A 57671-nucleotide genomic window follows, 5' to 3' on the forward strand; every position below is an offset into this window, starting at 1 on the left:
CCTTCCGCTAAACCGATCGTCGAATTTATGAATTTGCGTTGTCCTTATTGTCGGCAATGGTTTGAGGAATCGTTACCGATCTTAAGTGAAGCTGTCACAGCTGGGAAACTACGCCGTGTCATCAAATTATTCGACAAAGAAAAAGAATCATTGCAACGAGGCAATGTGATGCATCGGTTTGTTTCCAGTACAGATCCTCAGGCAACGATCGCTGAGATTACAAAAATTTATCAAACACAAGACGAATGGGGTCATTTATCTTTAAATGAAGTGGCAGAATATGCGAAAAATACCTTAGGGCTATCTGAACAAAATCATCCTGCGATCGCCGGAGAAATTGTGGAAGAAGCGAAAAACGCCAACATTCAATTTGTGCCAACGATTATCTTAGATGGGCACATTTTTGATGAATCGATCACTGCTGAGGAATTAACTGCATTGATCAATGAGTAACCACAAATAAAAGAGCAGGAGCAGATTTGACGCGAACATCCACGTCAAATCTGCTCCTGCTCTTTTGATTCATTTTTATTCCATTCGACTAGCTGACTTGTTCACGAAGATGATCGGCAAATTCGTTGATTTTTCGAATGCGATGATTGATCCCTGATTTCGAGATCGCTCCTGATGGAATCATTTCTCCTAGCTCTTTCAAGCTGACCTCGGGATGTTCCAAACGTAATTCGGCGATTTCTTGCAGCTTTTCAGGTAGAGCTTGCAAGCCAACTCGATCTTGAATAAACTCGATATTGTCGATCTGCTTCGAAGCAGCATCGATCGTTTTGTTCATATTGGCGGTTTCACAATTCACCAAACGGTTGACTGAGTTACGCATGTCTCGCACGATCCGCACGTCCTCGAATTTCAACATGGAATTGGTGGCGCCGATCAGTGTCAAAAAATCAGCGATTTTCTCAGCGCCTTTCAAGTAAGAAATATACCCATTTCTACGTTCTAATGCACGGGCATTCAAACCATATGCGTTTAGCATATCGCAAATATCTTGGTTATGCTCCTCGTAGATGGAATAAATCTCTAAGTGATAGCGGCTAGTTTCTGGATTGTTGATCGATCCTGATGCCATGAAAGCCCCTCGTAAATAGGAACGCATTTTTTGAGTATTGCCCATGATCTCATCAGAAACATGGCTTTGAAACATCAGCCCGTCCATGATATCTAAGTCCAAAAGCACGCGCTTTGTCTCTTGCTTCAAACGAACGATGTAGACGTTGTTCTTTTTTAATTTCATTTTGCGACGGACCAGCAACTCGCTGCGCACGTCGTAATGATCTTTTAGTAAAGAGTAGATGCGTCTGGCAATCGCCGCGTTTTCTGTTTGAACGTTTAAAACAAATTGCTGGTTGTTGATACTTAATGACCCATTCATCCGAATCAAAGCTGCCAGTTCTGCCTTGGCATGTTCGCGATGAACTTCTAATGCAGTCAATTCTTTTTTTACTTCTGCTGCAAAGGACATAAAAAAATCCCTCCTTTCTTAGATTTTGGCCCCGTAAACGATACGTAGAAGTTCTTCAATCACTTTATCTCCGTCATGAAAAACTCCGCCATCTCTAAGCTCCAGAAAGTCAGCTGAAATGACACGGCTGGCTTCTTCTCGCAGTCCTTGGAAATCGTGTTTCACTTGTACAAGATATTCATCATAAATCTCTGGGTCCATATATCCTTCTGGAACTTTCTCGGTGTTGACTAACACCGTATCAATAAAGGGTTTGCCTAAATGCTTATGCAAGACTCGCACATGGTCGGCATCACTAAAGTGTTCGGTTTCACCTTTTTGGGTCATGATATTACAAATATAAACCGTTTCAGCTTGTGTTTCCAACATTGCTTGGCCGATCTCGCTGATCATGAGATTGGGCAAAATACTAGTAAAGAGACTACCAGGACCCAAGACGATCATATCTGCCTCCATAATTGAAGAAACAACTTTACGAGCTGCTTTCGGCTCATCATTGTTTTCTTGATTACGAACAAAGACCCGTTCGATCGTTTTGCGATCAACCGCGATTTTGGACTCGCCTACCGCTTCGGTGCCGTCTTTAAAAACAGCGTGCAACACCAATGGCAGATCTGAGGAAGGATATACTCGTCCATCGATATGCATGATTTTCGACAAAATTTGAATGGCTTCATAGGTACTGCTACGCATTTCAGCAATCGCCGCAATAATCAAGTTCCCAAGGGCATGATTGGCTAAAAATTTGTCTTCCGCTTTAAAACGGTATTGAAAAATATCATTATACAATTGCGGCATATCAGATAGAGCCGCCAGAACATTGCGCAGATCCCCCGGTGGTGAAATAGAGGAAACCAAATTGCGGATCTCGCCGCTGCTACCGCCATCATCAGCGACCGTAACGATCGCTGTGATGTCGACACCTTGATTCCGCAAGCTCTTCAGGATGACTGGTAACCCAGTTCCGCCACCTACCACAACGATCTTCGGCTTTCTGATCCGGTACGTTTTCATTTTCATGAACGATTCACCGTCTCTTTGCGCTTATCTTTGTCGCGATGAGTAATATTGACGCGATAGTCTTCTGCCAAAACCGCACCGATGCGCTCCGATAATGCAACCGAACGGTGTTGACCCCCAGTACAGCCGATAGCCACCGTCAAGCTGCTTTTGCCTTCCTTGACATAGCCTGGCATGATCGTTTGCAACAGTGTACTAAATTGCTGATAGAATTCTTCCGTTTCTGGAAAAGACATGACGTAATCATACACGGGTTCATCTTTACCCGTTAAAGGACGCAACTCTGGAATGTAATGGGGATTCGGTAAGAAACGAACATCCATCACGATATCAGCATCGATCGGCAAGCCATACTTGAAGCCAAACGAAAGTATTTCAATACGAAACCCTGTCTCATGAGAAGCACGAAATTCTTGATTGATTTTTTCTCTCAGTTGCCGTGGGGTCAACGACGTTGTGTCGATAACAATACTGGCACGCGTCTTCAAATCGTTTAAGATCGCTCGCTCTTTGCGAATGCCTTCCGTAACTAAGCCATCCATCGCCAAAGGATGTGCTCTTCTCGTTTCTTTGTATCTTGACACCAATTCATTGTCCGATGCATCTAAAAAGAGCATCCGTGTGTCGATAAAATTCGTGTTTTCAATATCGATCAGCATACTTTGGATTTCTTCAAAAAACGATCTTGAACGCAGATCGACAACTAAGGCAATTTTTGTCACTTTTCCTGATTCTTTGATCAGTTCCCAAAATTTAGGGATCAAGCTTGGGGGCATATTGTCGATACAAAAGTACCCCATATCTTCAAAACTCTGGATAGCGACCGTTTTGCCGGCTCCGCTCATCCCAGTAATAATGACCAATTCTAAATGATCCACTTCAGTCATAGGTAAAACTCCTTTCTGAAACAACTCTATTATATCATGCCGGGCGTATCATTGGAACACCGGCATAAAAAAAGACGTTAGCTCAAAAAATGCCGCTAACGTCGCTATCAGCTTTAGATTGCTTGGCGATTTGCCAATGCTTTTTCAATCGTCCGATCAACTAAAATGGATTGCGCATCCACGACTGGATAAGGATTGTCAGTCACAAATTCATCCATCAAGGATAACTCGGTACATCCAAGTACTACGCTTTCACAGCCGATGCGTTCGGTGACTTCTTCCAGTATCTCAAAGTAAAGTTCTTGATCCAGATGATCATTTTCTTTGATTCGATCATAGATCAATGTATTGACCTTTTTTTGGATCGCTGGCTCTGGGAGATAGACATCAAGTCCCAACTGGCGCAATTCTTTCTCATAGATGCCGGCTTTGACACTGCCTTCTGTCCCAAGAAAGGCCACTTTTCCAGTGACGCCTTTTTCAAAAACGACTTTCGCTGCCTCACGAGGCATATGCAAAATCTCAATCTCAGTAGCCGCTTGCAACTCATCAAAAAAATAATGCGCTGTGTTACAAGTCAACACAATAAAATTTGGCTTTAATAAATTTTGTTTTTCGATGTCGTCCATTAAATAAGGAACAGGGTTTTCTAACGTATTGTCTAAAATATATGCCGTCCGATCCGGTACTGTCGCATGATTGAATAAAACATAGTTCAAGTAATCTTGGTCTTTATGGGTCTGTGTCCGTCGGTTTAAAATGCGGACGAAACTTTCCGTCGCTAACGTTCCCATGCCGCCTAAAATACTAAAAAAATTCTCCATCTTCTAGCCTTCTTTCGTATGGAAATACGTTTTGAATCGTTTGTTGTATAGATGGAACATTCTCTTTAACAGAATCCAACGCTTCAGAGATAAGTCTTCTTTATAAAAGACGGTCGTTCCCCAGCGATTTTCTGCTAATAATTTTTTTGCTCGTTCTTTCGCAGGATTTTCTTTTGCATAAGTCAAGAAGATGTTTTTTGGTACCCCTAGCCATAATTTCGCTTCTGGCGCGTCAGCTTTGCCATAAACCGTTTCTGTATAAGGTTTTTCGAAGACTAAATCTTCAGTGATAAACTTTGCCAAATTCAATCCGCTTAAGGTAATAAAGAAACTGCTTCTTCCTTGACGCAAGTTGATTTCAAATAGTTTATATTGCCCGTCTCGCGCATCATATTTCAAGTCAAAATTGGCAAATCCAACATACTCGATCTCTTTTAAAAACTTACGGATCATTTGATAAATTTGATCATTTTCGTCTGGAATGATCACTACGTAATTCCCAACAGCTCCAGGGGTTGGGTCTTCTAGTAAAGGATGACCTAAGCCCATCACGCGAACTTCGTGATTCTCATCAACATAGGCATTTAAAACCCGCATGTTGCTGTCATCACCGGGAATAAAATCTTGGACGATCATTTCATATTGATAACCCGCTTGATAAATGCGAGAAACGATTTCTTCAAATTCTATTCGATTATCAATAATAAAGGCTTTTTTGCGTCCTTCAAAATCAACTGACAGCCATGCTACACTATTTGCCGGTTTCAATGCCACAGGAAAATCAAAAGGCAGCTCTCCTTTGAACGTTCCTTCCGTCAACAGTTCAGGCGTTAAAATGAAGGTCTTAGGATAAGGCAAGCCATATTCCTCGCAGACTTCGTAAAAGCTTACTTTGTTGATCAACCGTTTTAGTAAAGAATAATCGTTAGCGATAAAGGTATAATAGGGCGCCAATTCTTCTTTATGCTTCGCCAACAGTTCCGCATAACCATCGCCGCAAGGAATCAACAAATATTTCATCGCAGGATCGTTGTAAGTATTTTTTCCTAACTTGATCAACGTTTCAGTGAATCCGGGATCATGGTCAAAACCTTCCACTTGATTGATTTTTACAATTTTACTAAAGCGGGTTGGCGCAAGTTCGGCGCCTGCATAGGCAACTGATTGAATACCATATGCTTCGTGGAACGCTCTGGCCATACCATAAACATTCATATCGCTTCCTAATAATATGGGAAGAAAATTTTCCTGACTCATCAAAAATCACTCTCTCTTTTGAATACGAAAAACGACCTCTCTCGTTTCGTTTAATTACAATAGCATTATAATACCACAAAGAAAAAAGCAATCAAAGTATCTATCTTTGATTGCTTTCTCCCACTTTGAACGGATAGAACTTATAGGCAGTTTATTCAATGCGAATATACGTATACCTATTGCTATTCTAACAAATAAAATTTTGATTTCAAGCCCTTATCATGAAATTTGCAGATATTTCACGCTTCCTTAAACTTTAGTGAAACCTATTGACAGACAAGTGAAAAAGTGAGTGCTTTTTCATCTGCTTAAAGGACTTTTTTCAAATAATGACCGGTGTAGCTGTCTGAAACCGCAGCAATTTCTTCTGGTGTACCAGTTGCAATGATCGTCCCACCGCCTTCGCCACCTTCTGGACCTAGGTCAATCACATGGTCCGCTGATTTGATGACATCCAAGTTGTGTTCGATCACTAAAACGGTGTTGCCAGCGTCGACAAATCGTTCCAAAACTTTCAACAAACGGGCAATATCATCCGTATGCAGACCAGTCGTCGGTTCATCTAAGATATAAAAACTCTTGCCATTGGAATTTTTGTGCAGTTCACTGGCAAGCTTCATCCGTTGCGCTTCCCCACCAGACAAAGTAGTCGCTGGTTGTCCCATAGTGACATAACCTAAACCGACATCGACGATCGTTTGCAATTTTCGATGGATTTTGGGAATATGTTGGAAAAATTCCACTGCATCTTCCACGGTCATATCTAAGATTTCCGAAATATTTTTTCCTTTGTAATGAACTTCTAACGTTTCTGAGTTATAACGTTTGCCATGACAAACCTCACAAGGTACGTAGACATCAGGTAAGAAGTGCATCTCGATCTTGATGATTCCGTCCCCTTTACATGCTTCACAGCGTCCACCTTTTACATTAAAACTAAAGCGGCCTTTTTTATAACCACGGACTTTCGCCTCATTGGTTTTAGCAAATAAATCACGAATGTCATCAAAGACACTGGTATACGTTGCCGGATTGCTTCGAGGTGTCCGACCAATCGGGCTCTGATCGATATCGATCAATTTCTCAATAGCTTCATAACCAGTAATGGTTTTAAAGCGGCCAGGTTTGTTCGAATTCCGATTGATTTTTTGCGCCAAGGCTTTTTTCAAAATTTCATTGACTAATGTTGATTTACCAGAGCCAGAGACCCCTGTAACTGCGACGAACTTTCCTAATGGAAAATCGACCGAAATGTTTTTCAAGTTATTCTCAGAGGCACCGGACACACGAATCTTTTCACCATTGCCTTTGCGGCGTTCCGTCGGTGTTGGGATTTCTCGTTTTCCAGATAAGTATTGACCTGTTAAAGAAGACTCATTGGCAGCGACTTCATCGGGAGTGCCTGCAGCGACGATCTCGCCACCTGCATGTCCTGCACCCGGACCGACATCGATCAAGTAGTCTGCTGCCCGCATCGTGTCTTCGTCATGCTCAACGACAATCAGGGTATTCCCGAGATCACGCATTTTCCGCAATGAATCTAGCAAGCGATCATTGTCTCGTTGGTGAAGACCGATCGATGGCTCATCAAGAATGTAAAGCACCCCAGACAAATTGGAGCCGATTTGTGTTGCCAAGCGAATTCGTTGCGCTTCCCCACCAGAGAGTGTGCCTGACGCACGACTCAAGGTCAAATAGTCCAATCCGACATTTTTTAAGAAGCTTAAACGATCATCGACTTCTTTCACGATCGGACGTGCAATCATTTGCTCTTGTTCCGTTAGTTTCAATTCTTCGACAAAGTTCAAGGCATTGTTGATCGCCATCTCACTCATTTCACCAATATGCTTCCCATTGACTTGCACACACAGCGCTTGAGGGTTCAAGCGATAGCCATGACAGGTTTTACAAGTCAACTCTGTCATATACAAACGCATTTGATCACGGGTAAAATCAGAGTTGGTTTCATGATAACGGCGTTTGATATTTGGTAAGATCCCTTCAAAAGCGACCTCAACATCACGCACCCCACCAAAATCATTCTCATAATGGAAATGGAACATCTCCCCATTCGAACCATTCAAGATAATATCTCTGTGTTCTTCTGGCAATTCTTCAAATGGTGTGTCCATATCGATATTGAATTCTTGACAGGCTTGTTCCAGCATTTGCGGATAATATTGTGAACTGATTGGATTCCATGGCAATAGTGCGCCTTCACGCAACGTTTTGCTTTGATCGGGAATCACTAAGTCGACATCGACTTCTAGCTTCACGCCAAGACCATCACAGTCTGGACAAGCACCAAAAGGCGCGTTGAATGAAAAGAGGCGTGGTTCTAATTCTCCAACCGTAAAACCGCAATAAGGACAAGAATAATGTTCACTGAAGAGCATTTCTTTTTGGCCGATCACATCGACTACCGCATAGCCGTCCGCTAACCGTAATGCCGCTTCAAAAGAATCAAACAGGCGTGAACGTATGCCTTCCTTCACAACAATTCGGTCGATGATGATGGCAATATCGTGCTTTTTATTTTTTTCTAATTCAGGCGCTTCAGAAACATCATAGACTTCACCGTCTACGCGCATCCTTACATAGCCTTCTCTTTGGATACGTTCGAAGACTTTTTTGTGCTGCCCTTTCTTTTGATAAACGATCGGTGCCAACAATTGGATCTTGGTACGTTCTGGTAATACCAAAACTTCATCCACCATTTGCTCAACCGACTGACTTGTGATCTCGATGTGATCATTTGGACAAATCGGGTGACCGATTCTAGCGTAAAGAAGCCGCAGATAATCATTGATCTCAGTAACCGTCCCTACTGTTGATCGCGGGTTCTTGCTGGTGGTTTTTTGATCGATAGAAATCGCTGGACTAAGTCCATCAATGCTATCTACGTCTGGTTTATCCATTTGACCTAAAAACTGACGGGCATACGCCGATAGACTTTCTACATATCGGCGTTGTCCTTCGGCATACAACGTATCAAAAGCTAAGGAGCTTTTCCCTGAACCCGAAAGACCAGTAACAACAACGAGTTGGTCTCTGGGAATCGTCACATCGATATTTTTTAAATTATGGGCCCGTGCCCCATGGATCACGATTTTATCATTTGCCATAGTGTTTCTCCTTCTAATCAGCAGCTTTTAGCTCAAGAATAGTATCTCTTAAGGTAGCAGCCGTTTCAAAATCCAATGCTTTCGCAGCATCTTTCATCTCTTTTTCTAGCTTCAGCAACAAGGTTGCTTTTTCCTCACGACTCAGTTCTTCATAAGAAGTCGTGGTGTATTCACCGGTCTCTTCTGCCACTTTTGTGATCGCGATCAGATCGCGAATTTCTTTAATAATGGTTTTCGGTACGATCCCATGTTCTTCGTTGTAGGCTTCTTGGATACTTCGGCGTCGCGCCGTTTCATCGATCGCTCGCTGCATCGAATCAGTCATTTTATCAGCGTACATGATTACTTTTCCTTCAGAGTTTCGGGCTGCCCGTCCAATGGTTTGGACTAATGAGCGTTCGCTGCGCAGGAAGCCTTCCTTATCGGCATCAAGAATCGCAACCAGAGAAACTTCCGGCACGTCTAACCCTTCTCGCAGTAAGTTGATTCCGACCAGTACATCAAATTCACCGAGGCGCAGGTCTCGAATGATCTCTGTTCGTTCCAATGTTTTGATGTCACTGTGCAAGTATTTGACTTTGATCCCTAATTCTTTGAAGTAATCCGTCAAATCTTCAGACATTTTTTTCGTCAAGGTCGTCACAAAGACCCGTTCATTTCGCTCGACTCGCTCATTGATTTCTCCCACGAGGTCGTCAATTTGACCCATGATCGGTCGTACTTCGATCACCGGATCTAACAGACCAGTTGGTCGAATGATTTGTTGAACGACGGTATCGGTTTGATCGTATTCATAGGGGCCAGGTGTTGCTGACACATAGACGATTTGATTGACATGTTTCTCAAATTCTTCCAAGCGTAACGGACGGTTGTCCAGTGCAGAAGGCAAACGGAAGCCATAATCCACTAACATTTGTTTTCTAGCACGGTCACCATTATACATCCCACGAACTTGGGGCATCGTTACGTGTGATTCATCGATTACTAATAGAAAATCATCTGGGAAGAAATCCAATAACGTATAAGGCGGTTCCCCTTCTTTTCGTCCATCCATGTGGCGAGAGTAGTTTTCGATCCCTGAGGTATACCCCATTTCTCGCATCATTTCAATATCATAGTTGGTTCGCTGCTCTAAACGCTGTGCTTCCAGCAGCTTATTTTCTGCTCGCAAAACTTTCAGTCGTTCATCGAGTTCACTTTGGATTGAAGCGATCGCATGTTCCATATGGTCTTCATTGGTCACAAAGTGGGTTGCCGGAAAGATCGACACATGTTCGGTGTCACTCATGATCTCGCCCGTCAAGGCATCAACTTCACGAATCCGATCGATTTCATCGCCAAAAAACTCAATGCGTAACGCTCGCTCATCACGAGAAGCTGGGAAAATCTCCACAACATCGCCGCGCACGCGAAAACGCCCCCGTTGAAAATCGATGTCGTTTCGTTCAAATTGGATCTCGATCAATTCTTTTAATAGTTGATCCCGAGACTTTTCCATCCCTACTCGTAAAGAAACAACTTGTCTTGCATACTCGATCGGCGAACCTAAACCGAAAATACAAGAGACAGAAGCTACAACGATCACATCGTTTCTCTCTAATAAAGAACTTGTCGCCGAGTGACGGAGCTTATCGATTTCATCGTTGACACTGGAGTCTTTTTCGATGTATGTATCACTGGAAGGAACATACGCTTCTGGTTGATAGTAATCATAGTAACTGACAAAATACTCGACTGCATTATTTGGAAAGAAGTCCTTGAACTCGCCATATAATTGTCCAGCCAATGTTTTATTATGGGCAATGATCAATGTCGGTTTATTGACTTCTTTGATTAGATTAGAAATCGTATAAGTCTTACCGGTCCCAGTGGCTCCCAACAAAATCTGTGCTTTTTTTCCACCGACCACCCCGTCAACCAATTGATGGATCGCTTCTGGTTGATCCCCAGCTGGTTGATATTTTGATACTAAGTCAAATTCATGGGAAGTTGTTCTTTCGATCATCTTCATTCCCCCTCGATTATTCTAAACGACAACAAAAAAAGAAAAACTCGCTGCCGCTTTTCCATAAATAAGTATATCATAGCGAACATACTTTCGCCATCATTTGCTATGAAAGTTTCATGCGATTAAGCATAACTTAACATGTTTGATTTTCTAACATCTAATGTGAGGTTTAAACGATTTTGTCATATTTTTAAAGAGAAAGACTTGTGTGTTGAAGAAAAAATCCATATAATCTATAAATACGTTATATCTAAAGGGGGAATTTTCTTGAAAAGAAAACACATGTCCTTCGCTTTAATCGCGCTGATTATCAGCATTTTTACGCTCTCAGTAAAGTCAGCAAGTGCGGAGGAAACTACGTATAAGATAGGAACAGATTTAACATTTGCTCCTTTCGAATTCCAAAATGAAAATAATGAATACGTTGGGATCGATATAGATTTATTAAATGCGATCGCAGAAGATCAAGGTTTTGCAGTTGATTTACGTCCTTTAGGTTTTGACGCATCCATTCAAGGCGTGCAATCAAATCAGTTAGATGGCATGATCGCTGGGATGAGTATCACAGAGGAACGTAAAGAAACCTTTGATTTCTCAGATCCTTATTTCGATAGTGGGATTCAAATGGCGGTAGCTGCTGACAATGACAGTATTACTAGCTACGAGGATCTTGAAGGCGAAACGGTCGGTGCAAAGGTTGGTACCGAAAGTGCCCGCTTTCTAGAAAGCAATAAAGACCAATATGGCTACGACATCAAATTATATGATGACGCTACTGGACTATATGGCGCTGTACGCAATGGTACTGTGGCAGCCGCTTTTGATGATTATCCAGTGCTTGGCTATGCTATCAACAATGGCGAACCGATGAAACTTGTCGGCGAACCTGAAAAAGGCGCTTCTTACGGATTTGCCGTCAGAAAAGGCCAAAACAAAGAACTACTTGAAAAATTCAATGCTGGTTTAGCCAATATGAAAGCTTCCGGCAAATACGACGAAATCGTCAATACTTACATCACAACGTCTGATACAGATGCAGGCACTAGTGAAATGGTGAAAGTCGAACCAAAGAAAGATGTTTACCGAATTGCCAGTGACTCAGCCTTCGCTCCATTTGAATTCCAAAATGAAGACAATGAGTATGTAGGGATCGATGTTGATTTAATGAACCGGGCGGCAGAATTGCAAGGGTTCAACATCGAATTCAATTTCATCGGTTTTTCCGGAGCTTTGCAAGCGTTGGATGGTAACCAAGCAGATGGGATGATCGCTGGGATGACAATCACTGATGAGCGTCGTCAATCCTACGACTTCTCTGATTCTTACTTTGAAAGTGGTATTCAGATTGCTGTAAAAGAAGGCAATGATTCCATCAAATCCTATGAAGATTTAGATGGAAAAACCGTCGGTGCAAAAGTTGGGACAGAAAGTGCAGACTTCTTGATCGCCAACGAAGAGAAATATGGCTATTCGATCAAATATTATGATGCTGCCGATCAATTATATGCGGCTGTTAACGGCGGACAAATTGATGCCATGATGGATGATTATCCAGTGATTGGTTATGCCATCAGCCAAGGTCAAAAACTAGTGACACCGATTGAAAAAGAATCTGGTGGTCAGTACGGTTTTGCGGTGAAAAAAGGCCAAAATCCTGAACTGATCCAAATGTTCAATGAAGCATTGAAAGAAATGAAACGGACTGGGGAGTACGATCAAATCATCAATAAATACATTGAAGATGGATCTGCCACAGAAAAACGAGTGGATGAATCAACGATCACTGGTTTGATCAGCAACAACTATAACGTCTTATTAAAAGGATTATGGAATACCCTTTTACTAGCATTGATTTCTTTTGCCTTAGCATTAGTGATCGGAATCATTTTTGGACTATTTAGTGTTGCTCCAATCAAAGCATTGCGGGTTTTTGCAGGGATCTATGTTGATATCATTCGTGGTATTCCTATGATGGTATTGGCTTTCTTCATCTTCTTCGGCCTCTCCGATGCGATTGGTATCACGATTCCGGACTTTGCAGCCGGGGTCATTACATTGACCTTAAATGCCAGTGCCTACATCGCTGAGATCGTCCGTGGTGGGATCAACGCGGTGCCAAAAGGTCAGATGGAAGCCTCTCGTAGTTTGGGGATGACCTACACTCGGACAATGCAGAAAATCATTTTACCGCAAGCGATCAAAATCATGATTCCTTCTTTCGTTAACCAATTCGTTATCTCGTTGAAAGATACAACGATCATCTCGGTTATCGGAGTCGTAGAATTATTGCAAACTGGGAAAATCATCGTTGCCCGAACCACACAAAGTACCTATGTCTACTTGATCATCGCGATTATTTATTTAGTCGTGATCACAGCTTTAACGAAACTTGCAAAAGTTTTAGAAAAGAAGGTGAAATAGCATGAAAGAAAAAATCTTAGTTGAAAATCTTGTAAAAAAATACGGCGACAATACCGTATTGAACAATATCAATGTTTCAATCGCTGAAGGAGAAGTCGTTTGTGTGATCGGTCCTTCAGGATCTGGGAAATCGACGTTCTTACGCTGTTTGAACCGCTTAGAAGAACCAACCAGCGGCGATATTATCGTTGACGGCGCACATCTGATGGATAAAAACACCAATATCAATGCTGTTCGTCAACATATCGGCATGGTGTTTCAGCATTTCAATCTCTTCCCTCACTTGTCAGTTTTAGAAAACATCATTCTAGCCCCGATGGATCTAAAAAATGCTTCTCGGCAAGAAGCGGAACAAAACGCGATTCGTTTATTAGAGACGGTAGGTCTGGCTGATAAAAAAGACATGTACCCTGACAATCTATCTGGAGGACAAAAACAACGGGTGGCGATTGCTAGAGCCTTAGCCATGAATCCCGATGTGATGCTGTTCGATGAACCAACCTCCGCACTCGATCCCGAAATGGTTGGGGATGTACTCAATGTTATGAAGGATTTGGCAAAACAAGGAATGACCATGGTAATCGTTACTCATGAGATGGGCTTTGCCAAAGAAGTAGCAAACCGTGTGATGTTTATTGATGGCGGTAATTTCTTGGAAGACGGTACACCTGAGCAAATCTTTTCCAACCCTAAGCACGATCGTACGAAAGATTTCTTAGACAAAGTATTGAATATCTAAAAAAAACCTCTGCAACAGCTCTTTTCTCGGACTGTTGCAGAGGTCTTTTTTTTATTGATTTTTTCGTTTGGTTTCTTCTGAAATCCGCTTTTGATTTTCACCTAAAAAAACTTTTGTATCGATAGGGTTGGCTTTGTTCGCCCCTCCGACGCCAGTATCAACCATCTTTCCCCAACCCTTCAATGGCTCTTTCCCTGCTGCACGAAGTTGCGCATTTTTTAAACGTAACGCTTGTTTTTTCGCTTCTTTTTTCGCTTGATGTTTTGCTTGCCACTGCTTTAAGATGCTCATCTTCATTCCCTCCTCTCCTTGTTATGAATCCTTACATAAATTCTTAGCAACCGGTATGCTGGTTCCTGTTGACCTGGTAAGAGTAAACAGGGTTCACCTTTAAAATAGCAAATTTTTATTGAGTAGTTAAATCTATTATAGCATTTCCTTTTCACCATCGTAAGCTGCAGATACTAATTTTACTAAAACCATGAAAGGACATTTGAAATCAAGTAGCCAGATCAGAAGCAACATGTTACACTTATTAAACAACACTCCCTCCAAACCAAAATAGGTATACAAACATTTTTCTTTTTTATTTTATAGCAAATGACGGGGTTTTCCTAATAAAAAACCAACATTAAAATAACAAAGGAAGGCCAAGAAAATCATTTTGGAGGAACCTATCTTATGAAAACCATCATTTTATTTTTCCCACTAATGATACTCTCCCTCTTTCTCACTGGCTGTACCTTGATTGACGAAATCATGGATGACAACACCAAAAGCAGTTTTTCACCAGAAGCAACGTCGTCTTCTCAATCTTTGTCAGCTGATTCAGAAACCAGAGCTTCTTCTTCCAGAACTGAGAACCATGCATCAGAACCCGCATCAGAAACAACTCCTTCTTCTGATGACGTTGCACAAACTCAGAGCAGTACCGAAACAGCTGCCCCTCAATTTTCGTATTGTGAACAATTGCAGATCGGGCTGCCGCGACGGTGGAATCGAACAGTCAACAAAGACTTGCTCCATCAACTGCAAATAGGAATGTCTTGCGATCAAGTTCTTGAAATCATGGGTGGCCTTCCTTCTTGGCGACTAGCAGTCGTAGGTGTGGAATCCAATGCCTGGATCAATTCCGATGGTGAAGCAATCATTGTCACTCTTATTAACCGAATCGTTTCTGATGTGGCCTGGCATGATCAGTTTTCTGAAACAGAAATTAAGTAATCCATTAAGCGATCTCACGTGACTGATATTGGTAAAACGCAGGATGAAATTCAATCACCACTTTTATCAGAAGTCATCTAAAAAACTTGGGAGTTGAAGGATCAAATGAAACTGAGTCGACTTAGAAAAAAAATCCGGGAGCATAGCAGAAGAAGCCTTTTGCTTTCTTTGGGTATCAGTTGTTTTTTGCTTGGCGCTGCCCTCTTCTACAGCGAAAACCAGCCGGCAGCTGCCTACGAGCAGTTTTTAGAGATCGATTACTTAACTGCTTTACTGGAAGAAAGACCTTCCCCTGAGTCCATCAGCGATCTTGGCCTCGATCTCATCAAACGTAGTGATCGGGTAAACCAAGAGCGCAGTGCCATCAACCGATAGCGGCGCCGCGAAAATGTGATCGTCACAGAAGAGACTAGAAAAGTTTTTTCTCCCGATCAAGGAGCAATGGTTGATGAAGTAAGAAAAGTAACCACTCGCTTACCTGATTCAGCCATTGATTTGTTATCAATGATGGTTGATAGCAGCGCTCTCGAGACAAAAAGAGTGCCTTTAGGTTCACGGGATAAACTGTCCAAAATCAGCTTTGATTTTGACTTTGATGATTCTGGTGATGAAAGATTAGCGAAAATCACATTGGTTGATGTTCCAGAATTTTTCGGTATTGATTTCTCACAATTCGAGAAAGAGGCTGATGTTGAGGAGATCAAAGAGACATTGATCGTACAGTATGGTTTAGATGCTCACATCAGGGACGTTAGCGCCATTCGGAGACTTTTCTTTGTTCATGAAGGATTTGAGTTTTACATTAGTCATACCTACAATCCGAATGGAGTCGGCATCACCGTCCAAGCGGTAGAACCATAAATGAAAAATAGTGAATCCCCCCTCTCTTTGCGGGATTAACAAAAAAAGCGTCCGCGAATACAAACGCAGGCACCTTTTTTCTACTTCTATTTTGTTTAGGCAAAAACGGTCGACCAATTGTCACGTTCATCAAGAAATTCTTGCGCTAATTTTTGCGCACCTTCTAAGGTATGGTTCGCCGCCCAACCGCATTGCACTTCATTGCTGGCAGGTACTTCAGTTGCTTGCAAAACATCCTTCATGGTTTTTTCTAGGACTGTCAAAATCTCTTCATAATCGTCATGATTCAAGACAGTCAGATAGAAGCCGGTTTGGCATCCCATGGGTGACCAATCCACGATATAATCTGCATGATTACGAATCAACTCTGCCGTCAAATGTTCTAAAGAATGCAGACTTGCCATATCCATATGTGCTTGGTTCGGCTGCTTCAAACGAACATCATATTTGATGATGGTATCATTTGTTCCTTGTTTTTTATCGGCAACCCGTACATAAGGTGCTTTGACTTTCGTATGATCCAAATTAAAGCTTTCAACATTCATTTTCATTGTACTTCTCTCCTACTCTTTTTGTGCTTCCACAAGCCAAACATACTCATTGATTTGCTTAAAACGACTGGTAAACCCATGTTGGCGAAAATATCGTTCGATATCCGCAGTAACTGGATAGTACTCCCGTTGCAGATCAGCGGCTAGTCGCTGGTGTCCAGCTTGCCGCGCTTCATCGATTAGCTCCATTTTTCGGGCTAGGGAAAGAAACATCGTATCCCCGAAAAGCACTTTCCCGCCTTTTGGCAGCATCGCCGCATATTTGCCGATTGCCCGTTGTTTTTCGTCCTCCGTAAGATGATGAAAAACATAGGTAGAAACGATCGTATCGATTACATCCGTGATTTCAGGAAAAATCTCCATATCACCATCTACAAAAGTCACTTTAGAAAGACTGGGTTTTGACTTGGCGATCCGCCGCATCTCTGGCGATGGCTCGATTGCCAGCACGTTTTTTCCTTGATCAAGCAGAGCTTGTGTTAGATTTCCAGTGCCACTACCAAATTCTACCACAGACTGCCCTGCTTTTTCAGCTATTTCAGCGAGTAACTGTTCATATTTGAAAAAAACCGCTCGATATTCTTCATCCTTACCTGCAACTGTTTCATCGTACTCAGCTGCCCAGTCAGAAAAAATTGGAATAAACTCTCTCCCCATCACTAGCTACCTGCCTTTTCAAACGCTTGCTCTAAATCTGCCTGCAGATCCTCACCGTCTTCGATGCCCACCGACAACCGAATCAAGCCATCTTTGATCCCAGATTGCTCACGAATTTCTTTAGGGATCGAGGCATGGGTCATCACGGCTGGCACTTCTACCAAGCTTTCCACGCCACCTAAGCTTTCTGCTAAAGTAAAAATCTTTAATGATTCAACAAATTCTGCTGTTTTCGATTCATCGTTTAGTTCAAAAGATATCATACCGCTATACCCAGACATCTGTGATTTGGCGATCTCATGACCTTCATGGTCAATCAATCCTGGATAATAGACCTTTACGACAGCTTGATGTGCTTGTAAGTAGTGGGCAATTTTCATCGCATTGTTTTGATGTGCTTTCATCCGCAAAGCAAGTGTTTTGATGCTTCGTTGGATCAACCAGCTATCATGAGGCCCCAATACACCGCCAATAGCGTTTTGTAAAAAGGCAATTCTTTCGGCGATTAGCGGCTCTTTGGCAACCGCTAATCCAGCTACTACATCACTGTGTCCACCGAGATACTTGGTAGCACTGTGAATCACAATATCTGCGCCTAATTGTAGCGGCTTTTGAAAATATGGCGTCGCAAAGGTATTATCCACGATCGTCAAGAGATCGTGCTGGGCAGCTAGTCTCGCAACCGATTTGATATCCGTGATTTTTAACAGCGGGTTCGTCGGTGTTTCCAGAAAAATCGCTTTGGTCTCCGGAAGAATTGCTGTTTCAATAGCAACTAAATCATCGGTTTTGACAAGTGAATAAGTCAACCCACTTTTTTCTAATACTTGATGAAGCAAACGAAATGTCCCCCCATAAACGTCATCTCCTAAAATGACATGATCTCCTGTCTGAAAAAGCGTGAAGATCGCATGGGTGGCTGCTAATCCAGAGGCAAAAGCAAACCCTTGAGCGCCTTCTTCAAGATCCGCAATCAATTCTTCTAAGGCAAAACGAGTTGGGTTGCCTGAACGACTGTATTCATATTGCTTTGGCTGACCTAGAGCATTTTGCCGATAGGTAGATGTTTGGTAGATTGGCACACTGACTGCACCGGTGAGTTCGTCTTCGCTGATACCGCCGTGAATTACTTTTGTATTAAAATGCATTGTTTGTTCCTCCTATGAATGGTGTGATTGCTGATTCGCCAGCATAAATCTTTTTTGATAGATAGCGGTCGCCACCATCGGGAAAGACTGTGGCGATCGAGCTTCCGGTTGGTAATTCGAGGCTTTCTTTTACTGATGCTGCCATCACGGCTCCACTTGAACTTCCAACAAGCAGACCATAGTTTCTTGCCAAGTAACGAGTAAAGGCAAAGCCTTCGGCATCACTTATCGTATAAATGTTATCAATAAGCAAATCGTCAAAAAATTGTGGAATGAACTCAACACCGATCCCTTCAATCTCGTGGCCATGGGCAGGACCGCCGTTCAAGATTGATCCTTCCGGTTCAACAACAGCAAGACGAGTGCTTGATTTTTGCTTCTTTAAGTACGTCGCGACACCCGCAAAAGTACCACCACTGCCAGCGCCTGCAACAAAGCTGTCAATTTTTCCATGTAATTCCTGATAGATCTCAGGCCCCAATGTTGCTTGATAGGCTGCGGGATTGTTCTGATTATGAAACTGCAATGGCATAAAACTATTCGGCTGTCCTTTTGCTAATTCCTTTGCTTTTTCGATTGCCCCTTGAATGCCAGCTTCCGTTGGTGTATGAACGATAGTTGCGCCTAATGCTTCAATCAATTGCTGCTTTTCAATGCTGAATTTCTCCGGAATAACAAAAATCATTTTTAGTCCATGCTCGATCCCGGCAATAGCTAAGCCAATCCCGGTATTTCCGGCTGTCGGTTCAATTACTGTTGTCTCATGATTGATTGTACGCTCTCGAAATGCCTCATCGATCAAGTACTTTCCTAAGCGGTCCTTAATGCTGCCACCAGGATTTAAATATTCAAGTTTCGCATAGATTTTACTTCCCTTTTTTCCGCCTAAAGCTGCGGCATCAAATTCAAAGAGCGGGGTATGCCCTATCAATTCTTTTACATTTTTAACGATCATCGTTTGACTCCTTATTCAGATTTTTAGGCAAAACTTGTAAGCTTCATATACCTATTTTGGCTTGCAATCATCAGCCGTCGCCATTGAAAGCGGTAAAAAAAAGCAAACAAAAAGGGGTACTGACTATTACATCAGTACCCCAAAAAAATGTCGTCTTATCCGGATAGAAGCGAATCACTAAAAAAATCAGCGATCTGCTGCGACAAAGGAACTAATAATAGGCATGACAAATGGGTATGCTGCTTTTTGCACCATACAACAACAACAGGTAGTTTGTGTGTTGAAGTTCGTCATGTCTTGTTCCCTCCTTTAATTTGCTTGTTATCAAAATAGCACGACTCTTTTTTTTTGTCAAATATTTTTTTTAATCAACAAGTATCGATCAATGAACGTTTATAAAATAACATTAAAGAGGATAATAAGCAGTCACATAGGCATCCACGGCTTTGATCGCGGCTACAACATCTTCTGCGGATACCGTGAACGGCATATTGTGAATCGTCTCCCCTTCGATGGTTGCTTGTTTACCGACTTTCATAAGCTCTGCATCGCTAACATCAGAAAGATGCATTTCAGCTAATGTCGTTGGTAATTCCAACGCCTGATACAACTCAATATATTGGTCAATTTCATCAGGATCCGCGTTTTCCAGCATCAATTGTGTAAGTGTCCCGTAAGCAACTTTCTCCCCATGAGTCAAATCATGGACGTCTCCTTCAAGGGCTGTCAAGCCATTATGGATCGCATGAGCTGCTGCCAAACCAGCACTTTCAAAGCCTAAACCACTTAACAGAGTGTTGGCTTCCACGATTTGTTCAAAAGCTTCGGTAACGACTTGTTTTTTATTTGCTTGATAGGCTTTCAGTGCATTCTCAAAAAGAATCTCTTCGCATTTTTCAGCGATTGCCATGCCGGCAATTGGTTGAATACCACCCACCATATTCTTACTATGGCTTCGGGCAACGGCGCGTGCTTCGACATAGGTTGCTAGTGCATCCGCAATACCCGCTGCAAGTAATTTGGCAGGCGCTTTCGCAATAACGGCTGTATCCACTAAGACAAGTTCAGGGTTTTTGTTGTAAAAACGATATTTTTCAAAGCGACCTTCATCTGTATAAATAACAGAAAGTGCCGAAGTTGGTGCATCAGTAGAAGCGATCGTTGGCAAAACAGCAATCGGTATGTTTAATTCATCCGCAACAGCTTTCCCAGTATCGATGGTTTTCCCGCCACCTAATGCAGCAATTACTTCAATGGATTCGCTTTTGGCTTTAGAGACGATACGATCGATTTCATTTGCAGAAGCTTCTCCACCAAAAATTTCTTTTACCGGACCTAAATCAGCCGCTTTGAGATTTTCAAATAAATCTTCCCCGGCAATTTTCCAAACTGTTTCATCGGTCAAAAGCAGCACTTTCTTTCCTAGATCTTTAATGTGAGATAAACCATCCTTCAATACTCCTTTTCCTTGAACGTATCGTGACGGACTCGCAAATATTCTTTCCATTGTATCTCCTCCTTCAATTGGTCTACTTTTATTGTGACACACTAAGCAAGCGATTTCAAAGGAAAAGAAAAAAAGATGGCCAAGAAGATTCGATTCTCGCACATACTGCACATTTATAGCCATACAAACACTCATGCCCTTATAAAACTGATGGTTTTATAAGGGCATGAATTGGATTATTTACTTGTTATTTCTTTTTCCCACCAAAAGCATCTTTCATTTTATCAAAAAACCCTTCTGGTTGTTGTTCGGTGGTTTCATGACCACTAGCTTTTGCATAAGCCCGCAATGCTTCTTTTTGTTCCTCATTTAAGTTCTTAGGTGTGATCAGCTTCACTTTGACTTGTTGATCGCCATTGCCGCCTCCCCGTAAGCGAGGTGCTCCTTTACCGCGTAAGCGGAAGTTCGTACCTGTTTGGGTCCCAGCTGGGATTTTTAACTTCACATTCCCGTGAACGGTTGGCACATTGACCTCATCTCCTAAAGCTGCTTGGACAAAGTTCAACGGCAACTCGTAATAAATCTCTGAACCGTCACGATCAAAAATATCACTTTCTTCCACACGGAAAACAACGTATAGGTCCCCATAAGGACCACCATTGGTTCCAGCTTCCCCTTGGCCAGATAAACGCATTTGTTGTCCATCTTCGACACCTGCAGGCACGTTGACTTTTACATTATGTTTTTTCTTTTCATGGCCAGTACCATGACAGGTTGTACATGGTTCTTTGATTTCTTTCCCAGTTCCATGACAAACATCACAGGTTTGACGGCTCATTACACGACCAAGCGGTGTTTGACGTTCAACATTGATAGTACCTGCACCATGACATTTATGACAGGTTTCTGGTGAAGTACCTGGTTTTGCCCCGTTCCCGCCGCAGGTATGACAGGTTTCTTCACGATTGTATTGAACAGTTTTTTCCACTCCGAAAATCGCTTCTTCAAAGGAAAGATCAACCGCATATTGCAAGTCTGCTCCTTGTCGAGGTGCATTAGGATTGGCTGCTCTGCCGCCTCCACCACCAAAAAACGATTCGAAAATGTCTTCAAATCCACCAAAACCGCCACCGGAGAATCCGCCACTGTTAAAGCCGCCGAATCCACCGCCATAACCGCCTCCGTAGTTCGGATCGGTACCAGCATGACCATACTGGTCATAAGCAGCTCTTTTTTGGGAATCACTTAATATTTCATAGGCCTCAGAAATCTCTTTAAACTTTGCTTCTGCATCAGGTTCTTTATTGATGTCTGGATGATATTGTTTTGAAAGCTTACGATAAGCTTTTTTGATTTCGTCATCCGAAGCCCCTTTTTGTAGACCTAAGACCTCATAATAATCTCTTTTGTCTGCCATTGGCTTCCCTCCACTCTATTCTTGCGTCTCTCGTATTTTAGCATATAATTCGCTCTAGAAAAATACGTTTCGCAAATTCATAAGAAAAAGCCAAAGCGGTGACTTTGGCTTTTTCACAAACAGCGATTATTTATCGTCACCGTCTACTTCTTCAAAGTCGGCGTCAACCACATCGTCTGCGCCGCCTTGTGCAGCTTCTGGATTTTCTTGTGCTTGTTGTTGTGCTGCTTGTTCGTATAATTTAACGGTTAAGTTTTGTACGATTTCATTCAAAGCATCACGTTTCGTTTTCATTTCTTCTAAGTTGTTTGCTTCAACCGCAGCTTTCAACTCATCACGAGCTTCTTCCGCTTTTTTGACTTCGTCTGCATCCACTTTGCCTTCAAGCTCTTTCAATGTTTTATCAACAGTGAACAACAATGCATCGACGTCATTGCGTAGATCAACTTCTTCTTTGCGCTGTTTGTCGGCTTCAGCATTTGCTTCAGCATCTTTTACCATGCGTTCGATTTCTTCATCTGATAAACCTGAAGATGATTTGATCGTGATTTTTTGTTCTTTTTGTGTACCTAAATCTTTTGCAGAAACATTAACGATCCCATTTTTATCGATATCAAATGTTACTTCGATTTGAGGGATGCCACGAGGTGCTGGTGGAATATCCGTCAATTGGAATCTTCCTAATGTTTTGTTATCAGCAGCCATTGGACGTTCCCCTTGCAAGACATGGATATCAACGGCTGGTTGATTGTCTGCTGCAGTTGAGAAGACTTGTGATTTACTTGTAGGGATCGTTGTGTTACGATCGATCAGTTTTGTGAAGACAGCACCCATCGTTTCGATACCTAATGATAATGGTGTAACGTCTAGTAAGACAACATCTTTCACATCCCCAGTGATCACGCCACCTTGGATCGCAGCCCCCATCGCTACCACTTCATCTGGGTTTACTGATTTGTTTGGTTCTTTATTGGTTTCTTTACGTACAGCATCAACTACTGCCGGAATACGAGTTGAACCACCAACTAAGATCACTTCGTCGATTTCTGATTGTGATAGACCAGCATCTTTCAAAGCTTGACGTACTGGAATTTTTGTACGTTCTACTAAGTCTGCTGTTAATTCATCAAATTTCGCACGAGTCAAGGTCATTTCCAAGTGCAATGGACCAGCATCGCCAGCTGTGATAAACGGTAAGCTGATTTGTGTACTTGTTACACCTGACAAGTCTTTTTTCGCTTTTTCAGCAGCATCTTTCAAACGTTGCAAAGCCATTTTGTCTTTTCCAAGATCAATGCCGTTTTCTTTTTTGAATTCTGCTACCATGTGATCGATGATTTTGTTATCAAAGTCATCCCCACCTAGGTTGTTGTCCCCAGCAGTTGATAATACGTCAAAGACGCCATCACCTAATTCAAGGATCGATACGTCGAAAGTACCGCCACCTAAGTCAAAGACCAAGATTTTTTCATCTTTATCTGTTTTATCTAACCCATAAGCTAAAGCTGCGGCAGTTGGTTCATTGACGATCCGTTCTACTTCAAGACCGGCAATTTTACCAGCATCTTTGGTTGCTTGACGTTGTGCATCGTTGAAGTATGCAGGAACAGTGATGACTGCTTTTTCAACTTTTTCCCCTAAATAGTCTTCAGCAAATCCTTTGATGTATTGAAGAACCATTGCGGAAACTTCTTGTGGTGTATACGATTTGCCTTCAACTTCTACTTTGTATCCAGCTTCACCCATATGGCGTTTAATAGAAGAAATCGTATTAGGATTTGTCACTGCTTGGCGTTTTGCAACTTCCCCTACTTGGATCTCACCATTTTTGAATGAGACAACAGAAGGTGTGGTACGGTTTCCTTCTGGATTCGTAATGATTTTTGCTTCGCCGCCTTCAAGGACAGCAACAGCTGAGTTTGTTGTTCCTAAGTCGATACCGATAATTTTACTCATAAGTAATACACTCCCTTTTTTAATTTAAACATCTACTTATAGATAGAAAGAACTATTGTGCAACGATGACCATGCTTGCACGCAAGACACGATCATGCAATTTATACCCTTTTTGCAAGACAGTAACGATTGTGTCTGCCGGTGTTTCATCAGAGGCAGGTACAGTCTGCACCGCTTGATGCAAGTTCGGATCGAACATTGCACCTTCAGCAGGAATCTCTTCGATTCCCTCTTCTTTTAAGGCTTGACGCAGACTTTCAAGAACCATTTCAACGCCTTTTTTCAAATTCGCCGCTTGGTCTTGATCGACATCTGCTGCCATCGCTCGTTCCAAATTGTCGATTGCTGGCAACAGTTTTTTGCCAAGATCTTGCGAGCGGTATTTTTGTAAAAGTTCCCGCTCGTTGCGGTTACGTGAAGTGATATTTGCGATCTCTGCACGAGCACGCAGGAATTGATCTTCCAATTCATTATTCTTTTCTTGCAAAAGTTCCAATTCGCTTTTTTCCACTGCTTCTTCCTCTGGTTGAGGAGTCTGTGCTTCAGTTTCAGTTGATTCATTTGAAGATTCAGTTGTTTCTGCGGTTTCTTCAGCAGAATTATCTAATTCTTCATCTAAACGCTCTTCTTTTTCCGTCACGTTTCAACCATCCCTTCTACGATTTGTTTCATTGCCGCTTATTCATTGGCAGCGTCTAATGCGCGATAATAATCGGCCAATTTTTTTGCTAACTCGCCTCGAAAAACTTCCATCAAACCAAACATCCGTGAATACGGCATACTTGATGGACCTAATAAAGCGATCGTTCCTTGTCCATGACCTTCGATTTCATAGCTAGCTTGGATCAAACTCATATTTTGTAACAAGTCATTACCAAGCTCAGAGCCGATTCTGATTTGAATCGCAGAATCTCTTGGCGCCAGCAGCTGTGTCAGCTGATCTGCATTTTTCATAAATGAATACATCGATTTGAACTGACTAACATCTTGCGTCGGTTCAAAATCCAGAAGATTCATTCGCCCGCCGACGAAGATTTTTTCTTCAAAAATGTGGCTCAGCATCGTATCAAAGAGATCAACGATTCCGTCAGTCGTTTGAAAATACTTATGCAGAATCATAGGAATCTCTGTTCTTAAACGATGGTAGACCGTCATTAGAGGCTCACCGATCAATTTGTCGTTGATGATCCTTACCATTTTTTCCAAATCTTCGCTGCTCATCGATTCAGGAAGAGTAAAGACTTGATTTTCGACATTCCCTTTATCCGTCACGATGATCGCGATGATCTGTCGTGCATTCAATGGGACGATTCGAAAACCGGTCAATTTCCTTTCCTTCATATCTGGCCCGAGAGACAACGCTGTATAGCTAGTCAAGTTGGACAAGATCGTGGCAGACTGCTGGATGATTTCATTGATTTCATGAAAATCTTTTCCAAAAGAATGACGAATGGTTTGAATTTCGTTTTGGTCAACTTCCGATGGCTTCAATAAGTGATCAACGTAATAGCGATACCCTTTTATTGACGGCACACGCCCTGAAGATGAATGTGTCTTTAACAGAAGTCCAGCTTCTTCCAGCGCCTTCATCTCATTACGAATGGTGGCAGAGCTAGCTTCAACCCCATCTTCCATCAATCGCTTCGAGCCCGTGGGCTGACCAGTATTCGTATAATTTTGGATGATGAGGTGTAAAATCATTTGTTGTCTAGGTGTCAACATTTTATCCACTCCTCCGTTAGCACTCATTCCTATTAAGTGCTAACACGATTATAAATATACCATATTTGCTAGGAATGTCAAGTATTTGCATCACTTTTTTAGCACTCTTTCTAAGAGAGTGCTAAAAAAGAAATCAAAAAAAGAAGCAGCACGAAATGGCTACTTCTCTTACTCGTTCTTTCTTATTTTTCTCCATCCAAGAGAAATGCTTCAAACACTTCGTTGCCAATAAACATCCCAGCTTTCGTTAAAAAGACACGGTCACCTTGACTAGCCAACCAGCCTTTTTGAATCAACTGTTCGCTCGTTGAACCATAGATTTCCTGAAAAGACTTCCCGAATTTTTCTGCAAACTGTATTTTTGAAATGCCGACCTTTTTACGAAGGCCTAAAAACAGTTCCTCTTCCATTTGATTGCTGGTTGTCAATTCTTCGATTTCGTGGATTGGCAACTGATTTTCCTGTAATGGTTTCAAATAATGCTGGATTGGACCTTTGTTCTTATAGCGAGTCTGTCCAAGATACCCGCTGGCGCCTGCCCCAAAGCCAAAATAATGTTCATTGTTCCAATACACTAGATTATGTAAGGACTCATACCCTGGTCGTGCAAAATTACTGATTTCATATTGGTTCAATCCAGCTTTTGTCATCGCGGCGATCGCCTCATCAAACATCTGCGTTTCAGCTTCTTGAGAAGGCAGTGCCATTCTCCCTTGGCGAACCCAGTTCATAAACATGGTTTTGTTTTCTAAAATCAAAGAATACATCGCATAGTGAGGCAACCCGAGATCAATCGCTCGCGTCAGTGTATCACGGAAGCTTTCTATGCTTTGTCCCGGAAGTGCATAAATCAAATCGATCGTCACATTCTGAAAATCATGTTTTTCCAGCAGCTGAATAGTTGAATAAACATCTTCAGCGGTATGCTTGCGGCCAATTTTTTTAAGCAAGCGATTGTCAAAGGTCTGGACCCCCATCGACAAGCGATTGACTTGATGATTTTTCAAAACCAGCATTTTTTCTTCACTCAAATCACCAGGATTTGCTTCCACTGTAAACTCTTTGGTTGTGTGTGTTGGCAGCAATTCATGCACACCTGAAAGCAATCGATCCAGTTGGTTCGCCGAAAGCGACGTTGGCGTCCCGCCGCCGATATAAATCGTTTTCGCCTCATTGAGAGGCTGACGCAAGAGGGTCAGCTCAATTTCTTTTAGTAACGCTTCGATGTACTCATCCACTGGCTGCCCTTCTAAAAACACTTTGTTGAAGTCACAGTAGTAGCAGATATGTTCACAGAAAGGTATATGTATATACGCAGAAATATTTTGCGCGCTTTTTGTAGATGGATCGTTTATTGTTTGACCTTCAGGCATTCCTAAGTAATTCTCCTCTACCTTCTTTTTTGCTCCCACCGCTGAGAGCACCGGCACTCATTGTAGCATAGTTCTTAGAATTCTCCTATCACTTGGACTATTTTTAAGCAAGAAAAAACACCACTTCCAAGAAGTGATGTCTTTAAATATTCATAGAAAAAATAAAGAGCACTACTCTTATTAAGTACGGTAAAATACCGCTTTTGTTCTTATCCCGCCCAGAAAAAAATCTGTTTGTTACAAGAACTAACACTTCCCCCAAACTGTTAGCGCCACAATAGATAAGCTGTTGTTGACGGCTTACTTAACAAGAGCAGGACTCTTATTCATGAAAGACAATTGCTTGTCTTATCTGACTTAAGTATACCTTTTTAAAAAAATTAAGTCCTATCATCTTTTTCACCAGTCTATGAAAACGATGAGAATCTTCACCTTGGTAACAGTTATAAAATGTGCAGCAAAATATCGATCAGATAGCGGATCAACCGATACGCAATAAATAAGAAGAAAATATTTCCCAGCAAGAATTGAAAGACATTGCCAATCGATCCCTTAAAGGAGCGAAAACTGAAATAACGCGACCAACGATTGAACCCGTTTTGGCGGTTTCGTTTCAAACGATACGCTTCATCATACTTCATCTCCAAGAGGTCATAATAAAAAATCATCAAGGGTTGTTGCACAAAGAAAACTTTTTTATAGCCTGCCATCAACGTGTACTGCTTATTATTGGAAGGAAAGTTGCGATTGCCGTTTTTCTTCACGCGCATCGTTGTTCCATCATTCATTTGGAACGCATAATGATCCTCAAATTCTGTCAGTTGATGAATTTGCGGCACCTGATTTTCTTCTTCGAAAGCAAGTACGACCTCACTCGCTCGCTGATAAAGTGAAACCAACCACGCCATTATGCCTAGCAATATAACTAGCAAAATGATATTTAAAAGCAAACTTTCTTGTAACAAAAGTAAATAACCTAAGATAATCAAAATCGCCACACCAAGGGCAATCATTCTTCTACGGAAATAACTGCGATACATCAATTCAAAAGAGCGCCGATAATAGGCAAAATCTTCTTTAACAAAATCCATTTTTTCCACATCTTTCTGTGTTTAGGTTGCTGATAATGTATCAAAGATCCTTTTGAAAGTCAATTTCCCTCAAAAGTTTCAGCGTCTGATTTGTTTCAAACAAGAAAACGTTTTATAATGGAAGATGTAACAAAAAAAAGCGATGAAAGTAGGTTGAGATACGTGATATTACAAGAAACATTTACCTTGCAGAACAAACTGGCAATTCCTAAGATTGGCCTTGGAACCTGGCAATCTTCTCCAGAAGATGCTTACAACGCAACAAAATTTGCCATTCAAAATGGTTATCGACATGTCGATACAGCGGCAGCTTACAAAAACGAAGAAGCGGTTGGGAAAGCTGTGCGCGATTCAGGCGTTGCCCGCGATGAAATTTTTGTTACCACGAAAGTACCTGCTGAGTTAAAGACCTACCAAGAAGCGGTTGATAGCATTGATGCTTCTCTAAAAAAACTTGACTTAGGGTATATCGATTTGATTTTGATCCATGCCCCTCGTCCTTGGAAAATCATGGGAAACAATCCAGAAAACAAAGATTTTTATCTTGAAAACATCGATGTTTGGAAAGCATTAGAAGAAGCCTACTTAAGTGGAAAAGTAAAATCGATTGGTGTTTCCAACTTCGATCAAAAAGATTTGCAAAATATTTTTGATCATTGCGATGTGAAACCGATGGTCAACCAGTTTATTTACCATATTGGCCGCACAAATGAAGAACTATTGACATTTTGCAAAGCGCACGAAATTTTAGTGGAAGGCTATTCACCAATCGCTACTGGTCGTTTACTCGATAACGATGCAGTGAAGACGATTGCTGAAGCCTATGGAAAATCTATTCCACAACTTTCAATTCGTTACTTGCTACAAAAAGACATTCTGCCATTGCCAAAATCCGTTCATGAAGAATACATTGCTGACAATGCCAAAGTTGACTTTGAAATTTCTGAAGAAGACATGAAGAAATTGGATGAGTTGCAAGCTTAAGAATACTTGCGTTTAATTGAAAAAAGCAGTCCGATCAAGTCCAGTAAATGCTGGTCATGGATCGGGCTGCTTATTTTCTTCTACAACTCTGTTTAGAAAAACAACCGTTTCTTAGTCTGTTAAAACTGAATTCTTCTTATGTTAGTTGTTCAAAGGTACCCCACACTTTTACTTCTTGTTCTTCTACCATTGTTCTGCCTTTTGCTAGAACCGTTTCTACTGCTAATGAGTCTTTGTTCAGCAAGCAAATATCAGCATCCATCCCTGCTGCAAGACGTCCCTTTTGATCAAGCTTCAATACTTTCGCTGGATTGGAAGTGATTGCTCGAATGGCGATCTCCAATGGAATCTGCTCTTTTTGGACTGCTTCTTTAATGCCTACCATCAGCGCTCGCGAACTGCCGACACCCAGACCTATGAATTGATTGTTTTCATCAAAGTACGGGAGGCTGCCTTGCCCATCAGAGGTCATGGTAAATTGATCCAGGCCGATCCCTTCTGCTAACAAACGTTTCAATCCTTTACTGAAGCGAACCTCATCGTCTTCTTTTTCCCAGAAATCAGGATCTTCACTCGCCGTAAAATCAATCGTTCCACCCATTTTTGCAAAAGCAATACTTGCTTCGAAAAGCTCGCTGGTCCGATTGGCATGTGTCGGTAAAAATTGGCTGATTGGAATCTCTGTCTCTTCGATGGTTCGTAAAAGCAGCTCATATTTTTTCTTTCCTCCACCTAAGTGGACGTTTACGATACCTGCTTTTCCAGAAAGCATCCCACCAACACGAGCATCCGCAACCGCGCGGGTAAATTCTTCGAAACTTGGTTGTGAAGAACGATGGTCAGAAACGGCAATTTCACCGATACCAATAATTTTATCGATAGTCAAAAAATCTTGGATGATGGAATCCGTGACGGGCGCCAAAGGCAATCGATACGAACCGTCATAAAGATAAGTCGTGATGCCTTCCGCCTCTAGTCCACGCGCCTTACTGATCAAGGCAGTCATATCTCTGCCTACTCCGTCAGTACCTAAACAGCCAACCACTGTCGTTACTCCTGCAGAGGTCAATTGACTCAATTTCACTTCTGGTGTCCGGTTTTGAAAGCCGCCTTCCCCGCCACCTCCTAAGATATGAAAGTGGCAGTCAATAAAGCCGGGCACAGCGAGTAACCCTGTGCCATCGATTTCTTCAAGAGGAACACCTGAGAATCCTCCTTCAATCGAATCTTGAATAGCAATGATCTTGTCTTCATTTAATAAAATATCTTTTTTTCCTAAATAGTCAGGAGCGTAAACCTCTGCTTGTCGTATCACCTTCATAAGTGCTTCCTCCTTGTGCCTGATTGCTTCTTATTGCAAGCCGATTGCGACCGCAATAAAGATAAAAATCGTTCCTAATACAAATAAGAAACCTTGCATTTTGATCTGGAATTTCGCCCATTTCACCCATTCGATTCTTGCGACACCCAAGACACCGATCAGACTTGCCGATACTGGAGTGAAGGCATCCATAAAGCCCGAGCCTAATTGATAAGCTAAGACAGCGATCTGTCTAGAGACACCTAAAAGATCGGCTAATGGCGCCATGATCGGCATGGTTAATGCAGCTTGACCTGAATTTGAAGTCACGATCAAATTGAAGAAGCTTTGGAAAATGTACATGAACCAGGCACCAATAAATGCTGGAACATTGCTTAACAAACCGCCGATGCTGTGCAAAATCGTATTCAACGCTGACGGCACATTGGCATCAGAACCGCCGAGAACCAGAAGAATCCCTTTGGCCATCCCTACAACGATTGCAGTTCCTGCCAATTCTGAGGCACCAGATTGAAAGGCACTCGCCACATCATTCAAGCCCATATTTTCTAATTTGAAAAGAACCGCTATGATTCCTGCCCCTAAGCCCATAACAAAGAATTGAGAAGCAATCTCGGGAATATAGTAGCCTTTCTGCGTCACACCCCATACGATCCAGATCAAAACCGCCAGCATTTCAACCAAGATCAATTTATGACCTAATAAAAATGGTTTTTGCTCACTGGAGGTTTTTTCAAGATGATTTCTAAAATACGCATCCGATTGATACGTTAGCGATTTCTCAGGATTCTTGCGAATTCTTTCGGCATAGATCATGAGGTACCCTGCGGATAGTGCGGTAACCACGACCCACATGATGATTCGGAACGTTGCGCCTGAAAGAACGGGAATACCTGCGATCCCTTGAGCTACTGCCACACTAAACGGACTCATCCACGAGGTGGCATTTCCAATCTGGGAGGCGACATAGGTGACGGTGACCGCCACGATCGAATCATACCCCAATGCGATCACGAAAGGCACCATGACCATCGAAAACGGAATGACTTCTTCTGCCATCCCAAAGGTAGCGCCCCCAAATGAAAAAGCAAAGAACAACAGCGGCAATGCCAAGCGTTCTAATCCACGAGTTTTGCTGATAAATGCAAAGATCCCCGCATCAATCGCTCCGGTTTGCATGATAATACCAAACGCACCACCGACCACTAGGATCAGTGCTGCGATCCCAACTGCTGAGCCGTATTTATCACCAGAAACCAATCCTTCAAAAACAAAATTTAAGAAGCCGAAACCGTTAAAGTCATCAGTTCCCCAAACCTTGGCTGTTTTGTGCAGTTTTTCAGAAGTATCATAAATTTTTTCGCCGTAAAGACTGTAAAGCGTGTCATCGGTCAGTCCCACCTCATCTAATTGACTCTGGGACAACTCTTTAGGCCCTTCAGCTAGAACAGCTGCTAAAGCCTCAGGATCGACATCTAATTCTTCCAACTCTTGTGGATCGTCTTCCAATTGATTCAACTGTTGATAGACGTATTCGTTATCTAACGGGTAGGCATAACGAAACGAATCTTGCATCAAGACCGTTCTGGTACTTATTTCCCCATTTGCATCGGTATACTCGATTTCTTGTGTACTGAATTTTCCAGCGGGAACTAAGAAAGTCAGCAACCACGCCAACAATACGACCCCAAAGATGATGACATACGTATGAGGCGTTTTCATTTTAGTTAAATCTTTCTTTTCTTTCCCCTTTTTCGCTTTTTTTCCAATTGTCACTTTTTCTCTCCCTTTCCCTTTGCAGCGTTCTGCATAAATTATCATTTTTGCCTATTTTTTAGTATATCGAAAAAACGTTTTTTCCTCATGGGGAAAGCATTAGAATTCAAATAAACTACGTTATAAAAAGAAAGAAAAAGAAAAAGTGAAAAGAAGCCAGAAACGCTTCTTTTCACTACGAATGCTTAGTTTTCTTCAGAAAGCCCATCAAAATAAGTTTCAGTGTCTCGTTCATCTTGCTTTAATTGTTCGATCAACGCTTGTGCGCCATTGAAAGCGACTTGATCACGTAAGAAATGATGCCAGCGGATCGCCACGGTTTCACCATAGATATCTTGGTGAAAATCGAGAATATAGATTTCAACTGTTAACTGGCGCCCCTGACCAAACGTATCATTGTGACCAATCGATCCCATCGATGGATACCACTTGTCACCGACTTTGATTTCCGTCACATAGACGCCTTCTTTTGGCAACCGAACGGTGCTCTTTACTTTGATATTCGCGGTTGGAAACCCAAGTTCTCGTCCTCTAGCATCACCGTGAACGACGGTTCCTTCAAATTCATAAATATACCTTAACAAGCGATTGACTTGTGCCATATCGCCATTTTGTAGGGCAGAGCGAATGCGTGTGGAGCTAACCTTTTCTTCATCAAACGATTCTTGCGCGACAGTCACAACTTCAAAACGATTTTCTGCATATGTTGGTAACAGCGCCATGTTGGCTATCTCTTTCTTGCCGTAGGTATAGTCGAATCCAGCAACAACAACTTTTGCATGCAGACCGATCATGTATTCATCCACAAACACCTGTGGTGCCAGATTTGCAAAAGCAGAAGTAAACTCAATGATATAAAGAATATCTACTCCAAGCTTTTCCATATGCGCTTCCTTTTGAGCCAAGCTGGTCAGGTATTGCATTTTTTCAGGATCGACTTTTTGAAAAACGATCGAGGGATGTTGATTAAAGGTCATTAATGCCAATTTTAACCCTTTTTCTTCTGCGATCTTTCGTCCTGTTTCAATGACTTTCTGATGACCTAGATGTACGCCATCGAAAAAGCCTAACACTAAGACGATCTCCTCATCAGGAATCGTTTCGTGATCATAAGGGTGTCTCATTTCAATGATTTCCATGTTCATTCTCCTATTTCTGTACGGATGACTTTTACCGGTTTCATCATATCTTGGTATTTGTCATGAGCTTTATAGATACTGATCAATTGTTCTCGATAAAAAATCGCCACTAATTCCTCTGGGCGCTCTTGTAATCCAAACACGCTGAAAGGCAAGCGCATGCCATTTTTTACTTTCTGCCAGAGGTCCGCATCGATCGTCACTTGAACAAACTCCGATACCCCATATTCCACCGGTAGCAGTAGTTCCGAAACACGTTGTTCATCGACTGCCTTTTGCACCTCTGCAATCGTGTAAGATTGTTCTTTAGAAAAACCACCGCTTTTTAAGCGAGTCAAATCAGACATATGCGCGGGTACACCCAGCAATTTTCCTGTGTCGACCGCTAACGTGCGAACATAAGTCCCTTTTCCACAAGAAACTTCAAAACGCCAGCTTTGCGTATTGTCCTCATGAAAAACCGGCTCTGAAATTCGTTTGAAGGAATAAATTTCTGCTTTGCGCTGTGGTCGCTCGACAGTTTCATTGTTGCGAGCATATTCGTAAAGTCGTTTGCCATTGACTTTGACCGCCGAATACATCGGCGGGATCTGGGTAATCGTCCCCGTCAACTGTTTCATTGCCTGATCGATTTCTGTCTTCGTAAACGGACGAGTTAGTGCTTGTTGTTCAACGATATCCCCCGACCGATCTTCTGTAGTGGTACTGAAGCCCAAGGTGATTTCCCCGGTGTAGACTTTTCCAGAATCAACCAAGTATTCGACGATCTTCGTTCCTTTTCCGATACAAATGGGCAAGACACCATCCACGTCAGGATCTAGTGTGCCGCTGTGTCCGATTTTTTTTGTCTTTAATATTTTTCGTAATTTAAACACGCAGTCGTGACTTGTTTGTCCACGCTCTTTCCATAATGGTAAAATCCCGTCCATCGTATTCCTCCATTTCACTTCAACTTGCTTATTATAACATATAAAAAAAATTCATTGCACGACAAAATCCTTTTCGCTCCTTCTCATTACATGATAAACTAAGCATATAAGGAGGTCCTAAAATGGTTGTTTTAACGATAGGGTCATTTATTGGATTTGCCATCTTTTTGATCATGATTCAGCTCGGCACGATGCAGCGTTGGGAAGAAGCGTTTGCTTTGCAGATCATCCAGAGCCGTACGCCTTCTTTGACGCGCATGATGCACTTTTTTACCAATTTAGGAAAAGCCTTTCCGACAGTTGCGATCGCTTTACTATTGTTTGTCTTTCCATCATCGCGGGCGGATCTTGCACCAAAAACAGCAGTCAGTATCTTCATAGTATCAGCAGCTGCTTACCTGATCAAACGGATCGTCCGACGAGATCGTCCGATCGATCATCGTTTAGTTGAAGAAAAAGATCACAGCTTTCCTAGTGCCCATGCTGCCACATCCGCTGCCATGTACGGAACGATCGCCTTGAATCTTGGACAATTGGTTCCCTCAGCAGTCCTTCCGATGACTCTGCTGGCAGTTTTGTTAAGCTTTATGATCGGCTTTAGCAGAGTCTACTTAGGGATCCATTTTTTAACAGATGTGATCGGAGGCTGGCTCTTGGGGACAGGTGTTGCTGGACTGGTAACTTTACTGATGAATACCTGATGCTCTTTTCAAATAAAAAAGAACAGCTTCGATTGGAAGCTGCTCTTTTTTTTATTCTTCTGAGTGCAATGCGCGAATCATTTCATCAATTTTATTCCCGTATTGTACTGATTCATCCAATTCGAATTGGATTTCTGGAACTTTATAGAGCGTTAACGCTTGACCTAATTCACGACGAACCAAGCCAGTTGCTTTTTCCAGTCCTGCTTGGGCTTTTTGCTTATCTGAAGCTAAGTCCGTTAGGGTGCTGTAAAAGATCGTTGCTTGCTGTAAATCTCCAGTTACTCGTACATCTGTGATCGTCACATCTTGCACGCGAGGATCACGAACTTTTTTACGAAGAATTTGATTGACTTCTTTTAAGATTTCTTGTGCCACTCGGCGATCTCGATAGTTAGCCATTCAAAAAGCCTCCTTGTATAGTTGTCATTCCGTTATTTTGTCGGTACTTCTTCCATGACATAGCCTTCGATCACGTCATCAACTTTAAGATCGTTGAATTTCTCGATCATCGCGCCACATTCAAACCCTAGCTTCACTTCTTTGACATCATCTTTGAAGCGTTTCAAGCTGGCAAGTTTGCCTTCATAGATAACGATGCCGTCACGGATCACGCGGACGCCACTGTCACGGCGAATACTGCCTTCCGTTACGTAGCAACCTGCGATCGTGCCCACTTTAGATACTTTGTATGTTTCACGAACGATCATTTGACCAGTGATTTTTTCTTCGAATTCAGGATCAAGCATCCCTTTCATCGCAGTTTCGATTTCTTCGATCGCTTTGTAGATGATGCGATGCAAACGAATATCGACTTTTTCCGCTTCCGCTTGCTGTTTGGCTTGCGGTGTTGGACGGACGTTGAATCCGATGATGATGGCATTACTTGCTGCTGCTAGCGTTACATCACTTTCATTGATTGCACCAACGGCTGAATGGACGATGTTCACTCGCACACCTTCAACATCGATTTTCTTCAATGAAGCAGCTAATGCTTCAGCTGAACCTTGTACGTCTGCTTTGATGATGACATTTACTTCTTTCAGTTCGCCTTCTTTTAGACTTTCAAACAAGTTATCCAATGTCACACGACTGCTTGATGCGCGTTGCTCCATCAAAGCACGTTTTGCACGTTCTTCACCCGCTGCTCGAGCTGTTTTCTCGTCTTCAAAAGTAACGAAACGATCACCTGCTTGAGGCACATCATTCAATCCTGTGATTTCGACTGGTGTAGCAGGTCCAGCTGCTTTATCACGACGACCTAAATCATTCGTCATTACGCGAACACGACCGAAAGTATTCCCTACAACAATTGGATCACCTACATGAAGAGTCCCTTGTTGAACCAATAGTGTTGCTACAGGACCTTTTCCTTTATCAAGGCGCGCTTCAATGACTGTACCGATCGCCCGTTGGGTAGGATCAGCTTTCAAATCTTCGACTTCTGCTACTAAGAGGATCATTTCAAGCAATTCTTCAATGTTTTGCCCAAATTTCGCTGAGATTTCAACGAAGATCGTATCGCCACCCCAAGCTTCTGGGATCAACTCATGTTCACTTAATTCTTGCATCACATGTTGTGGGTTAGCACCTGGTTTATCGATTTTGTTTACTGCAACGATGATCGGCACTTTTGCTGCTTTCGCATGGTTGATCGCTTCTACTGTTTGTGGCATCACTCCATCATCAGCGGCGACAACAAGAATCGTGATATCGGTGATACTTGCTCCCCGTGCACGCATACTAGTGAAGGCCGCGTGTCCAGGAGTATCTAAGAAAGTAATTGGTTTGCCATTGATGTCGATTTGGTAAGCGCCAATATGCTGCGTAATTCCCCCAGCTTCACCACTTGTTACGCGTGAATGACGTAAAGTATCAAGCAATGTTGTTTTCCCGTGGTCAACGTGACCCATGATCGTCACAACAGGTGGTCGTGATACTAAATTCTCTTCAATTTGTTCTTCTGCTTCGAAGAATTTATCGATGTCTGCGATATCCACTTGAACTTTTTCTTGTGGTTCGATTCCGTAATCGGTAGCAAGCAGTTCAATCGTATCTTTATCTAAAGGTTGGTTTTGATTGACCATAACCCCCATCATAAAGAGTTTCTTGATGATCTCTGCTGGTTCACGGTAGATTTTTTTCGCGATATCCGCTACGTTCATGCCTTCTGAATATTCCAATACTTCTGGTAGCTCACGGAATTTACGTGCTGGAACTGGCGGTTTCTTTTCCGTCTGCTGACGGCCTTTTTTGCCTTTTTTATTGAATTTGTTGCGATTGTTATTGTTGAAATTATTGTTGCGTCCACCGTAGTTTGACTTGCCGCGGTTTTGATTTCCTCCACGAGAATCATTCGATCCTTGCGGACGGTTATTGTTACGGTCTGCCCCTTGCGTATTTCCTGCAGATTGAGCGGCCGGACGGTTTTGTTGCCCTTGGTTATTTGGACGGTTTTGCTGTCCTTGGTTTGTTGGGCGATTTTGTTGCCCTTGATTATTCGGACGGTTTTGTTGTCCTTGGTTTGTTGGGCGATTCTGTTGCCCTTGATTATTCGGACGGTTTTGCTGTCCTTGATTGTTCGGACGATTTTGTTGTCCTTGGTTGTTTGGACGGTTTTGCTGTCCTTGATTGTTCGGACGATTTTGTTGTCCTTGATTGTTCGGACGATTTTGTTGTCCTTGGTTTGTTGGGCGATTTTGTTGCCCTTGATTATTCGGACGGTTTTGTTGTCCTTGGTTTGTTGGGCGGTTTTGTTGCCCTTGATTGTTACGATTCTCTTGGTTATTCACTCGATTATGACTTCCTTGGTTATTTGGTCTGTTACTTCCTTGACTGTTCGTGCGATCTACTTGTCCTTGACCAGCAGGACGGTTATTGCTTTGCGTAGTTCGCTGTTGACTTTGATTGTTATGACGGTTTTGGAAGTTAGGATTATTTCTTTGCGTTTTAAATTTCTTTTGTTCTTGTTTTTCCGGCTGGTTGGCTGGTTTCTGATTTGCGGGATTTGAGTTTGCAGATGTTTTACCATTTGGATTGCCGCCTAATGACTGCTGCAATTTTTGCGCCTCTCCATCTGAGATCGCGCCCATATGATTTTTGACATCAAAGCCTAAAGATTGTGCTTTTTCAACAACCTCTTTGCTCGACTTATTCCATTCTTTTGCAAGTTCATAAATTCTTTTTTTTCCCATGCAATCACCTTCCTAACCTAATATTAATTCCTGCACCTTCCTTGCAAATCCTTGATCTAAGATGCCAATGACCATTCTTGGTTTCCCAATGGCCGCACTGATTTCATCAGCAGAAAATGCATCTAGGAGCGGAATTTCGTAATAAGAACTTTTGTCCTTAATTTTCTTTTGTGTATTTTTACCAGCATCACTGGCGATAATGACTAAAGCAGCTTTCTCATTGCGAATCTCTTTTAAAGTCATTTCTTCACCAGTTACTAATTTCCCAGCACGCATGGCTAGTCCTAACATATTTAATGCTTTGGTTTTATTCATTTGCAAATAACTCTTTTCGCGCTTTTTGGTGCGTTACATAGTCCAATAGTTCTTGGTAAAATTCATCTGTCAATTTCGTTTCCAGCACTCGATCCAAGATACGCTTATCCCATGCTTTCTGGGCTTCAGCCGGTTCGATCGCTATATAAGCTCCCCGACCTGGCATTTTTCCTGTCGGATCGATGGAAACAACGCCTTCTTTTGAACGAGTGATACGAAGCATTTCTTTCTTAGGTAGCATTTCGCCTGAAATCACTGATTTTCGTAAAGGAATTTTTCGTTTTTTCATCACGATCTCACCTCAACTATTTTTCGTCAAACTCAACATTTTCATAATCATCCGCAGTCATGTCTGATGGAAGGATCGCTTCATCAACTGTTTCTGCAGATTCTGTTGCTTCTGTACTGATTTCTTCAGCAGCTTCTGAAGCATTGGCATCATACTCATCGATATAGTCGCCTTCATCCAGCTTCGCATAAAATTCTTCCATGTCTGTTTCTGATTTGATATCGATTTTGAAGCCAGTCAATTTGGCTGCTAGGCGAGCATTTTGTCCGCGTTTACCGATCGCTAATGATAGTTGGTAATCAGGCACGACAACAGTACAAGCCTTCGGATTATCAACATCAAAAATAACGTCGCTGACTTCTGCTGGATTCAACGCATTGGCGATGAAGATCGCTGGATCTTCATTCCATTCCACGATGTCCATGTTTTCGCCTTTTAGTTCATTGACGATCGCTTGAACCCGTTGACCTTTAGGGCCAACACAAGTGCCGACTGGATCGACGTTGGCATCAAAGGAACGAACAGCAACTTTGGCACGATCCCCTGCTTCACGAGCAATACTTACGATCTCTACAGTACCATCATATACTTCTGGCACTTCTTGTTCAAATAATCGGCGCAGCAAATCTGGATGGCTGCGGCTAACGAATACTTGAGGTCCTTTTGAAGTATTTTCAACACGAGAAACGAATACTTTGATCCGATCATGGGGTTGATAAAACTCATTTGGCATTTGGTCTTGTTTTGAAAGCACGGCTTCAATTTTGCCTAAGTTTACATAGATATAACGATTGTCTTGGCGTTCAACGATTCCTTGCAAAATGTCTTTTTCGTACGCACTAAATTCGTTATAGATAATGTTTCTTTCCGCTTCACGGACCCGTTGCAAAATGACTTGTTTTGCCGTTTGCGCCGCAATACGACCAAAATCTTTAGGCGTTACTTCAAAGCGGATTTTGTCGCCGATTTCATAAGCGGGGTTGATTGTCATCGCTTCTTTTAATGAAACCTCTAGTTGCGAGTCCATGACTTCTTCTGTCACTTCTTTGACTGCATAGACGTGGATATTGCCTTTTTTCTGATCAAATTCTACTTCCACATTTTGTGCTTGCCCGTAATGACGTTTGTACGCTGAAACCAATGCCGCTTCCAAGGCATCGATGACAATCTCTTTTGAAATGCCTTTCTCTGCTTCTAATGCATCCAATGCATTCAACATTTCTTTACTCATGATTCTTTCATTCCTCCGTGTTTAAAATTGAATGGCTAAACGAGCTTTGGCAATATTTTTCCGGTCGATCGTTCGTTCTTTTTCTCTGGTTTTGATTCGGGTCTTCATAACTAGCTGATTTTCATCGAATGACTGTAAAAAGCCTTCGAACTGTTTTTCTCCATCAATCGGTTGATATAAAGAAACATGAATGTACTCGCCGACTGCCCGTTGATAATCTGCTTCTTTCTTCAATGGACGCTCGGCGCCAGGGGAAGAAACTTCCAAGAAATAGGCCTGTGGAATAGGATCAGGTTCGCATTGGTCTAATTGTTCACTAAGTTGTTCACTGACAAAGGCACATTCCTCGATATCGATTCCGCCTTCTTTATCAATGAACACACGAAGAAACCAATTTTTCCCTTCCTTCACGAATTCTACTTCAACTAATTCAAATTTTTGCGCATCCAGAATAGGGGTCACTATATCTGTAACAGTTTCCACTACCGTACTCACAACATCGCCTCCTTTATTTCTCAACGAAACGAACTTCATTCCATTAAAAAGAGTGAGCGAAAAAACCGCTCACTCACTCTAAGTATCATTACATTGTAAATATAACACAATTTTCATAAAGATTCAACTACTGTCGCATGTTCCCTTCGCTTTCAGAAAAAAACAAAGCATTTTCTTAAAGATTTTTAATGCTTGGGTGAATGGCTGTTAGTGAATCACTTGACCAATCCGACGTAGTAGTTGTGGGAAAATGCTCTCTGGATCAAAGTCCATTGGCGCGTCATGTGGAAAATGAAGCCAGAGCCGACCACCATAAACCACTAGTACCAAAAGTGTCAATGTCACCCACAGGTTGTGACTGTAGTAAAGTTTGCTGATTTTCGGATTTTTTTTGAATAAAACGATTCCGAATACGATCGGCACTAACCAAAACAAGGGATGAAAATGCAGCGCACCTTCAAGATCACCCTGAAATAAGTGCAAGTAGGCGCGCGTCATGCCACAACCTGGACAAGGAAACCCCGTTAACCATTTAAACGGACAAATCAATAATCTACCCAATCATCTGAATCAGACGAATCGTTTGTATTGTTAGATGAGGTCATGGCATTTTGATCAGCCGCTTCCCACATTTGGTTCATATCACCTTGTAAAATCGCCATGTTGATGAAATCAAAAGCAAACAGGCTCAAGACGACAAAAAGAATTTTGTTGTCACTCAGACGAGGCATATTCGCTCGCTGTTGTGCACTCATAAAGATATCCGCAATTCGGTACCACCAATAAATTTGATACAATCCACAAGTAAGGATCGTGAGTAAAATCGACGTCTCTGGCGAAAGACGATTATCCCCGCTGTATTCTGCCAGCTCTTTGGTTGTTTGGTACATCCAAAAGAATGTATAAATGCCACAAGTAATAAATGTTAATAAAATGACCGATACAACCGATTTCTTTCTAACTCCGTAATTATAATTCATCACAAACTCCTTCTAGTTTATTCCTTTTTATCACATACTAATTATACACGATTTTATTCACAAAAACAAAAAAAATCTAATCATTTTATTTTATATAGATTAAAAAAGGTAAATAGCACCTGCTGAAAGCAGGTGCCTATACTATAAAATCATTCGTTTTCTTTGAACCAAAAGCTATGCTCGGCTATAATTTTTCACTTCAGCAGCCATTGCATCAACAAACAGATTCAATTCTTCGACTTGGGTCTCCTTGCTGCCGTAGCGACGGATATTGACTGTCGCATCATTGACTTCTTGATCCCCAACAACAATTTGGTAAGGAATTTTTTGGGTTTGTGATGCACGGATCTTATACCCCATTTTTTCGTTGCGGTCATCCACTTCCACTCGCAGTCCTTGCGCTTGCAGGCGTTCTTTGATTTCGTAAGCATAGTCGCTGTGGGCTTCGACTGAGACCGGAATGATCGATGCTTGGATTGGTGCCAACCAAGTCGGGAATGCCCCTTTATAGACTTCTGTCAGGTAAGCCACAAAACGTTCCATCGTTGAAACGATTCCGCGGTGGATCACCACTGGACGGTGATTGTTTTCGCCATCTTCACCAACATATGTTAGATCAAACCGTTCAGGCAATAAGAAATCCAATTGGATCGTTGACAAGGTTTCTTCCATACCTAAAGCTGTTTTCACTTGGACATCTAGTTTAGGTCCGTAGAAAGCTGCTTCACCGTCAGCTTCAAAATAATCCAATTCTAATTCATCCATGGCCGCTTTTAGCATTGTTTGCGCATTTTCCCACATCGCATCGTCATCAAAATATTTGTCTTTGTTTTGTGGATCGCGATAACTTAAACGGAAACGATAGTCAGTAATATTAAAGTCTTCGTAAACGCCCACCATAAGATCCAGTGTCCGTTTGAATTCTTCTTTGATTTGATCAGGACGAACAAATGTATGACCATCATTTAAGGTCATTTCCCGAACCCGTTGCAACCCTGATAGTGCCCCTGATTTTTCATAGCGGTGCATCATTCCTAATTCAGCGATCCGAATTGGTAGTTCACGATACGAATGGATGTCATTTTTGTAAACCATCATGTGATGCGGGCAATTCATTGGTCGTAGAACCAGCATTTCGCCATCCCCCATATCCATTGGTGGGAACATGTCCTCGTGGTAATGATCCCAGTGCCCTGATGTTTTGTATAAATCCACGTTTGCCATGATTGGTGTGTAAACGTGTTGGTACCCAAGGCTAACTTCTTTATCCACGATATAACGCTCGATCGTACGACGGATCGTTGCTCCTTTTGGCAACCAGAAAGGCAAACCCGCGCCGACTTCAGGGGACAACATAAACAATTCTAATTCTTTCCCTAATTTACGATGATCGCGTTCTTTTGCTTCTTCTCGTAAACGAATAAATTCCTTCAAGTCTTTCTTATCGAAAAAGGCTGTTCCATATACCCTTTGCATCATTTGATTATCAGAACTTCCACGCCAATAGGCTCCGGCTACTGATAACAATTTGTACACTTGGATACGACCTGTCGATGGGACATGAGGGCCGCGGCATAAGTCAACAAATTCTCCTTGCTGATAGGCAGTAATCGTTTCGTCATCTGGTAATTCTGTGATCAACTCAACTTTGTATGGATCTTCAGCAAAAAGAGCCAAAGCTTCCTCTTTTGTTAATACACGTCGTTCAATTGGCAGATTTTCTTTAATGATTTTCATCATTTCTGCTTCGATTGCTGGTAGATCTTCCGCAGTTACTGGGTTTTCCCCATTGTCTGTGTCATAGTAAAAACCAGAATCAATTGCAGGTCCTACTCCAAAATGGATCGATGGATAGAGTCTGCGCATGGCTTGAGCCATTAAATGAGCTGTCGAATGACGAAGTAAACCTAAGGCGTCTTCATGATCGGGTGTCACGATCTCAATCGTTGCATCTTCTTCGATCGGACGTGAAAGATCGATCAGTTGTCCATTGACTTTTCCAGCTAAGGCTTTTTTTGCAAGACTTTTCGAGATACTTTCAGCAATCTCTTTAGTTGTTACCCCAACAGCAAATTCTTTTTTTGCGCCATCAGGAAATGTAATAAATAATGACATATGAATGTCCTCCTTTGAATGATTTCAATCAATAAAAAAGTCCTAGTATCGGTTACGATACTAGGACGATCACTCGTGGTTCCACCTATTGTTCGAAAACAGAAAAAGTCTGTTTTCCTCTTCATGAGATAACGGTTCAACCGCCTCCGTTTCGACAGAGGTCTAAAAAAGTGGTCATCCTTTGGTTTTCTTCCAGGAAATTTTCAGCCAAGATTTCCCTCTCTTATCGAAGACTCTCAAACTCAGGTGTCTTTTTTATTGATCGATTATGGCTCAATTAAACCACTACCTACAAGAAAAAGCAAGAGAATTATTTCCAATCGCCATTCACAGCATAGGTTCCTTGCTTCATTTCATTGATGATGACATGGATATGCTCCTTAGGGGCACCCGTATTTTTATGGACCGCCTCAGTGATTTCTTTCATCATATTCGTCAGTTGTTCTTGCGAACGCCCTTCAACTAGTTCGACATGAATAAATGGCATACGATTTCCTCCTTTGTTTGCTTTTGATTATACACCTTTTTCAAAAAGACAAAAGCTATTCCCATGATTTCCAAAGAAAAACGTGTCTTTATTCCTCCTGATACACGACAGAAAACTTTTCACAAACGCATAGCATTTGATCGTGAAAAGACAACCCCGCTGAGGCATAAGCTCGTCGAAAAAAAGCTTCATGAACACGGCGCCAATAAGCCAAAGTGCGATCTCCTTCCCCTTCTAAAAAGGCAAACGCTGCTGTCACTTCATCAAATGGCACGATCGACACTGACTCTAAATAAAGAACAGCTCTTGGTACATCCGAACCATCTAAAAGGACACTATACGTTTCTGATTGTGGCAATGCTTCTTGCTCGATTTCATAGAGCGCAGCGGCGGAGGTCGTCGCTGTCTTTTTGCCAGCTAAAACAAGTGCTGCCAGTTCATCCGCCATTTCTGAAGTATCACCAAAGGACCAAGCATCTTCATAGGTCAGAGAAGATTGATTTCTTGGATTTGCTTTTAAAAACCGCTGCCAAAACGCTTGAATCTGACTGTCTTTTATTTTTGGTTCTCTGGTCTCATCTGCCAATTTTTTTCACTCCAATACTTCGTATATGTTTGGACATTCTCAGCTTCTTGCCAATCATAGGCCAACCCTAATTTCTCGCTGATTTTCTTTGCTTGCTTATCAAATCGTTTTTGCATCTTCAAAAGGGACTGACCGCAAGCAGTGATCGTGGAAAAATCAAGCAATGAGGTCAATTCCCGCCACTCCTTTTCCGTTAGAAACGACTGCAGGTATTTATGATTTTTCCCAGTACTCACCTGAAATTGCTGAGCATGGGCAACAAACAAATCTTCTATCCATAACAATTCTTGCCAACAAATGGTGTATAAATGATCCGTAGCATAAATTAGTTGCTTTCGAAGCAGCCCTTTCACGACATACGTGCTTACCCACCAAAATTCGTTGCAGTGTTCTTGAAAAGCGGCTTGGGTCGGGCGCTTGATCCAGTAATGCGAATGATTTGCTTGATTAGCAAAACTTAGTAATTGGTCTGGATCAAGCAGCGGCTGCAAGCCTGGTTCTTTAGCAAGACGATCGACCAGTGCAAGTGGACATAGCATGAGATCGATTCTTACTCCGTCTAAAAAATGCATCAAGTACGTAAAACACCCGCCCAAACTCGGCGGATAAATCGTGCTAGCTTCCGGTGTTTGCCTGATCATGATTGATCCAAAGGCTTCTAACCATGAAGAATCATCGACCAAAGGCTGAATATCCTCCATCACGAAGACCACGTCAAAATCCTGCAAAATATCTTTTGGCGCCTGTGGATCGGTCCGTGAACCAGATAAACCGATGGCACGTGCCCCAACACGTTTCCCAACAGACAGGATCAATTGGCGCAATTCTGCTTCTTCTCTCACCTTTTCCACCTCTATTTCGTTTCGTTTTTGAACACCTAAGCTCTTTTTATAAATATTAGCATAGTTTCTTTTTTTCCACGACATTCACAGGGAAAATATGCTATAATTTTATGTCGCAATTTTTTTAAGGAGGATCCTTCGTGAACGAACGTCAAAAAGAACAACAACATGTCAATGAAACCATTGCTCTGATCCACAGAGAACAAGCGATCCTTTCGCAGCAAAAACAAGAATTAGCCGCTAAAATGGATGATCAATTAAAAGAAATCGCCGATAAGAAAATTCGCGGAGGCGACAGTGAAGCCTTTTATGAATCAGTGATCGAGTACCAGCAGCATGAACAAGAACTGCTGATCAAGTATCAAACCGCAGAATCACAAGAAAAACGCGTCAAAACCCTAACAACGATGGCAGGCAATCCCTACTTTGCTCGAATCGATTTCAAAGAAGAGCAAGAAACCGAGACCCTCTATTTAGGGATCGCTTCTTTACGAGACAAAGAGGAAGAAACGATCGTCATTGACTGGCGCGCACCGATCGCTAATCTTTACTATGAAGGAGAACTTGGTGAAACATTCTACGAAACAGACACCGACCGTTTTACGGTAGAGCTGCTCTTAAAACGCCAGTTTAAAATTCAAAATGGTGAGATCTTATCGATGGTCGATACTTCGGAGATCATCAATGACGAATTTTTATTGGAAATCTTGGATGAGGCCTCTTCTTCTCAAATGCGTAACATCGTTTCAACGATCCAAAAAGCACAGAACCAAATTATTCGTGATACCACCAATAAATTTTTACTGATCGAAGGGATTGCTGGAAGTGGGAAAACCTCTGCTTTATTGCAACGGGTCGCCTTTTTACTTTACCGTAATCGCAAATGGCTGGACGAAAAACAAGTCTTGCTGTTTTCACCCAATCATTTGTTTTCTGACTATATATCCATGGTCCTGCCTTCATTAGGGGAAAGTGAAGTGCCCACAAGAACCTTCCACCACTTTATCCAATTGATTCTGACTGGCTATGAAGTAACAAAAGAAACCCAACAAGAAGAGAACTTTTTAAGCGGCGACGATGATGCCATTGAAAAAATCAAAAGTAGTCTTTTCTTGGTGGAAAAAATCAACCGTTATGTCCGTTCGATTGCACCGATCGGCCCCTTGTTCCGTGATCTAAAAATCCAAGGGCAAACCTATTTGACAAAAGAACAGATTCGCCGCTGGTACCAAGAAACCAATCATGAATTGCCGATTTACCAAAGAACCCAACTGCTTCAAACAAAATTATTAAAAAAAATCGGCGGCTTGGAAAAAGATGAAGCCAAAAAAGACTGGGTCAAAGAAGCGACCGAAGAGCAATTGCAACAAGTATTTACCAACGATCCTCATCAAGAATACAGCGAAGAAAACGAACGCCGTTTGCGGAAGAAACTCAGACAGCAGATCGTCCGTAAGAAGTTCCGTTCCTTGACGCGGGGAGTGAAAAACTTTCAGTTTATCAACCAAGCCAAGCAATACTTACACTTTTTACAATCGGTTGAGTCTGCTGCAGTCAAAGAAACTGGCATCGAGGCTGCGGCTTGGCAGCAAAGTATTGCCAACATTCGCCAAGGAATGCGCCAAAGACAAATCAAACAAGAAGACGCCGTTTTGTTTTTCTTACTGATCAAACAGCTTTATCCTGTTCACGTCGAAGAAAAAGCTCGGTTTATCTTTATCGATGAAATGCAGGATTTTCCACCAGCACAAGTGGCTCTGCTGCGTCAGCTTTATCCAAAGGCTGGTATCACCCTGTGCGGCGATTTGAACCAAAAAGTTTATGGCAATGAAACGATCGTCGGAGCATTAGCAGAATTATTCCCCCACGAAAGCGTGAAACGTTATCAATTGAAAACCAGCTATCGTTCGACTAAGGAAATCACAGATTTCGCCAATCAATTTTTAGTTGGCAGTGATCAAGTGGAATTGACGGCTCGTAAAGGTGCGGTACCAACAATTGTTAAAGGAACTGAATCTGAAAATCTGGCTTTCCTAGAAACCAGTATTCGAAAGGCAGCGGAGAATCAGCGTTGGCGCACCGCGATCATTTGTAAAACCGCAAAGGATTGCCAGCAGTTATATGCCCAGCTGACAGAAACAATGCAGGAACAAGTGCAGCTGATCACCTCTGAAGAAGACTTCATGAAACGCAATGTCATGATCTTCCCGGCCTTTTTAGCAAAAGGGCTAGAGTTTGACCAAGTATTTGTCTGGACACCAGGTGCCACTTTCGCGACTGAACAAGACCAATTGATTTTTTATACAATGGCGACACGGGCGATGCATCAGTTGACCGTCCTTACCCAAGAAGAATTGCCGCTTCTAGTGAAAGCTGATCCTGCCACTTATCAGTTTCAAGAAGCATCACGGATTGACGAATAACCTAACAAAAAAACATCACTTTCGACTGATTCTCAAATGAAACCAGCCGATTGTGATGTTTTTTAGCCTTTTAATTCGCCAATAAATAAGCGGGTTTCTGGATAACGCATCCCAACGATTGTTAAAATCATCTGCAGCTCAGAAACGTGTTCCGGATCTTCTGGAACAAATAATTTTGTATGACGTCCGATACTGCCATTATCGATCAAACGATGGGTACGATTCCATTGACTAAATTCCTCGATCGTTGTAAAGCGACTAAGAGGAAAACCAGCACCGTCGAGAATTTCCGTCAATCGAAAAAGCACATAAGAACTATCGATCACCAATTCTTTTCTGTGAGGTAAAGCACGCGTTCGCTTATAATCAATAATTGCTTTTTCTGGTCGGTGTTCCAAAAGCCAATCCAACAGCATGAAGAACCCTTCCATTCGATAATCATCGATAAAGAGCCGTTCAGAGTATTCCGACATGCGAAAGACCAAAGGAATCAAGAATCGCTCTTTATAAATTAACAAGGGTGCGCGATCAACGACGACATTTAAATAACGATTCAAATAAGAAGAACCACGATAATCGCCTAGACGATACCCTTCCACCCCATACTTTTGATATTTCCGACAAAGAGCCGAGCAGTCAGAAATCGATACAGACACTTCTGCTAGCTTTTCAAAACCACTTAAGATTCGATTAAATGGCTCTAAAACGATTTTTTCTTCCATGTCTGCCCCCCTAACGAGTTGTTTGCTTATGTAGTAAATCATAACATATAAAATGTCTGGAAACCAACTGAAAAGACGATGAATATTGAAGAATTTTCAAGAGAAGTGCTTCTCGCTCTCTTGTTTTTTTCACTTGACTAAACAACGGAAGGTTGATGAAAAAAACACCAAAAAATGGCAGCCAGATCACCTCTAGGCTGCCAGTATGTCTTATTCTTCAGCGTCTGCCACATTGTGATAGACATTTTGAACATCTTCAAGATCTTCTAATACATCGATCATTTTTTCGAATTTTTCTAGATCATCGCCAGTTAAGGTTACTTCATTTTGAGGAATCATTTGCATTTCAGCAATTGAAAATTCGGTGATTCCTTTTTCTTTCAAGGCTTCCTGAATGGCATGGAAGTCACTTGGTTCACCGTGAACGATAATTTGTCCATCTTCTTCAACAACATCACGAACATCGATCTCTTTGTCCATCAAGTATTCTAAGATCTCATCGGCATCGTCACCAGCAAAGCCAAATAATGCTGTGTTATCAAACATATAAGCAACTGCCCCAGAAACACCCATATTCCCGCCGTTTTTACCAAAAGCGGCCCGAACATCGGCTGCGGTACGGTTGACGTTGTTTGTCAAAGTATCGACGATCACCATTGATCCATTTGGTCCAAATCCTTCATATCGAAGTTCTGAGTATTGTTCATCGCCAGAACCTTTGGCTTTTTCAATCGCACGGTCAATAATGTGTTTTGGCACATTGTAGGTTTTCGCACGTTCGATAACAAAGCGTAATTTTTGGTTCGCGTGAGGATCAGGATCACCCGATTTTGCTGCTGCGTAGATTTCGATTCCAAATTTTGCATAAACTCGGCTATTGTTTGCATCTTTAGCAGTTTTTTTCGCTACGATATTTGCCCATTTACGACCCATGATTTCACTTCGCTTTCTTGTTTTTAAAAATCCTTATTCATTATACTTGTCAAATGGCGTTCTGTGAAGCAATTTTCACTTATTTATCAATAAAAAGCGGAATTCTTCGAAAATTTTGTTCTGAGATTTGAGCATTCCCTTGCTGATAAATCTGGTCGATCCGCAATGACAAGCCGTAGCGCTGTGCTTCTTTCTTACCGAATTTAGCGATCAGCGACAGGGTCAGCTCTTTTTTGACTTCTTTTAAATAGTGCTGCCCTTGCTTTGTATAGCCTAAGACTCGAATAAAGGGATGTGCTTGGGCTTCCTTCATTTCAGCTTTTGTCACTTGGAACAATACATAACAAGCAAGACGCTGCAGTCTCGTTTGGGTATAGCGTTTTGTCTTTAACAACTTGATAAAATCTGCAAACGAATCCGCCGCAGTCACATATTGTTTTAGTCGATATTCTAGTCCTTCTTCCATCTGGTAAATAGCAGCTAATTTTTCGAGGGGGGCAGAAATGATCTGGTATTGAAGATACGGCCAAAAGGCTTCCCAGTCGACTGTTGTTTGCGAAAGAAATTTTTGTGTTGCTTCAGGAACAAAATCCACAACAGCTTCACCTTGTTTGAGTCCTTGACGAATGGCTGTGGCACTAGCGATCGTTGGATGCTCAAATTGTTCTGAATGATAAGAGGCCGCAATTCGTTGGATGGGAACAAGCCTCATTGGTTTTTCATAACACAACACTTCCCGTGCATACGCCATACCCAACAGATGATTCGGCTGGTCTTTTTCTGCATGGTACTCAGGATAAAGCTCACTGAGGACCATACTCATTTTTTGACTATAGGTAGCATTTTGCCTAGCTATGCGTTGAAATGCGTCATCGATCATCCGCTGATTTTCTTTTTCAAACTGAGCGAACTTTGCATAGTCAAAGGGTTGTTTCGCATCTGTACCAAAACACAAAGAATCACATTGCAGATTTTGTAAGATCCTAATCGCTCCCGCTGCAAAAAAATCAGCAGACTGGACGGCCCAAGCGGATGGCAGTTCAACGACCAAATCGACGCCATTTTGCAATGCCGCTTGGGCTCGTTGCCATTTATCGATGATTGCTGGTTCACCACGCTGTAAAAAATTCCCACTCATCACGGCTACAATGACATCAGCGTTGGTTTCTTGCCTGGCTTTGTCCACATGGTATTGGTGGCCATGGTGAAAAGGGTTATATTCTACGACTAGTCCGCAAGCCTTCATCGACATCCCTCCTGTTTTACATAACGGTTACTTATGGCAGACAAAAAACCAGCGACGGCTTTTTTCATTTGGTTTTGTATCGATAAAATCAGCGTAGCATTCAACATTAGCAAAACCAGCATTTTCTAACATTCTTAAATAGCTTTCGAGAGGATAGGTTCTTTCTTGATGAAGCTCATCTAAGCGTTCAAACAACCCATTCTCTTGTGCAACAAAAAAGGTCAAGAAATGTTCAATGCTATGGTCTTTTTCTCCTTGATAGCTTTCCCAAAGAAAGGCAAATTCATCCGTCTGGTAATGGTAGCTATAATCAGGAAACACTTCATTGATTTGATATAAGGAATGCACATCAAATAAAAAGACGCCATCTTCTTCTAAACAACTGTAAACACCATCAAAAACTTGCTGCACACTCTGCTCGTCTTCCATGTAGCAAAGGGAGTCAGAATAGCAAGTAATAGCTTGATAGGTGCCAATATCTACGAGATCCAGCATATCACCCGCAACAAATTGCACAGCCGCCTCTTCTTTTTCAGCCCGTTGACTAGCGATCATCAGCATCTCTTCTGAAAGATCTAACCCAGTCACATCAAACCCAGCCTTGGCAAATTCAACGGCTAACGCACCGGTTCCACAAGCCAATTCTAACAGCTGTTTTCTTTTTCCTAAATGACGACAAGAAAAATCCAGCCACTTTTTATAGAGACTGGAATCCATTACTTCGTCATAGACAAATGCGAAGGTTTCGTAAGCCATTACGCCACGACCCATTCATTAAGATCCACAAGCGGCGCATCAGACCATAATTTTTCTAGGTTGTAAAAAGCACGTTCTGAGGCACTGAATACGTGAACGATCACGTCACCTAAGTCGATCAAGACCCATTTTCCACCATCTTTTCCTTCGACACGGCGAACAGATACTTGATTTTCTTCTTCTTTATCGATGACTTCATCAATGATCGCATTGATTTGACGTTCGCTATTTCCTGAACAGATCACAAAGTAATCTGCTAGCAAAGAGATTTCCCGCACATCTAATGCCATAATATCTTCGGCATGTTTTGAATCGGCGGCTTTTACAGCAATTTCTAATATTTTCTGACTATCTATGGTAATTCCCTCCTATATTTGGCTACCCAAAAATTGTAGGTTTCGATCGTTTTTGGGTAGATAACTGCTTCTGTTTCGATCAAATGAAGCAAGGTATGTTTCGTTTCGTAAGCAACAGCGGCATCTAAGTCGATCATTGCGATTTCTCTGGCTTCAACGACTCCAGGAAACGTACGACCGGGTTCGATATAATCTGCCACATAGATGATTTTATCTAACAGGCTCATCTTGGCAGCTCCGGTGGTGTGCAAACGGATCGCTTGTAAGATTTCTTCGTCATCGATTTCTAATTCTCGTTGAACGAAATCAGCACCGACGAGTCCATGCCAGATAGCATTGTTCCAGTTCAAGAGATCCAAGTCGAATCCGTCTCTACGAATGACTAATTGAAATTCTTCATCGCTGCGTTCCTTCGCATAATCATGCGTCAAGGCAGCGATACTGGCTTTGACCGGTGAAGCACCATATTTTTCCGCAAGGGCAACGGCCGTTTTTTCGACACCTAACACATGCTCAAAGCGCTTTTGACTCATCTGCATTTGGACCTTTTGCATCAAAAGTTCCCGTTCTGCTTGTGTGTAGTGTTCACTCTTCATCCAAGTACAACCCCTTTTCTTGAATATAGTGTAACACATTATCTGGCAATAAGTAGCGAACCGAACAACCTTGTTGCATTTTTTTACGAATTGTTGTTGAGCTGACATCCATTAGCGGGATATCGATCCAAATAATCGGGTATGGGCTATCGATCGGCACTTCTGGACGGCGAACCCCCACAAAAGTCACCAATTCCATCAGCTCATCGATTTGATGCCATTTTGGTAAATAGTTCACCATATCCCCGCCAATGATAAAATAATAATTGGTATCTGGATTCTTAGCTGTCAATTCCCGAATCGTATCAACCGTATAACTCTTACCTTTTCGTTCCAACTCAATGGTCTCTACAGCAAATCGCGGATTATCGGCGATCGCCAACTCCAACATCGCTAAGCGATGCTCCGCTGGGATCGTCTTTTTCTCATCAACATGAGGCGGTAAATACTCAGGCATGAAATAAACTTTATCCAGCCCTAATGCTTGCCCTACTTGCTCACCCATGACCAGATGTGCGTAGTGTACTGGATTAAAATTCCCACCAAGAATGCCCACTTGCTTTTTCGGTACCAGTTCTTGTGTTTGTGTCTCTAAAACCGTTTGTACCTTTCCAAATGTTTGTCCTTGCATGCCTTCTCCCTCCTAAATTGAACGAACTTTGCTTGAAATCGTTTGGTATTTTTCTTTGCTTGACGGTTTGAATAAAACGATTACTCGTCCGATGATCTGTACCACTTCACAGCCGACTTTCTCACGGATCGTTTCAGCTGCTTCGTCAGCAACCTCATCGGTATTTTGGAGCAATGAGACTTTGATCAATTCTCGTTTTTCTAGCGCTTCTTCAATTTGCGCCATCATCGCGTCATTCAAGCCGCCTTTGCCGATTTGAAAAATCGGGTTTAAATGGTGCGCTTCACTTCGTAAAAATCTTTTTTGTTTTCCTCGTAAGTCCATATTCTTCCTTCTTCCTTATACTAATGCTTTACGTCTAAGCACATCGACACCCTTTGGCGCCCACCCAGCGATGACACACGGTTTGGTGATCGTGATCCAGCCAAGTCCAGCAAAAACGATATCGGTTTTTTCTTTGATTGAAAATTCGAAACGGACGAGTTCAGGAAAATCCGCCACTTCATCTGCTCGCGGCGGCTGCAGCAGCCCACCAACATGTTTCTCATAAAACTCATCGGCTTTCGTTAATTTGGTCCGATGGATCGCCACATCATTCGCTACATAGGCAACAAACGAACTTCGTTCTCCTTGTATGAAATCAAAACGGGCAAGTCCCCCTAAGAACAAGGTTTGTTCAGGGTTCAATTGATACACTTTCGGTTTAATTTCTTTGGCTGGTGCCACGATTTTCAGATCTTTTTTACCTAAATAGTGTGCCATTTGATGACGATGAATGATTCCTGGTGTGTCGATCAAAAAGTGCCCGTCGTCCAATGGAATCTCAATTTTATCCAATGTAGTTCCAGGGAATCGCGAAGTGGTGATCAGCTCGTTGATCCCTGCTGTTTGTTTGATGATTTGATTGATCAATGTTGATTTTCCAACATTCGTCACACCAACCACATACACATCACGACCTTCACGATACGTTTCGATCGCTTGTAGCAACGCTTGGGTTTCACCCGGTTTCTTGGCACTCGTCAACAATACATCGACGGGTCTTAAACCGACTTCGTGAGCCCGTTCCTTCATCCATTGGGTCATTTTCGATTTTTTCAAAGATTTCGGTAAAATATCCACCTTGTTGCCCACTAATAAAACAGGATTATCACCAACAAAGCGGTGCAGTCCTGGGATCAATGAACCATTAAAGTCAAAAATATCGACGACATTAACGATCAAGGCGTCTTTTTCCCCGATTTCATTCAGCAAACGTAGGAAATCATCGTCTGTCAGCGCGACATCTTGAATCTCATTATAATGGCGCAAGCGGAAGCAGCGTTGACAATAGACTTCTCCTGATTCAAGTCCTTTTTCTAATGCAGATTGCGGGGTGTACCCCAATTCGTTAGGATTTGTTGTTTGAATCAATGCCCCGCAGCCGATACAGTGAATTTGTTCGATTCCTTCTGTCATATTAAATTCCTCCACGCCATTTTAACTCTGGGTTGTGTTTCAATAAATAGTTCATGATTTTTCTTTCTGCTGCTCGATTAAACTGGGTTTTCCAAGAATCCGTTGGGATCACTGGTTTCACTAGAATGCTGCGAACACCAGCACGATTGGCACCTCGTACATCCGTCATAATCTGATCGCCGATCATGACAACCTCTTCTTTTTTCAAGCCTAATTGCTGATACCCTTGTTTGATCCCTCTTGAAAAAGGTTTTAATGCGCGGTGTACGTACTTTAAACCAAAAGGCGCAACAGCCCGTGCCACGCGTTCACTATTGTTGTTAGAAACGACAATCACCGGTATGCCAGCGTTTTTCATTTCCAATAACCAGTTTTTTAATTCTTCGGTTCCATCAGGATTATTCCAAGCAATCAAGGTATTATCAAGATCGGTCAAAATCCCTTTGATCCCCTGTGCCTTTAGTTGGCTAGGGGTGATTTTATAAATCGCATCGACCATCCAAGTCGGTTTATAATTTGAAAACATAGAATCTCCTTTACTATCTGATTTCTTCGCATGTTAAAAGTCGGCGACTAGTCATCGATCCACATAGTCGATCTTTAAAAAGAAACCGTACTAGCTGTTGACAAGCAAGCAGGCAGTTTCTAAAAGGATCAGACCTCTTCAACCTGTAATTATACAATAGAATCTTTTTGAATACTAGCAAGTGCGCTAGTTTCTGCAGGTTTCTTGTAAAAGAACTGAAAAACGAAGGTGTCGAAACAACAGTTTGTTCCATCACTTCTTTAAAGTAGTCTTTTTTTCCGTCAAAAAAGCATCCTTTTACTGAAAGGATGCTTAGAAAAAGTCCAAAATTGTCATTTGCAACTGCGAGCTTCTCGCATTTTACAATACTTTACTTAAAAAATCAATGGTTCTCGGGTTTTTCGGATGATCAAAGAGCTGTTCTGGCGTTCCTTCCTCCATAATGATTCCCTGATCCATAAATAAAATCCGATCCGCGACTTCCTTCGCAAAGCCCATTTCATGAGTGACGATGACCATCGTCATTCCTTGCTGAGCCAAACGCTGCATAACGGACAATACTTCGCCAACCATTTCAGGGTCTAACGCAGAAGTCGGTTCATCAAAGAGCATCACATCCGGTTCCATCGCCAAGGCACGTGCAATAGCGATCCGTTGCATTTGTCCACCAGATAGACTTTGTGGATAGGAGTTTGCCTTATCAGGCAGACCTACATCATTCAATAGTTGCTTTGCTAGTGTTTCAGCAGCTGGTTTTGCTACCTTTTTGACTTTCGTCGGGGACAAAGTAATGTTTTCTAAAACCGTCATATTCGGAAAAAGATTGAAATTTTGAAAAACCATGCCCATTTTTTCCCGCATTTTATACAAATCATTCTTTGGATCGGTAATATCGGTTCCTTCAAAAAAGATTTTTCCGCTTGTCGGTACTTCTAGTAAGTTTAAACAGCGTAAGAACGTGCTTTTTCCTGAACCAGATGGTCCAATCACCACAACGACTTCTCCTTGCTCGATCGTCGTTGTGATCCCTTTTAGCACTTGATTGCTGCCAAAGGTTTTGTGTAACTCTTGAATATCTAACATCATAGCTTGTCTTCTCCTTTTAACGACGATAGCCTTTTCCTAGTTTCTTTTCCCATAAACTCAATAGTCGCGAAGTCGTAAACGTCAAGATGAAATAAATGACCGCCGCCACATAGAAAGGCGTTAATGGTTGGAAAGAACTGGTGACAACGATCTGCGCACTGTTCATCAGCTCGTAGATGCCGATCGTTGAAAGCAAAGAGGAATCCTTGATCAAAACGATAAATTCATTGCCTAGTGGCGGCAAGATGTTGCGTAGTGCTTGTGGCAATACGACATAACGCATCGTTTGAAAAGGCCGCAGCCCTAAAGAACCAGCCGCTTCTGTTTGACCGTAATCAACGGCATTGATTCCCCCTCGGACGATCTCAGCAACATATGCCCCAGAATTAAGCGAGAGCGCAATGATTCCAGGAAATAACCGCCCAAAATCAAGACTCAACACACCGATCGAGACTGTCGGCAAGGCAAACATGCCTTGCAAAAGACCAAAAGCGATCAATATCTGCACCAACATTGGTGTGCCGCGGATGACTTCAATATACGCATTAGCAAACCAGCGCAAAGGCGTCACTTTTGATAATTTCATTAGGGCAAAAATCACCCCTAGAATCGTTCCAAAGATCACGGTGATGATAGAGATCACGATGGTGATCACCACACCAGAAAGAAAATAAGGGTAATATATCGCTAAAAAGGATAAATCCATAATTGTGTCTACTCCGTTCTATCTATTGCGCCGCATTTTCGTTGGCTAGATCTGTGTTCTTTTGTACATACTCATCGATTGTACCATCTTCAATCAATTCTTTCAAAATACTGTTTAGCTCTTCTTGTAGTTCGGTACTCCCTTTAGGTAAAGCAATTGCATAAGAATCGCCTTCAGACGCTTCTAATGCTACATCAGTGATCACGAGGTCATCATTTTGTGCAACATACGATTCAGCCACCGCACTTTCAAGCACCAAACCGTCGATCGATCCTTGTTTCAATTCATTGACTAGATTCGGAACTTTGGCGATGGAAACCAATTGCGAATCCGCTAATTGGTCTTGAACGATCATTTCTTGGATCGAGCCTTTTTGAGCGCCCACCTTTTTGCCAGACAAGCTTTCGATTGAATCAAATGCCGACTCATTGTTTTTATTAACAACTACTTTTTGTTCTGGTGTAAAATAGTTATCGGTGAAATCAAAAGTCTGTTTACGTTCGTCAGTTGCTGAGATGCCTGAAACAGCGATATCGGCTTTTCCTTGTTGCAAAGCAGTCAAGACAGCATTGAAATCAAGGTCCAAAATATTCACTTCGACACCAAGACGATCAGCGATCTCATTGACCATATCGATATCTGCGCCCACGATCGTATCTTTGCCATCAATCAAGGCATGAAATTCAAA

At 42.1% G+C, this 57671-nt stretch carries 57 protein-coding genes (2 of these 57 running past the window's edge); 9 read left to right on the top strand and 48 right to left on the bottom strand.

Annotated features, from left to right (window positions below; all coding sequences use genetic code 11):
• Positions 1-453 carry the 3' portion of a DsbA family protein gene (locus IGJ74_RS10275; RefSeq protein WP_016611872.1) on the top strand. It extends 63 nt beyond the left edge of the window, so only the last 453 of its 516 coding nucleotides appear in the window; its start codon lies off the left edge, out of view; it ends in the stop codon at positions 451-453.
• Between the two features lie 88 nt (positions 454-541).
• Here the strand turns inward: IGJ74_RS10275 and whiA are convergent, their stop codons facing one another.
• The 7 genes from whiA to uvrB form a co-directional block, all read right to left on the bottom strand.
• Positions 542-1477 (bottom strand): DNA-binding protein WhiA, encoded by a 936-nt coding sequence (gene whiA / locus IGJ74_RS10280; protein ID WP_005235679.1) that lies wholly within the window; start codon positions 1475-1477, stop codon positions 542-544.
• Between the two features lie 18 nt (positions 1478-1495).
• A complete protein-coding gene (locus IGJ74_RS10285; protein WP_008382192.1) occupies positions 1496-2497 on the bottom strand; it encodes a gluconeogenesis factor YvcK family protein in 1002 nt (333 codons plus the stop codon).
• The gene (gene rapZ, locus IGJ74_RS10290) at positions 2494-3384 is read right to left on the bottom strand and encodes an RNase adapter RapZ (protein WP_016611873.1); all 891 of its coding nucleotides are present in this window, start codon (positions 3382-3384) and stop codon (positions 2494-2496) included. Before rapZ ends, IGJ74_RS10285 begins: the two co-directional genes overlap by 4 nt.
• Before the next feature lie 113 nt (positions 3385-3497).
• Positions 3498-4208, bottom strand: coding sequence for an amino acid racemase (locus IGJ74_RS10295; protein ID WP_005235674.1), 711 nt, complete (start codon positions 4206-4208; stop codon positions 3498-3500).
• A 3-nt stretch (positions 4209-4211) separates the two neighbouring features.
• Entirely contained in the window at positions 4212-5465 is a 1254-nt protein-coding gene (locus tag IGJ74_RS10300; protein ID WP_016611874.1) for a hypothetical protein, read from the bottom strand.
• Positions 5466-5773: 308 nt separating this feature from the next.
• Entirely contained in the window at positions 5774-8590 is a 2817-nt protein-coding gene (uvrA, locus tag IGJ74_RS10305; protein WP_016611875.1) for an excinuclease ABC subunit UvrA, read from the bottom strand.
• A 13-nt stretch (positions 8591-8603) separates the two neighbouring features.
• Positions 8604-10595 (bottom strand): excinuclease ABC subunit UvrB, encoded by a 1992-nt coding sequence (uvrB, locus tag IGJ74_RS10310; protein ID WP_008382187.1) that lies wholly within the window; start codon positions 10593-10595, stop codon positions 8604-8606.
• Between the two features lie 270 nt (positions 10596-10865).
• Between uvrB and IGJ74_RS10315 the strand changes: the two genes are divergently transcribed.
• Both IGJ74_RS10315 and IGJ74_RS10320 read left to right on the top strand, forming a co-directional pair.
• Positions 10866-13019, top strand: coding sequence for an amino acid ABC transporter substrate-binding protein/permease (locus IGJ74_RS10315; RefSeq protein WP_034872683.1), 2154 nt, complete (start codon positions 10866-10868; stop codon positions 13017-13019).
• Between the two features lies 1 nt (position 13020).
• Positions 13021-13758, top strand: coding sequence for an amino acid ABC transporter ATP-binding protein (locus IGJ74_RS10320; RefSeq protein WP_005235668.1), 738 nt, complete (start codon positions 13021-13023; stop codon positions 13756-13758).
• Positions 13759-13809: 51 nt separating this feature from the next.
• On the opposite strand, the gene IGJ74_RS10325 is transcribed toward IGJ74_RS10320, so the two are convergent.
• Positions 13810-14049, bottom strand: a complete 240-nt coding sequence (locus tag IGJ74_RS10325) for a hypothetical protein (protein WP_008382185.1) — start codon at positions 14047-14049, stop codon at positions 13810-13812.
• A 390-nt stretch (positions 14050-14439) separates the two neighbouring features.
• Here IGJ74_RS10325 and IGJ74_RS10330 point away from each other — a divergent pair, with 390 nt between their 5' ends.
• The 3 genes from IGJ74_RS10330 to IGJ74_RS10340 all read left to right on the top strand — a co-directional run bounded on the left by IGJ74_RS10330 (position 14440) and on the right by IGJ74_RS10340 (position 15843).
• On the top strand, positions 14440-14982 hold the full coding sequence (locus IGJ74_RS10330) for a hypothetical protein (RefSeq protein WP_087664084.1): 543 nt from the start codon (positions 14440-14442) through the stop codon (positions 14980-14982).
• A gap of 159 nt (positions 14983-15141) precedes the next feature.
• Entirely contained in the window at positions 15142-15357 is a 216-nt protein-coding gene (locus tag IGJ74_RS10335; protein ID WP_242691939.1) for a hypothetical protein, read from the top strand.
• A 66-nt stretch (positions 15358-15423) separates the two neighbouring features.
• A complete protein-coding gene (locus IGJ74_RS10340) occupies positions 15424-15843 on the top strand; it encodes a hypothetical protein (RefSeq protein ID WP_242691938.1) in 420 nt (139 codons plus the stop codon).
• A 95-nt stretch (positions 15844-15938) separates the two neighbouring features.
• On the opposite strand, the gene IGJ74_RS10345 is transcribed toward IGJ74_RS10340, so the two are convergent.
• The 11 genes from IGJ74_RS10345 to IGJ74_RS10395 form a co-directional block, all read right to left on the bottom strand.
• Positions 15939-16394, bottom strand: a complete 456-nt coding sequence (locus IGJ74_RS10345; protein WP_008382180.1) for an S-ribosylhomocysteine lyase — start codon at positions 16392-16394, stop codon at positions 15939-15941.
• A 12-nt stretch (positions 16395-16406) separates the two neighbouring features.
• Positions 16407-17051, bottom strand: a complete 645-nt coding sequence (locus tag IGJ74_RS10350) for a class I SAM-dependent methyltransferase (RefSeq protein WP_218193077.1) — start codon at positions 17049-17051, stop codon at positions 16407-16409.
• 2 nt (positions 17052-17053) lie between these two features.
• Positions 17054-18199: a cystathionine gamma-synthase gene (locus tag IGJ74_RS10355; RefSeq protein ID WP_016611882.1), complete on the bottom strand. Its 1146-nt coding sequence runs from the start codon at positions 18197-18199 to the stop codon at positions 17054-17056.
• The gene (locus IGJ74_RS10360) at positions 18189-19154 is read right to left on the bottom strand and encodes a PLP-dependent cysteine synthase family protein (RefSeq protein ID WP_016611883.1); all 966 of its coding nucleotides are present in this window, start codon (positions 19152-19154) and stop codon (positions 18189-18191) included. Before IGJ74_RS10360 ends, IGJ74_RS10355 begins: the two co-directional genes overlap by 11 nt.
• Before the next feature lie 406 nt (positions 19155-19560).
• The gene (locus tag IGJ74_RS10365) at positions 19561-20661 is read right to left on the bottom strand and encodes a glycerol dehydrogenase (RefSeq protein WP_087664081.1); all 1101 of its coding nucleotides are present in this window, start codon (positions 20659-20661) and stop codon (positions 19561-19563) included.
• Positions 20662-20848: 187 nt separating this feature from the next.
• Positions 20849-22018, bottom strand: a complete 1170-nt coding sequence (gene dnaJ, locus IGJ74_RS10370) for a molecular chaperone DnaJ (RefSeq protein WP_005235650.1) — start codon at positions 22016-22018, stop codon at positions 20849-20851.
• 126 nt (positions 22019-22144) lie between these two features.
• The gene (gene dnaK, locus IGJ74_RS10375) at positions 22145-23974 is read right to left on the bottom strand and encodes a molecular chaperone DnaK (RefSeq protein ID WP_005235649.1); all 1830 of its coding nucleotides are present in this window, start codon (positions 23972-23974) and stop codon (positions 22145-22147) included.
• Positions 23975-24026: 52 nt separating this feature from the next.
• A complete protein-coding gene (gene grpE / locus IGJ74_RS10380; RefSeq protein WP_218193078.1) occupies positions 24027-24614 on the bottom strand; it encodes a nucleotide exchange factor GrpE in 588 nt (195 codons plus the stop codon).
• 38 nt (positions 24615-24652) lie between these two features.
• Positions 24653-25696, bottom strand: coding sequence for a heat-inducible transcriptional repressor HrcA (gene hrcA, locus IGJ74_RS10385; protein WP_005225934.1), 1044 nt, complete (start codon positions 25694-25696; stop codon positions 24653-24655).
• Between the two features lie 182 nt (positions 25697-25878).
• The gene (gene hemW / locus IGJ74_RS10390; protein WP_008378119.1) at positions 25879-27069 is read right to left on the bottom strand and encodes a radical SAM family heme chaperone HemW; all 1191 of its coding nucleotides are present in this window, start codon (positions 27067-27069) and stop codon (positions 25879-25881) included.
• 443 nt (positions 27070-27512) lie between these two features.
• On the bottom strand, positions 27513-28160 hold the full coding sequence (locus IGJ74_RS10395) for a hypothetical protein (protein WP_005235640.1): 648 nt from the start codon (positions 28158-28160) through the stop codon (positions 27513-27515).
• Between the two features lie 117 nt (positions 28161-28277).
• Here IGJ74_RS10395 and IGJ74_RS10400 point away from each other — a divergent pair, with 117 nt between their 5' ends.
• On the top strand, positions 28278-29144 hold the full coding sequence (locus IGJ74_RS10400; RefSeq protein ID WP_005235638.1) for an aldo/keto reductase: 867 nt from the start codon (positions 28278-28280) through the stop codon (positions 29142-29144).
• Between the two features lie 136 nt (positions 29145-29280).
• On the opposite strand, the gene iadA is transcribed toward IGJ74_RS10400, so the two are convergent.
• The 4 genes from iadA to truB all read right to left on the bottom strand — a co-directional run bounded on the left by iadA (position 29281) and on the right by truB (position 34309).
• Positions 29281-30465 (bottom strand): beta-aspartyl-peptidase, encoded by a 1185-nt coding sequence (iadA, locus tag IGJ74_RS10405; RefSeq protein ID WP_016620344.1) that lies wholly within the window; start codon positions 30463-30465, stop codon positions 29281-29283.
• Between the two features lie 30 nt (positions 30466-30495).
• A complete protein-coding gene (gene yfcC / locus IGJ74_RS10410) occupies positions 30496-32187 on the bottom strand; it encodes a putative basic amino acid antiporter YfcC (protein ID WP_176273503.1) in 1692 nt (563 codons plus the stop codon).
• Between the two features lie 239 nt (positions 32188-32426).
• Positions 32427-33380 (bottom strand): riboflavin biosynthesis protein RibF, encoded by a 954-nt coding sequence (ribF, locus tag IGJ74_RS10415; RefSeq protein ID WP_194199627.1) that lies wholly within the window; start codon positions 33378-33380, stop codon positions 32427-32429.
• A 2-nt stretch (positions 33381-33382) separates the two neighbouring features.
• Positions 33383-34309, bottom strand: coding sequence for a tRNA pseudouridine(55) synthase TruB (gene truB / locus IGJ74_RS10420; protein ID WP_016610162.1), 927 nt, complete (start codon positions 34307-34309; stop codon positions 33383-33385).
• 122 nt (positions 34310-34431) lie between these two features.
• Between truB and IGJ74_RS10425 the strand changes: the two genes are divergently transcribed.
• A complete protein-coding gene (locus tag IGJ74_RS10425; protein WP_005235629.1) occupies positions 34432-35010 on the top strand; it encodes a phosphatase PAP2 family protein in 579 nt (192 codons plus the stop codon).
• A gap of 51 nt (positions 35011-35061) precedes the next feature.
• On the opposite strand, the gene rbfA is transcribed toward IGJ74_RS10425, so the two are convergent.
• The 12 genes from rbfA to IGJ74_RS10485 form a co-directional block, all read right to left on the bottom strand.
• Entirely contained in the window at positions 35062-35412 is a 351-nt protein-coding gene (rbfA, locus tag IGJ74_RS10430; RefSeq protein WP_005225925.1) for a 30S ribosome-binding factor RbfA, read from the bottom strand.
• Positions 35413-35444: 32 nt separating this feature from the next.
• Positions 35445-38204: a translation initiation factor IF-2 gene (infB, locus tag IGJ74_RS10435; protein WP_194188498.1), complete on the bottom strand. Its 2760-nt coding sequence runs from the start codon at positions 38202-38204 to the stop codon at positions 35445-35447.
• Positions 38205-38216: 12 nt separating this feature from the next.
• Positions 38217-38519: a YlxQ-related RNA-binding protein gene (locus IGJ74_RS10440; protein WP_005235626.1), complete on the bottom strand. Its 303-nt coding sequence runs from the start codon at positions 38517-38519 to the stop codon at positions 38217-38219.
• Complete coding sequence (gene rnpM / locus IGJ74_RS10445) at positions 38512-38808, bottom strand: RNase P modulator RnpM (protein ID WP_005225922.1); 297 nt, start codon at positions 38806-38808, stop codon at positions 38512-38514. Before rnpM ends, IGJ74_RS10440 begins: the two co-directional genes overlap by 8 nt.
• 16 nt (positions 38809-38824) lie before the next feature.
• Positions 38825-40039, bottom strand: a complete 1215-nt coding sequence (gene nusA / locus IGJ74_RS10450; RefSeq protein WP_008378144.1) for a transcription termination factor NusA — start codon at positions 40037-40039, stop codon at positions 38825-38827.
• A gap of 21 nt (positions 40040-40060) precedes the next feature.
• Positions 40061-40534: a ribosome maturation factor RimP gene (gene rimP, locus IGJ74_RS10455; RefSeq protein WP_008378146.1), complete on the bottom strand. Its 474-nt coding sequence runs from the start codon at positions 40532-40534 to the stop codon at positions 40061-40063.
• Positions 40535-40741: 207 nt separating this feature from the next.
• Entirely contained in the window at positions 40742-41095 is a 354-nt protein-coding gene (locus tag IGJ74_RS10460; protein WP_034695542.1) for a DUF2752 domain-containing protein, read from the bottom strand.
• Entirely contained in the window at positions 41080-41514 is a 435-nt protein-coding gene (locus IGJ74_RS10465; protein ID WP_008378150.1) for a DUF4234 domain-containing protein, read from the bottom strand. Before IGJ74_RS10465 ends, IGJ74_RS10460 begins: the two co-directional genes overlap by 16 nt.
• A gap of 174 nt (positions 41515-41688) precedes the next feature.
• Positions 41689-43629: a threonine--tRNA ligase gene (gene thrS, locus IGJ74_RS10470; RefSeq protein WP_005235617.1), complete on the bottom strand. Its 1941-nt coding sequence runs from the start codon at positions 43627-43629 to the stop codon at positions 41689-41691.
• Positions 43630-43939: 310 nt separating this feature from the next.
• Positions 43940-44116 carry a 2-hydroxymuconate tautomerase gene (locus tag IGJ74_RS10475; RefSeq protein ID WP_005225916.1) on the bottom strand — a complete coding sequence of 59 codons (177 nt, stop codon included), beginning with the start codon at positions 44114-44116 and terminating at the stop codon, positions 43940-43942.
• Positions 44117-44204: 88 nt separating this feature from the next.
• The gene (locus IGJ74_RS10480; RefSeq protein ID WP_005235615.1) at positions 44205-44702 is read right to left on the bottom strand and encodes an ASCH domain-containing protein; all 498 of its coding nucleotides are present in this window, start codon (positions 44700-44702) and stop codon (positions 44205-44207) included.
• A complete protein-coding gene (locus tag IGJ74_RS10485; RefSeq protein WP_034872541.1) occupies positions 44672-45544 on the bottom strand; it encodes an aminoglycoside 6-adenylyltransferase in 873 nt (290 codons plus the stop codon). The genes IGJ74_RS10480 and IGJ74_RS10485 overlap by 31 nt, the downstream gene beginning before the upstream one ends.
• 140 nt (positions 45545-45684) lie before the next feature.
• On the opposite strand from IGJ74_RS10485, the gene helD reads away from it, so the two are divergent.
• Positions 45685-47967: an RNA polymerase recycling motor HelD gene (gene helD / locus IGJ74_RS10490; RefSeq protein WP_086299382.1), complete on the top strand. Its 2283-nt coding sequence runs from the start codon at positions 45685-45687 to the stop codon at positions 47965-47967.
• Between the two features lie 62 nt (positions 47968-48029).
• Here helD and IGJ74_RS10495 read toward each other — a convergent pair whose 3' ends face one another.
• From IGJ74_RS10495 to IGJ74_RS10555, 13 genes are all read right to left on the bottom strand, one after another.
• Positions 48030-48689 (bottom strand): hypothetical protein, encoded by a 660-nt coding sequence (locus IGJ74_RS10495; RefSeq protein ID WP_008378159.1) that lies wholly within the window; start codon positions 48687-48689, stop codon positions 48030-48032.
• 210 nt (positions 48690-48899) lie between these two features.
• Positions 48900-49622: a YebC/PmpR family DNA-binding transcriptional regulator gene (locus IGJ74_RS10500; RefSeq protein WP_005225911.1), complete on the bottom strand. Its 723-nt coding sequence runs from the start codon at positions 49620-49622 to the stop codon at positions 48900-48902.
• Positions 49623-49701: 79 nt separating this feature from the next.
• The gene (locus IGJ74_RS10505) at positions 49702-50868 is read right to left on the bottom strand and encodes a nucleotidyltransferase (RefSeq protein WP_218192979.1); all 1167 of its coding nucleotides are present in this window, start codon (positions 50866-50868) and stop codon (positions 49702-49704) included.
• Positions 50869-50895: 27 nt separating this feature from the next.
• Entirely contained in the window at positions 50896-51624 is a 729-nt protein-coding gene (locus IGJ74_RS10510) for a class I SAM-dependent DNA methyltransferase (protein WP_016612181.1), read from the bottom strand.
• Positions 51624-51965, bottom strand: a complete 342-nt coding sequence (gene rsfS / locus IGJ74_RS10515; RefSeq protein WP_034695537.1) for a ribosome silencing factor — start codon at positions 51963-51965, stop codon at positions 51624-51626. The genes IGJ74_RS10510 and rsfS overlap by 1 nt, the downstream gene beginning before the upstream one ends.
• Positions 51966-51976: 11 nt before the next feature.
• Positions 51977-52576, bottom strand: a complete 600-nt coding sequence (gene yqeK / locus IGJ74_RS10520) for a bis(5'-nucleosyl)-tetraphosphatase (symmetrical) YqeK (RefSeq protein ID WP_005225907.1) — start codon at positions 52574-52576, stop codon at positions 51977-51979.
• Positions 52566-53207: a nicotinate-nucleotide adenylyltransferase gene (locus IGJ74_RS10525; RefSeq protein ID WP_218192978.1), complete on the bottom strand. Its 642-nt coding sequence runs from the start codon at positions 53205-53207 to the stop codon at positions 52566-52568. The genes yqeK and IGJ74_RS10525 overlap by 11 nt, the downstream gene beginning before the upstream one ends.
• A gap of 12 nt (positions 53208-53219) precedes the next feature.
• Complete coding sequence (yhbY, locus tag IGJ74_RS10530) at positions 53220-53531, bottom strand: ribosome assembly RNA-binding protein YhbY (RefSeq protein WP_005225905.1); 312 nt, start codon at positions 53529-53531, stop codon at positions 53220-53222.
• 15 nt (positions 53532-53546) lie between these two features.
• Positions 53547-54665, bottom strand: coding sequence for a ribosome biogenesis GTPase YqeH (yqeH, locus tag IGJ74_RS10535; protein ID WP_218192977.1), 1119 nt, complete (start codon positions 54663-54665; stop codon positions 53547-53549).
• Position 54666: 1 nt separating this feature from the next.
• A complete protein-coding gene (locus tag IGJ74_RS10540) occupies positions 54667-55191 on the bottom strand; it encodes a YqeG family HAD IIIA-type phosphatase (RefSeq protein WP_008378174.1) in 525 nt (174 codons plus the stop codon).
• Between the two features lie 360 nt (positions 55192-55551).
• A complete protein-coding gene (locus tag IGJ74_RS10545) occupies positions 55552-56277 on the bottom strand; it encodes an amino acid ABC transporter ATP-binding protein (protein WP_016612186.1) in 726 nt (241 codons plus the stop codon).
• A 16-nt stretch (positions 56278-56293) separates the two neighbouring features.
• Complete coding sequence (locus tag IGJ74_RS10550; RefSeq protein ID WP_005225900.1) at positions 56294-56983, bottom strand: amino acid ABC transporter permease; 690 nt, start codon at positions 56981-56983, stop codon at positions 56294-56296.
• 22 nt (positions 56984-57005) lie between these two features.
• Positions 57006-57671, bottom strand: partial view of a transporter substrate-binding domain-containing protein gene (locus tag IGJ74_RS10555; RefSeq protein WP_005235588.1) — the 3' portion only. The gene runs 180 nt beyond the window's last position; 666 of the gene's 846 nt are visible here — the last part of the coding sequence; its start codon lies off the right edge, out of view; the stop codon is at positions 57006-57008.

Source organism: Enterococcus sp. AZ009, from assembly GCF_050548785.1.
GTDB lineage: Bacteria > Bacillota > Bacilli > Lactobacillales > Enterococcaceae > Enterococcus_D > Enterococcus_D entomosocium.

What these genes read in the sequence shown, in the direction of transcription:
- whiA (WP_005235679.1), bottom strand. Translation starts at nt 1,477, where the DNA reads ATGTCCTTTGCAGCAGAAGTAAAAAAAGAATTGACTGCATTAGAAGTT.
- IGJ74_RS10285 (WP_008382192.1), bottom strand. Translation starts at nt 2,497, where the DNA reads ATGAAAATGAAAACGTACCGGATCAGAAAGCCGAAGATCGTTGTGGTA.
- rapZ (WP_016611873.1), bottom strand. Translation starts at nt 3,384, where the DNA reads ATGACTGAAGTGGATCATTTAGAATTGGTCATTATTACTGGGATGAGC.
- IGJ74_RS10295 (WP_005235674.1), bottom strand. Translation starts at nt 4,208, where the DNA reads ATGGAGAATTTTTTTAGTATTTTAGGCGGCATGGGAACGTTAGCGACG.
- IGJ74_RS10300 (WP_016611874.1), bottom strand. Translation starts at nt 5,465, where the DNA reads ATGAGTCAGGAAAATTTTCTTCCCATATTATTAGGAAGCGATATGAAT.
- uvrA (WP_016611875.1), bottom strand. Translation starts at nt 8,590, where the DNA reads ATGGCAAATGATAAAATCGTGATCCATGGGGCACGGGCCCATAATTTA.
- uvrB (WP_008382187.1), bottom strand. Translation starts at nt 10,595, where the DNA reads ATGATCGAAAGAACAACTTCCCATGAATTTGACTTAGTATCAAAATAT.
- IGJ74_RS10320 (WP_005235668.1), top strand. Translation starts at nt 13,021, where the DNA reads ATGAAAGAAAAAATCTTAGTTGAAAATCTTGTAAAAAAATACGGCGAC.
- IGJ74_RS10325 (WP_008382185.1), bottom strand. Translation starts at nt 14,049, where the DNA reads ATGAGCATCTTAAAGCAGTGGCAAGCAAAACATCAAGCGAAAAAAGAA.
- IGJ74_RS10330 (WP_087664084.1), top strand. Translation starts at nt 14,440, where the DNA reads ATGAAAACCATCATTTTATTTTTCCCACTAATGATACTCTCCCTCTTT.
- IGJ74_RS10340 (WP_242691938.1), top strand. Translation starts at nt 15,424, where the DNA reads ATGGTTGATGAAGTAAGAAAAGTAACCACTCGCTTACCTGATTCAGCC.
- IGJ74_RS10345 (WP_008382180.1), bottom strand. Translation starts at nt 16,394, where the DNA reads ATGAAAATGAATGTTGAAAGCTTTAATTTGGATCATACGAAAGTCAAA.
- IGJ74_RS10350 (WP_218193077.1), bottom strand. Translation starts at nt 17,051, where the DNA reads ATGGGGAGAGAGTTTATTCCAATTTTTTCTGACTGGGCAGCTGAGTAC.
- IGJ74_RS10355 (WP_016611882.1), bottom strand. Translation starts at nt 18,199, where the DNA reads ATGCATTTTAATACAAAAGTAATTCACGGCGGTATCAGCGAAGACGAA.
- IGJ74_RS10360 (WP_016611883.1), bottom strand. Translation starts at nt 19,154, where the DNA reads ATGATCGTTAAAAATGTAAAAGAATTGATAGGGCATACCCCGCTCTTT.
- IGJ74_RS10365 (WP_087664081.1), bottom strand. Translation starts at nt 20,661, where the DNA reads ATGGAAAGAATATTTGCGAGTCCGTCACGATACGTTCAAGGAAAAGGA.
- dnaJ (WP_005235650.1), bottom strand. Translation starts at nt 22,018, where the DNA reads ATGGCAGACAAAAGAGATTATTATGAGGTCTTAGGTCTACAAAAAGGG.
- dnaK (WP_005235649.1), bottom strand. Translation starts at nt 23,974, where the DNA reads ATGAGTAAAATTATCGGTATCGACTTAGGAACAACAAACTCAGCTGTT.
- hrcA (WP_005225934.1), bottom strand. Translation starts at nt 25,696, where the DNA reads ATGTTGACACCTAGACAACAAATGATTTTACACCTCATCATCCAAAAT.
- hemW (WP_008378119.1), bottom strand. Translation starts at nt 27,069, where the DNA reads ATGCCTGAAGGTCAAACAATAAACGATCCATCTACAAAAAGCGCGCAA.
- IGJ74_RS10395 (WP_005235640.1), bottom strand. Translation starts at nt 28,160, where the DNA reads ATGGATTTTGTTAAAGAAGATTTTGCCTATTATCGGCGCTCTTTTGAA.
- IGJ74_RS10400 (WP_005235638.1), top strand. Translation starts at nt 28,278, where the DNA reads ATGGAAGATGTAACAAAAAAAAGCGATGAAAGTAGGTTGAGATACGTG.
- iadA (WP_016620344.1), bottom strand. Translation starts at nt 30,465, where the DNA reads ATGAAGGTGATACGACAAGCAGAGGTTTACGCTCCTGACTATTTAGGA.
- yfcC (WP_176273503.1), bottom strand. Translation starts at nt 32,187, where the DNA reads ATGAAAACGCCTCATACGTATGTCATCATCTTTGGGGTCGTATTGTTG.
- ribF (WP_194199627.1), bottom strand. Translation starts at nt 33,380, where the DNA reads ATGGAAATCATTGAAATGAGACACCCTTATGATCACGAAACGATTCCT.
- truB (WP_016610162.1), bottom strand. Translation starts at nt 34,309, where the DNA reads ATGGACGGGATTTTACCATTATGGAAAGAGCGTGGACAAACAAGTCAC.
- IGJ74_RS10425 (WP_005235629.1), top strand. Translation starts at nt 34,432, where the DNA reads ATGGTTGTTTTAACGATAGGGTCATTTATTGGATTTGCCATCTTTTTG.
- rbfA (WP_005225925.1), bottom strand. Translation starts at nt 35,412, where the DNA reads ATGGCTAACTATCGAGATCGCCGAGTGGCACAAGAAATCTTAAAAGAA.
- infB (WP_194188498.1), bottom strand. Translation starts at nt 38,204, where the DNA reads ATGGGAAAAAAAAGAATTTATGAACTTGCAAAAGAATGGAATAAGTCG.
- IGJ74_RS10440 (WP_005235626.1), bottom strand. Translation starts at nt 38,519, where the DNA reads ATGAATAAAACCAAAGCATTAAATATGTTAGGACTAGCCATGCGTGCT.
- rnpM (WP_005225922.1), bottom strand. Translation starts at nt 38,808, where the DNA reads ATGAAAAAACGAAAAATTCCTTTACGAAAATCAGTGATTTCAGGCGAA.
- nusA (WP_008378144.1), bottom strand. Translation starts at nt 40,039, where the DNA reads ATGAGTAAAGAAATGTTGAATGCATTGGATGCATTAGAAGCAGAGAAA.
- IGJ74_RS10465 (WP_008378150.1), bottom strand. Translation starts at nt 41,514, where the DNA reads ATGAATTATAATTACGGAGTTAGAAAGAAATCGGTTGTATCGGTCATT.
- thrS (WP_005235617.1), bottom strand. Translation starts at nt 43,629, where the DNA reads ATGTCATTATTTATTACATTTCCTGATGGCGCAAAAAAAGAATTTGCT.
- IGJ74_RS10475 (WP_005225916.1), bottom strand. Translation starts at nt 44,116, where the DNA reads ATGCCATTTATTCATGTCGAACTAGTTGAAGGGCGTTCGCAAGAACAA.
- IGJ74_RS10495 (WP_008378159.1), bottom strand. Translation starts at nt 48,689, where the DNA reads ATGGAAGAAAAAATCGTTTTAGAGCCATTTAATCGAATCTTAAGTGGT.
- IGJ74_RS10500 (WP_005225911.1), bottom strand. Translation starts at nt 49,622, where the DNA reads ATGGGTCGTAAATGGGCAAATATCGTAGCGAAAAAAACTGCTAAAGAT.
- IGJ74_RS10505 (WP_218192979.1), bottom strand. Translation starts at nt 50,868, where the DNA reads ATGAAGGCTTGCGGACTAGTCGTAGAATATAACCCTTTTCACCATGGC.
- IGJ74_RS10510 (WP_016612181.1), bottom strand. Translation starts at nt 51,624, where the DNA reads ATGGCTTACGAAACCTTCGCATTTGTCTATGACGAAGTAATGGATTCC.
- yqeK (WP_005225907.1), bottom strand. Translation starts at nt 52,576, where the DNA reads ATGAAGAGTGAACACTACACACAAGCAGAACGGGAACTTTTGATGCAA.
- IGJ74_RS10525 (WP_218192978.1), bottom strand. Translation starts at nt 53,207, where the DNA reads ATGCAAGGACAAACATTTGGAAAGGTACAAACGGTTTTAGAGACACAA.
- yhbY (WP_005225905.1), bottom strand. Translation starts at nt 53,531, where the DNA reads ATGGACTTACGAGGAAAACAAAAAAGATTTTTACGAAGTGAAGCGCAC.
- yqeH (WP_218192977.1), bottom strand. Translation starts at nt 54,665, where the DNA reads ATGACAGAAGGAATCGAACAAATTCACTGTATCGGCTGCGGGGCATTG.
- IGJ74_RS10540 (WP_008378174.1), bottom strand. Translation starts at nt 55,191, where the DNA reads ATGTTTTCAAATTATAAACCGACTTGGATGGTCGATGCGATTTATAAA.
- IGJ74_RS10545 (WP_016612186.1), bottom strand. Translation starts at nt 56,277, where the DNA reads ATGATGTTAGATATTCAAGAGTTACACAAAACCTTTGGCAGCAATCAA.
- IGJ74_RS10550 (WP_005225900.1), bottom strand. Translation starts at nt 56,983, where the DNA reads ATGGATTTATCCTTTTTAGCGATATATTACCCTTATTTTCTTTCTGGT.